This is a genomic window from Pseudomonas sp. IT-P258 (assembly GCF_949767825.1).
GTDB classification, from domain to species: Bacteria; Pseudomonadota; Gammaproteobacteria; order Pseudomonadales; family Pseudomonadaceae; genus Aquipseudomonas; species Aquipseudomonas monachiensis.
In genome coordinates this window covers 393,096-448,702 of sequence record NZ_CATKPU010000021.1, presented here as the reverse complement: position 1 = coordinate 448,702, position 55,607 = coordinate 393,096, and the positions used below count along the sequence as shown (strand labels likewise).

Below are 55,607 nucleotides of genomic sequence, written 5' to 3'. Positions count from 1 at the left end.
TCTATTCCGGGGCTTAGTGCGCAGGGCTCCAGACCGGAAGTCGCCTCGCTGAGCAGGATTCAGGTCAAGGTGTTGTAAATACTGAACGCTGTCGCCATGATAACGCTCACTATTCCAACAATCTGAATCCTGGAGGCGCAAGCTTTGGACGTCGGTGAACGACTGCAATCCATCCGTAGGCTCAAAGGCCTTTCCCAGCGTGAGCTCGCCAAACGGGCGGGGGTCACCAACAGCACGATTTCGATGATCGAGAAGAACAGCGTCAGTCCCTCGATCAGTTCGCTGCGCAAAGTGCTGGGCGGGATTCCCATGTCCATGGTCGAGTTCTTTTCCGAAGAAATCCTGCAGGAAAAACCGACCCAGATTGTCTACAAGGCCAACGAGCTGATCGATATTTCCGATGGCGCGGTGACCATGAAGCTGGTCGGTCGGGCGCACCCGAGCCGGGCCATCGCATTCCTCAATGAAATCTATCCGCCAGGCGCCGACACCGGTGACGAGATGCTCACCCATGAGGGCGAGGAAACCGGCATCCTGGTCGAAGGAAAACTGGAACTGGTGGTCGGTCTCGAAACTTTTGTCCTTGAAGCCGGCGATAGCTACTACTTTGAAAGTACCAAGCCACACCGTTTTCGTAATCCGTTCGATGTGCCGGCGCGACTAATCAGCGCAGCCACACCGGCGAATTTCTAAGAAAAGAGGCGTCCTGCCAGCATCGCAGAGGCGCCCGGGCTGTTTTTCCGTCGCGGCCTAAGACCCCTTCGACTTTGGGGTTGTTTCAGTGCGACGGGCTTACCGCTATACTTGCGCCCGCCTGCGAACCGTGGCCGTAGGCGTGACTAGCCACCATTGAGGGTGAACGCGTGAACCTAATTATGAAAATGCTGGCTGCACCAGCAACCGTATTGGCCCTATGGGCTGTCAGTGTCAGCGCTCAAGCTGCGACCAATGACGATATCGCCAAACGCCTTGAGCCAGTCGGCCAGGTTTGTGTTCAGGGTAAAGAGTGCAAGGGCATGGAAGTGGCCGCTTCCGCTGGCGGCGGTGGTGGTGCGAAAACTCCGGATGAAGTGATTGCAAAACATTGCAACGCTTGCCACGGTTCAGGCCTGCTGGGCGCACCGAAAATCGGTGATGCCGCTGCCTGGAAAGAGCGTGCCGATCACCAGGGCGGCCTTGACGGCATCCTGGCCAAAGCCATTACCGGTATCAACTCGATGCCGCCTAAAGGTACCTGCGCCGATTGCTCCGACGCCGAGCTCAAAGGCGCCATCCAGAAGATGTCCGGCTTGAAATAAGCCTGAGTCTTGCTGCTGGAAAAGCCGCTTTCGAGCGGCTTTTTTGTGCCTGTGATTTAACCCGGATGGCTGTTCATTGCAGCAAAGACCCGGCAAGCTCGGTCCAGGCCCAAGTCATGGAACGTGAGGGAGGATCCGATGGTTCAGTTGTGCTCTATCGAACAGGCAGTCGATGACGTCTTGGCACGGTTGCCGGCGCATATCCACATGGGCCTGCCTCTGGGGTTGGGCAAACCCAATCACTTCGTCAACGCGCTGTATCGGCGGATCGCACAGTCGCCCGAACGACGGCTGACGATCTACACCGCGTTGTGCCTGGGGCGCCCGCCCTTGGGCGATGGTTTGCAAAAGCGCTTTCTCGAACCCTTTGTCGAACGGGTCTTCGGCGACTATCCGGAGCTGGAATTTCTCGCCGACCTGCGCCGCGATAGTCTGCCGGACAACATCCACATCCAGCAGTTCTTCATGCAGCCCGGCAGCCTGCTCAACAGTGCCGCGGCGCAACAGGATTACGTCAGCAGCAATTACAGCCATGCGGCGCGGGACATCAATGCCGCCGGGTTGAATCTGGTGGCGCAGCTGGTGGCCAGCCACGCCGAGCATCCTGACCGTTTGAGCCTGAGCTGCAACCCGGACATCACCCTCGACCTGTTGCCGATGATCGCCAGGCGCCGCGCCGCCGGAGAAACCATCCTGATGGTCGGCCAGGTGCACAACGATCTGCCTTACATGCCCGGCGATGCGGAAGTCGGCATCGACACCTTTGACCTGCTGATCGATGAGAAGGACAACACCACGCTGTTTTCCACGCCAAACATGCCGGTGGGGTGTCAGGACCATTTCATCGGGGTGCACGCCAGCACCCTGGTGCGTGATGGCGGTACCTTGCAGATCGGCATCGGCTCCATGGGCGATGCGCTGACAGCGGCGCTGCTGGCGCGGCAAGCCGACAACGACGGATACAGGGCTTTACTGGCAGACGTAAACCTCAGCCACTGGGCGCAACTGATCGAGCGCGAAGGCGGCATCGCCCCCTTCGCCAAAGGCCTGTATGGCTGTAGCGAAATGTTCGTCAACGGCTTGCTGGTGCTGGCCGATGCCGGGATCGTGCAACGCAAGGTTTATCCGGATGTGGCGACCCAGCAGCAGGCGAATGCCGGCACCCTCGACGAGGCTGCACAAACTGATGGCATCTCGGTGCACGGTGGTTTCTTTCTCGGTCCGCGTAGCTACTACGAGCGCTTGCGCGAATTGCCGCAAAGCAAGCGGCTCGAATTCAACATGACCCGCATCAGCTACATCAACGAGCTCTACGGCCAGGAAGAACTCAAGCGCTTGCAGCGCCTGGATGCGCGGTTCATCAACACCGCGTTCACCGTGACCTTGCTCGGTGCCGCGGTGGCGGATCAGCTCGAAGACGGACGTGTGCTCAGTGGCGTAGGCGGGCAGTACAACTTCGTGGTGCAGGGGCATGCGCTGGCAGGTGCGCGCTCGGTGTTGCTACTGCGCAGCTGGCGTGAGTCCGGCGGCGACGTCAGCTCGAACATCGTCTGGGAGTATGGTCACTGCACGATTCCCCGGCACTTGCGGGACATCGTGGTCACCGAATACGGCATCGCCGATCTTCGTGGCAAGACCGATGCGGCAGTGATCGAGGCCTTGCTCAATATCAGCGACTCGCGTTTTCAGCCGGGATTGATCGAGCAGGCGCAGAAAGTCGGCAAACTGCCCAAGGACTTCCGTCTCGATCCGCGCTTCAGCTATAACAATCCGCAGCGTTTGTTGGCGATTCAGGCGCGGCATCCGCAGCTGTTTCCGGAGTATCCGCTGGGCTGTGATTTCACCGAGGTCGAGCAGGATCTGTTGCGGGCGCTGAACTGGCTCAAGAGCAAGTTCAAGCTGAGTGAGGTGCTGGAGTTGGGCAAGGCAGCGCTGGACGCGCCGGAGCCTGCGTTGTTCCAGGAGCATCTGCAACGCATGCAACTGGCCAGCCCGGAGGGGATGAAGGAGGATTTGTATCAGCGCCTGCTGCTCACAGGCCTCAAGGCGACTGGGCAGTAACTGGTCACCGAAAACAACTGTGGGAGCGAGCTTGCTCGCGATAGCGGTGTATCAGTCAACGAAGATGTCGACTGACACTATGCAATCGCGAGCAAGCTCGCTCCCACAGGGGGATGTGCGTTGTGGCGGCTTTATTCGATAAAGGTCACAACACCATCGGCCAGCGACTTCACTCGGGCCAGGGATTCTACGCGATAACCCTGCGAGTCCAGTTCCGCACGGCCGCCCTGGAACGACTTCTCGATCACGATGCCCAGGCCCGCCACGGTGGCGCCAGCCTGCTTGATGATCGAAATCAGTGCCTGGGACGCCTTACCGTTGGCCAGGAAGTCATCGATGATCAGCACGCGGTCGCTACTGGTCAGGTGGCGCGGGGAAATGGCCACGGTGCTTTCGGTCTGCTTGGTGAACGAGTACACGGTCGCCGACAGCAGGTTTTCGGTCAGGGTCAGGGACTGGTGCTTGCGGGCGAAAATCACCGGCACACCCAGGTTCAGACCGGTCATGATCGCCGGGGCGATGCCCGAGGCTTCGATGGTGACAATCTTGGTGATGCCCGAATCCTTGAACAGCGTGGCGAATTCGTCGCCGATCAGCTTCATCAGGGCCGGGTCGATCTGGTGGTTCAGAAAGGCGTCGACTTTCAGGACCTGGTCGGAAAGCACGATGCCTTCTTCGCGAATTTTCTTGTGCAATGCTTCCATGAAGCTGTCCTCAGTTGGCTCCAGACACTGTGAAAACTACTGCGCTCGGTAATCCTGCGTTAAAAACAGGCTCGGAATGCTCATTTACAGCCAGTAAACTCCGCTTCCTCGCCTGTTTTTGCCTTGTCTTACCTTCGCTCGCTACGTTTTTACAGCGCCTGGCTATGCCGATGTTCAATTAAAAAGTGGTCAATTCTAGCGCTTTAACATCGCGCGTATATCCGCCAATGCATTGTTGCCACGCACGGCTTTGACTTCGGTCGGTGTGTCGTCGTTGCCTTCCCAGGCCAGATCGTCCGGCGGCAGTTCATCGAGGAAGCGGCTTGGTGCGCAGTCGATGATCTCGCCGTACTGCTTGCGCTTGGCGGCGAAGGTGAAGGCCAGGGTCTGACGCGCGCGGGTAATGCCCACGTAGGCCAGGCGACGTTCTTCTTCGATGGTGTCGGCTTCGATGCTGGAACGGTGCGGGAGGATTTCCTCTTCCATGCCCATGATGAACACGTAGGGGAATTCCAGGCCCTTGGAGGCGTGCAAGGTCATCATCTGCACGCCTTCGGCGCCATCTTCCTCTTCCTGCTGACGCTCGAGCATGTCGCGCAGGACGAGTTTGCCGATGGCGTCCTCGACGGTCATTTCGCCTTCTTCGTCTTTTTCCAGGGTGTTCTTCAGCGCCTCGATCAGGAACCAGACGTTACCCATGCGGTAGTCGGCGGCCTTGTCGCTGGAGCTGTTGGTGCGCAGCCAGTTCTCGTAGTCGATGTCCATGACCATGCTGCGCAGGGCCGAGATCGGGTCTTCGCCGGCGCACTGCTCGCGCACCCGGTCCATGAAACGCTTGAAGCGCGACAGGCGATCGGTGAAGCGGCTGTCCAGATGCTCGCCCAAACCCATCTCGTCGGTGGCGGCGTACATCGAGATCTTGCGCTCGGTGGCGTAGTTGCCCAGCTTCTCCAGCGTGGTCGAGCCGATCTCGCGGCGCGGCACGTTGATCACCCGCAGGAACGCGTTGTCGTCGTCCGGGTTCACGATCAGACGGAAGTAAGCCATCAGATCTTTCACTTCCTGACGTCCGAAGAAGCTGTTGCCGCCGGAGAGGCGATACGGCACCTGGTGATGCTGCAACTTCAGCTCGATCAACTTGGCCTGGTAGTTGCCGCGATACAGGATCGCGAAATCGCTGTACGGGCGGTCGGTGCGCAAGTGCAGGCTGAGGATTTCCATGGCCACGCGCTCGGCCTCGGCGTCTTCGTTGCGGCAACGGATCACGCGGATCTCGTCGCCGTGACCCATTTCACTCCACAACTGCTTTTCGAACTCGTGGGGATTGTTCGAGATCAGTACGTTGGCGCAACGCAGGATGCGGCTGGTGGAGCGGTAGTTCTGCTCCAGCATCACCACTTTCAAGGACGGGTAGTCGTCCTTGAGCAGCATCAGGTTTTCCGGGCGAGCACCGCGCCAGGCGTAGATCGACTGGTCGTCGTCGCCTACCACGGTGAACTGGTTGCGTTTGCCGATGAGCATTTTCACCAGCAGGTATTGGCTGGCGTTGGTGTCCTGGTATTCGTCGACCAGCAGGTAGCGCACCTTGTTCTGCCACTTTTCCAGGATGTCGGCGTGCTCTTCGAACAGCTTCACCGGCAGCAGGATCAGGTCGTCGAAGTCCACCGCGTTGAACGCCTTGAGCGTGCGCTGGTAGTGGGTGTAGACGATGGCGGCGGTCTGTTCCTTGGGGTTGCGCGCGTTTTCCAGGGCCTGGGCCGGCAGGATCAGGTCGTTTTTCCAGGCGCCGATCATGTTCTTGATCTCGTCGACGCCGTCGTCGCCCGAGTATTCCTTCTGCATGATGTCGGTCATCAGGGCCTTGACGTCGGTCTCGTCGAAGATCGAGAAGCCCGGTTTGTAGCCCAGCCGCACGTGTTCCTTGCGGATGATGTTCAGGCCCAGGTTGTGGAACGTGCAGACCGTCAGCCCGCGCCCTTCACCGGCACGCAGCAGGGTGCCGACCCGTTCCTTCATTTCGCGGGCGGCCTTGTTGGTAAAGGTCATGGCGACGATGTACTGGGCGCGAATGCCACAGTTCTGGATCAGGTGCGCGATTTTGCGCGTGATCACGCTGGTCTTGCCGGAGCCTGCGCCGGCGAGCACCAATAGAGGGCCGCCGACGTAGTTCACGGCTTCTTGCTGCCGGGGATTGAGTCGGGACATAGGTAAATTCAGGAGTCAGTCACGAAATGGGCCGGCATTTTAACAGGCTCAGCGAATTGTGCTGCTCTGTCCGACTTGTGACGTAGCGCGCTATCTGTAATTGCCGGTTTTGTTACTTTCACGCAGGATGCGCAACGAATTTGCGGCTAATGTTCGTAATTGCGGATACAAAGGGTTCGTTTTGCTCACTGATGCCATTGTCATTGGTCATCGGAACGGCATAATGCCCGTCGCCTACATCTTTGCAGAGTCTAGGGAGCTAGCTTGTCTACGCCTGTCGAACCCTTGCGTTTGCTGCTACTGGCCGAAGAGCCAGCGTGGGCAGCGTTGTTGCGCGAGTGTCTGGCTCCTATGGGGAGCTCGGCCGTGCTCATCAGCGCGCCGAGTTGGGAGTCGGTCAGCAGCCTGTTCGATGACAACCACAGCGCGGTGTTATTGACCATCCCGCAACTTCAACCGGCGCCGGGTCGTTGCAGCCTGCCGACGGTGTTGTTGCTCGACCATGAGCCGCTGACCCCGCCCGACGGCGTGAGTGACTGGCTGGTGCGCGACCTGCTCGATCCCGGCATGTTGCGCCGTTGCCTGCGCCATGTGCGCGAACGCGGCGTCCTGGAAAACACGCTGCAACGCCTGGCCGAGCAAGATCCGCTGACCGGCATCGCCAACCGTCAGGGCTTCCAGACCCTGTTGACGGCACGCCTGGCGGAAAACGACGGTCGTGGCCTGGCCCTCGGTCATCTCGACCTCGACAACTTTCGTTATGCCAACGACGCCCTCGGCCATCAGGCCGGTGACCGCCTGATCCTGCAAGTGGTGGCGCGGCTCAAGAGCCAGCTTGAGGTCGGCGATCAACTGGCGCGCCTGGGCAGTGATGAATTCGCTCTGCTGATCGACACCCGTCGCGCTCCCCAGCGTGCGGAGTGGATGGCCGAGCGCATCAGCGAAGCGCTGGCCGAGCCTTATTGGGTCGATGGCGAAAGCCTGCTGATCGGCTCCAGCCTGGGCATCGCCTACGCCCGGGCCCAGACCGGCGCGGATCCGCTGATGTGGCATGCGCACATCGCAATGCAGCAGGCCAAAAGCACCCAGGGCTGCACCTTTCACATTTTCAACGAGCGTATCAACCGCAATGCCCGCAGCATCGCCGACCTGGAAACCGAGCTGCGCCGGGCACTGCGTCGCGATGAGCTGGAGCTGCATTACCAGCCACGGCTGAACCTCGAAGACGGGCAAATCGTCGGCCTCGAAGCTTTGGTGCGCTGGCGGCATGCCGAGCGCGGCTTGCTGCCACCGAGCGAATTCGTGCCGCTGGCCGAGCAAAGTGGTCTGATTGTGCCGCTGGGCTACTGGGTGATTTCCCGCGCCTTGCGCGACATGCAGGCGTTGCTTGAACTTGGAATGCCGCCGTTGCACATGGCAATCAACCTGTCGTTCCGGCAGTTCCAGGACAGCCAGTTGCTGTCGACCCTGAGTCGCCTGATTGCCGAGCGCGGTGTCGAGGCGCAGTGGCTGGAGTTCGAGCTGACCGAGACCGCCGTGATGCGCCGCAGCGATCTGGTCAAGCAGACCATGGACGCCCTAGGGCGCCTCGGCGTGCGCTTCTCCCTCGACGACTTCGGTACCGGGTTCTCGTCGTTTGTGCACCTCAACAGCCTGCCGATCACTTTGCTGAAGATCGACAAGAGCTTTGTCGGCGGTATGGAGCAGCGTGAGGAAAACCGCAAACTGGTCCACGCGATGATCAACCTGGCGCACAACCTCAACCTCGAGGTGGTCGCAGAAGGCGTGGAAACGCCGGAGCAACTGGATCTGCTGCGCGGGTTTGAATGCGATCAGGTGCAGGGGTATTTGATCAGCAAACCATTGCCGCTGGCCGAGCTGGTGGAGTACCTGACGTTTGGCTCCAGTCAGCAGCCGATGCTGGAAGTCGTGAGCTGACCGCAGACCGATGTGGGAGGGCTTCTGTGGCGAGGGGGCTTGCCCCCGTTGGGTCGCGAAGCGACCCCAAATCCTGCAACCGGGTTATGTCAGGTACATTGCATTTTCTGGCTTTGCGGTTGCTGCGCAACCGAGCGGGGGCAAGCCCCCTCGCCACAGGGCTCGCTCCCACAGGGGGATCTCAATCTGGCTGAGCGACTGTGAAGCCATTCTGTGACGTCGACTCGCGCCGAATCATCCGCTTCATCTTCCACTCAAACCCCAGCGTCAGGCTCACCGCCGCACACGCCAGCCCCAGCGCAAGGCCCCACCAGACGCCCGTTGGCCCCCAGTCCAGGTGGAACGCCATCCACCACGCCGCCGGTGCGCCAATCAGCCAATAGCAGCCCAGGCCGACGAGGAAGGTGGTCTTGGCATCCTTGAGCCCACGAATGCAGCCCATGGCAATGGTTTGCACGCCGTCGAACAGCTCGAACCATGCCGCCACCGCCAGCAGGCTCACGGCAAGGTTGATGACATCGCGAAACGCCGGGTCGTTGTGGTCGAGAAACAGGCCGACCAACTGGTTTGGCAGTAGCCAGAAGACCATGGCGAAACACAGCATCGCCGCCGCCCCGAACGCAATGCCGACCCGCCCGGCCAGCCGTGCATCCAGCAATTGTCCGGCACCGTAGTGCTGGCCGATGCGCATGGTGATCGCATAAGAAATCCCCGCCGGGACCATGAACGCCACCGAGACGATTTGCAGGGCAATCTGATGCGCCCCCAACTGCGTGCTGCCCATGGTGCCCATGCACAGCGCGGCGAAAGCAAACAGCCCGACTTCCACCGCGTAGGTGCCGCCAATCGGTAGGCCCAGGCGCCACAGTTCCTTCAGGTACGGGCGGTTCAGCCGCGACAGACCCTGGCGTAGCGGATAGGCGTTGTAGGCCGGATGCCGACGAATGTGCCAGGCCAGCGCCAGCGCCATGAGATTGGCGACAATCGCAGTCACGAGCCCGATACCCATCAGCCCCGGTTTCGGCAGACCGAACATGCCGGTGATCAACGCATAGTTGAGCAAAAAGTTGGCAACCGTCCCGCCCACGCTGATCACCATTACCGGTGTTGCGCGGCCGATGGCGCTGGTGAACCCGCGCAGGGCCATGAAGCTCAGATAGCCGGGCAGGGCGAACGGCAGGAAGATCAAAAATTGACCGGCCGCGTTGACGTTGGTTTCGGTCTGCCCGAACAGCAGCAAGACCGGTTTGAGGTTCCACAGCAGCAAACCGGCAACCAGCGCCATCAACCACGCCAGCCACAGCCCGGCCTGGGTCAGCCGGGTAGCCCCGACAATATCGCCAGCACCCTGACGGATCGCCACCAGAGTGCCGACTGCTGCAATCACGCCGATGCAGAAAATCGACACGAACGAATAGGTTGCCGCACCGAGCCCACCACCGGCCAATGCCTCGGGACTCAGGCGCGCCATCATCAGGGTGTCGGTGAGGACCATCAGCATGTGTGCCAACTGCGAGGCAATCAGCGGCCCCGCCAGCCGCAGGATGGCCCAGAGTTCAGTACGTGCTGGATGCTGCATGGTCATCACGCTCGATTATCAAAGGGAACAGGAAAGACCGATTCTCGGCGCTTTGCGGGGTTTGCACAAAGGGATAAAAAGGATGGATAGCATGATTCAAACTCATGCTGGAGAGTTTCTGCTAGGGTGGGCGAACCCCGCAGTAGGAGCTTTCCCAATGTCCCGTCGTCTTCCTCCCTTGTATGCTCTGCGCGCATTCGAAGCGGCGGCGCGACACAGCTCGTTTACCCGTGCGGCCGAAGAACTGTCGATTACCCAAAGTGCAGTCAGTCGGCATATTCGTACGCTCGAAGAGCATTTTGCCTGCCGCTTGTTTCACCGCAGTGGCCGCAACCTGCAACTGACCGAGTCGGCCCGTTTGTTGTTGCCGGGCATTCGCGAAGGCTTCACCGCCCTGGAGCGGGCCTGCAATACCTTGCGCGCCGAAGACGACATCCTGCGCATGAAAGCTCCCTCGACCCTGACCATGCGCTGGTTGCTGGCGCGCCTCAGTCGCTTCCGTCATCTGCAGCCGGGCAACGAAGTGCAATTGACCAGCGCGTGGATGGACGTCGATTCGGTGGATTTCAACCATGAACCTTTCGACTGCGCCGTCATACTCAGCAACGGGCATTTTCCACCGGACTGGGAAGCGACTTTCCTGTTCCCCGAAGAGTTGATTCCCGTGGGCGCGCCAAATCTTCTGAAGGATCAACCGTGGGACGTTGCGCGTCTGGCCAGTACTGAGCTGCTGCATCCGACTCCGGACCGCCGCGACTGGCGCAACTGGCTGGAGCGCATGGGGCTGGCCGATGAGGTGTCGCTCAAGGGCGGACAGGTATTCGATACCCTGGAGCTGGGCATGATCGCCGCCGCGCGGGGCTATGGCGTGTCCATGGGCGATCTGCTGATGGTGGCGGAAGATGTAGCCCAGGGACGCCTGAGTTTGCCTTGGCCGACCGCCGTCGCCAGTGGTGAGAATTATTACCTGGTCTGGCCGAAAACCCGCCCTGGCGGCGAGCGTTTGCGTCGCCTCAGCGATTTCCTGCAAGGCGAGGTCCGGGCCATGGAGTTACCGGATGTCGAACGCCTTGGCTGAATCGATGGCATCGACTCAATTCCGTTTGCCCCCCCATCTACGGATCAATTGTCTTTCTTGGCATTTTCTCGACTTATGTTCTTGCTGAAACGTTTCATCAAGTTTATAAAAATGGCACAACTCCAACAAAGGCGATTGCCATGACCCCACTCAAACTCGTCGTTGCCCTCAGCGCACTGTCCGCTGCCTCCCAAGCACTAGCCTGGGATTACGTCCTGCTCGACACCGACAAGGCCGCCCAGAACTGGCAAGTCACCAGCCAGCAACTCGGCATAAAAACCGATAAACCTTTCAGCGTGACCCTGCGCACCTTGCACGGCGGTCGGCAGGAAGGCGTCAGCATCGTCGACATCGATAACGGCACGATGAAACTTTCGGTAGTTCCAACTCGCGGCATGAACGTCCTGCAGGCCTCGGTCGGTAACGTGCGCATGGGTTGGGATTCACCAGTCAAGGAAGTGGTCAATCCGTCCTTCATCGAGCTCAACGGCCGTGGTGGCCTGGGCTGGCTGGAAGGCTTCAATGAGCTGGTCACCCGCTGCGGTTACGAGTGGGTCGGCCACCCCGGCATCGACAACGGCGAACTGCTGACCCTGCACGGTCGCGCTGCCAATATCCCGGCCAACAAAGTCACCTTGCACATTGATGAAAAACCGCCGTACGCCATCAGCCTGCGCGGCGAGCTGAAAGAGCAGGCTTTCAAGAAAGTCGACTTCTCGGTCGCGACCGAACTGGTCACCGAGCCCGGCAGCGTAGCGTTCGCCCTCAACGACACCCTGACCAACAACGGCGACTATCCGAAGGAATACCAGGCGCTGTATCACAGTAACTTCAGCACCCCATTCCTGGAGCAAGGCGCCCGCTTCGCTGCGCCGGTGAAACAGGTGTCGCCGTTCAACGATAAAGCCAAAAGCGATTTGCCGGACTGGCAAACCTATCGCGGACCGACCAAGGACTACGACGAAACGGTTTACAACGTAGTGCCTTACGCCGATGCCAAGGGCGATACATTGACCGTCCTGCATAACAAGGCCGGCAGCCTGGGCGTCTCGGTTGGTTTCAACACTCAAACACTGCCCGTGTTCTCCCTGTGGAAAAACACCGATACCCAAGGGCAGGGCTATGTCACGGGACTGGAGCCAGGCACGAGTTTTTCCTACAACCGCCGGTATCAGCGGCCACTGAACCTGGTGCCAATCATTGGGCCGAAGGAGCAGAAACAGTTCCGCATCAGCTACGGCTTGCTGGCGGATAAGACCGCTGTGGATAAGGCGTTGAAGCAGGTCAGCGAGATTCAAGGTGGGCGGGAGACTGAGGTGCGGCAGACGCCGTTGGTTGACCTTACCAAGGGTTGATTTTCGCCGTCTTTGCGAAAAGCCGCTTATTGGCCGGAAAAACGCTTACAAATTTGAGCTACTGGCTTGTTGGCCGATATTGCAGTGCTTCGGCCAAGTGCTCGCGTCTGATTTCATCGACTTGTTCAAGGTCCGCAAGAGTGCGCGCTACTTTGAGCAGTCGATGGGCCGCTCGCAGTGACAAGGTCAGTCGTTCACACGCCGTCTCCAGCCAGGTTTCGTCTGTTGTGGATAACTTGCAGTGTCTGCGCAGGCCCGGCAAGTCGAGAAAGGCATTGGCACAGCCTTGGCGCTTTTGTTGCCGTTCGCGTGCATCGGCAACCAACCCGGCGGCGGTGGCAGTGTCGTCGCCGGGTTTTAACGCAGGATTCAATGCCGTGGCTTCGCGAGCAACCGTCAGGTGCAGATCAATACGATCCAGCAGTGGCCCCGACAGTTTGTTGCGATAGCGCTGAACCATGTCCGGCGTACAGGAACAACGGCCACTCGGTTCGCCAAGATATCCACAGGGGCAGGGATTCATCGCGGCGACCAGTTGAAAGCGCGCCGGAAAGCGTACGCGGTCCTTGGCGCGAGAAATCACGATGTGGCCGGATTCCAGTGGCTCTCTCAACACCTCCAATACCTTGCGATCAAATTCCGGGAGTTCATCGAGGAACAGCACGCCATGGTGAGCGAGGGTGATTTCGCCCGGTTGCGGTTTTGAGCCACCGCCCACCAGTGCCGGTCCTGAGGCGGAGTGGTGTGGCTGTCGGAAGGGGCGCTGTGGCCAGTGGCTCAGTGGTACACAACTGGCGACGGATTGAATCGCTGCGACTTCCAGTGCTTCGCTCTCGGCCAGGGGTGGCAGCAGCCCTGGCAATCGGCTCGCCAATAGCGTCTTGCCTGTACCCGGTGGCCCGCTGAATAGCAGGTTGTGCGCACCCGCCGCTGCAATCAGCAGTGCGCGTTTGGCTGCCATTTGCCCCTGGACTTCATTCAAGTCGGGATAGGGTTTGCTGGCGTAGAGCAAACCATTGGAGGCGTAAGGCTCGATGGGTGTGTGCCCATTGAAATGCGCCACCGCCTGCAGCAGATGGTCCACTGCGATGACCTTCAACCCTGACGCCAGGCAGGCCTCTTCGGCATTCGCCTGCGGCACCATCAACCAGCGCCCGGCCTTGCGCGCCGCCAATGCCGCCGGCAGCACTCCACGGACCGGCCGCACTGCACCGGAAAGCGCCAACTCCCCCAGGCACTCCACGTCATCCAGCGTCAGCGTCGGCACCTGCACACTGGCCGAGAGAATCCCCAGGGCAATCGCCAGATCGAATCGCCCGCCATCCTTGGGCAAATCAGCGGGCGCCAGATTCAGCGTGATCCGACGCGCAGGAAACTGCAGCCCCGAATTGATGATCGCACTGCGCACCCGGTCTTTGCTTTCCTTCACCGCCGCCTCGGGCAGGCCGACCATGGTCAGCGACGGCAAACCATTGGCCAGATGGACTTCAACAGTGACGGCTGGCGCCTCCACGCCGACCTGGGCGCGGCTGTGGACGATGGAGAGAGACATGGTCGTTCCTTGAGTTAAACGGGGCCGCTTCCTGCGGGTTGTTGAAGGGTAGTCGTGGAGTCTGGCCGGAGAGTAGGGAAACGTTCGCAGAATGTTGCCGAAGCCACGATCTTTAACAGCAGCCAAACACTGCGTTCGGCTGCGGTCATTTATTCCGTGTGTAAAATATTATGTTGCGACAGATTCTTTGGGAGAGGTTTTGTTGGCAAACAAGCTGCTGTCACCCTTAATGATTTTACTGACGAAGTTTTCAGTATCCTTATTCTTATTGCCTTCTGCGATATGCGTAAAATAGTTGAAGTCTAAATCTATCCAGCCCTTAAGTTTGGTTTCGTAGTCGCTTGGATACTGTGCTTGCACCACTGGAGGCAGACCCTTGTAATGCTCAAGGACATTTTGGAAGAGTGTGGTGAGTTTTCCGGTACTGTTATATTCATATTCTGCTTCGGCCGCCACTTTCTGCTGCCATGCAAACTCTTGTTTGGCTGATTCTTCCAATGCTGCCCGTCTTTCATTGACGGTAAAGGTGCCGCTGTCATCGTAAGTTATTAAGTCCAGTTGATCCATGGGCATCCCCGAAAACGGATTTTTGCCGACTCCGTTTGTATACTGTGTCGCACTTTTGGCGCGCGCTAATAATGTGGGGTTGTCCGAGTCGGGAACTTCAGAGTCGTATTTTGATTTATTGACAGTATAATTAGCGCCCTCCAATTCGTTGAATGTGTTTTTAGCCATCGAGCTGAGTTCCATTCTAGTTAGGCGTGCATCCCGGGCCTGTGCACGTACTGAGGCTTCGCTCAATTGGCTCGCTAGCGTGGAAACGGTACTGCTATCTCGTGCGTTGCCAAATGGACCTTGGGGCGTGCTTTGGTTGATACCTGGGTTTTTGTTGGGAGTCGCTGTCAATTTTTTTGTTCCTGCCAGCGCATGGTTGCTGTTAGCTGCAGAATTGTTTAGTAAATTGACCATTTTTTGAAACTCCCTGTTCGATGACTAGAATATGATATATCACTTGATAATGTTGATGTTTCAGCAAAGTCTTACAAGCTCCTTAAGGCCCGCTAAATGCTTACTTCATGGTGATTTTTACTGACCAGGCATAGGAGGACGGATTTGTTTTAGTTACTTTTATGGTGCAGGTGGCCCCGCCACCAGGCGTGGCTGTATTATTCCACTTTGGAATTTTACTCGCGCCATAGCCAGGAGCAGTCACAAATGTAGCTAAGTAAACACATTTTTTGTTGCCAATCTGATATCGAAAATTAGCATGGTTGTAATCAGGTGATATCTGGCTTTGTATGGTGTACGTATTCGAGCCATTTGCAATCACGGAGGCTTGTGGAGTAGGTGATGCGTTTACTTTTGTTATAGCTTCGTTGTTAGTTATGGGGGTGTACGTAGCAGTCTGTGTTCCAAGGTTCATGAATGTGACCGTTACAGGTGGTCCCGCGACAACTGGGCCTGTATAAAGTGCAGTCAATGCGAAAGTGGCAATCAGAGCCTTATAGGTTTCCAAGGGTATTGCTCCTTGTGGTGTTATGAATATTCCTTTGGGTGTATCGCACTCGTCATAATCCATTATTCAAGCTGGACTGAGTTTTTTTCCGAGCGAGTGCAGCGCTCGCGCTTTGAGAAGTGAGATTAGAAAGGGTGGATTTGAGGCGCAATCAGACCGCGGACGAGAACGTTGTAGGGTGTTGCCGGGATTACTGCGGGCGGAAAGATCGCAGGCTCGGCAATTCCTACAGGTAAATCTGAAGGTCGTTCTGACTTTATCGCGAGCAGGCTCAGATGCGGGCTTGAGATCGAGCCTGGGGCAGGTCCTACAGATGAAGCGCAAGGTCGTTCCGACCTTCAATCGCCAGCAGGCTCGCTCCCACAGGGGGCTGCATTTCACATCAGAATTTATTCGGTCGGCGGATTCAGCTTCGCTTCCAGCTCCGCCACCTTCGCCTCAAGGCTCTCCAGTCGCGCCCGGGTGCGTGCCAATACAACCATCTGACTATCGAATTCTTCCCGACTCACCAGATCCAGTTTGCTGAAGCCGCTTTGCAGCAACATTTTGAACTGGCTTTCGATTTCGGCTTTCGGCAGAGGCGTATCGCCGCTGAAGAGGCGGGAGGCGGTGCCGGTGAGGGCGTCGAGGAAGTCTTTTGGCGCGAGCATGGGCAATGTCCTGGAAACAATGACGGGCAGTGTATCACGCAGTGTCTATAGTCATTTGCGCGGGCAAGGGATGCACACTTTTCGCGCATTGGGACGGACGGTGCCGCACCGTTGTTGTGCGTAACCCGGCGAGTGTTGTTGCGATATGGCGGACATCTGCCGGCAAAAGATTGAAAACTATGAGTTTTGTGGAGATGGCAAGGTTTCTGCTTAGATGCTGGTGACCCATGCACTGATGCAGTCACTGTGACGAACGCAGTGCGCCAAGCGAAGCGGGGGAGTGTTTCGTGAGGAGCGTCGGACGGGCAGGTCAGGGCCGACGATGCGTTACAAAGCCAGGCACTGCGCTTAGACTTGAGTCGGGTTTGTTTTCCTGGGGCAAGTCCACCAATTCGGGAGAGAGTTTTCATGAAGCTAGTCACTGCCATCATCAAGCCGTTCAAGCTGGACGACGTACGCGAGTCGCTGTCCGAGATCGGCGTGCAGGGCATTACCGTCACTGAAGTCAAAGGCTTTGGTCGGCAGAAGGGTCACACCGAGCTGTATCGCGGCGCGGAATACGTGGTCGATTTCCTGCCCAAGGTGAAGATCGACGTCGCCATCGACGACAAGGATCTGGACCGGGTAATCGAGGCCATCACCAAGGCTGCCAACACCGGCAAGATCGGTGACGGCAAGATCTTCGTGGTCAATCTGGAACAGGCGATTCGCATCCGTACCGGCGAAACCGATACCGACGCAATCTAAGCCGCCACAAACCCAACGCCCCAGGAGAAAACAATATGACTCTGCGTAAATTCGCAGGGCTAGGAGCCCTGTTGTCCATCGTAATGCCCAGCCTTGCTCTGGCGGCAGACGAAGTGGCGGCCCCAGTCCTCAACTCCGGCGACACCGCCTGGATGATGACCTCGACGGCCTTGGTGCTGTTCATGACCATTCCCGGCCTCGCGCTGTTCTACGGCGGCATGGTTCGGTCGAAAAACATTCTTTCCGTGATGATGCAGTGCTTCGCCATTACCGGTCTGATCAGCGTCCTGTGGGTCATTTATGGCTACAGCATCGCGTTCGACACCACGGGCATGGAGCAGGGCGTCGTCAACTTCAACTCGTTCTTCGGCGGCATGGGCAAGGCATTCCTCGCCGGCATCACGCCAGCCAGTCTGACCGGCCCTGCGGCGCTGTTCCCTGAGGCGGTATTCGTCACCTTCCAGATGACCTTCGCGATCATCACCCCGGCGCTGATCGTCGGTGCGTTCGCCGAGCGGATGAAGTTCTCCGCGATGCTGGTGTTCATGGGCATCTGGTTCACCCTGGTGTATGCGCCGATCGCGCACATGGTCTGGTCCGGCAACGGCGGCCTGATGTGGGACTGGGGCGTGCTCGATTTCGCCGGTGGCACAGTGGTGCACATCAACGCCGGTGTGGCTGGTCTGGTTGCCTGCCTGGTGCTGGGCAAGCGCAAGGGCTTCCCGACCACGCCGATGGCTCCGCACAACCTCGGTTACACCCTGATGGGCGCGGCCATGCTGTGGGTTGGCTGGTTCGGTTTCAACGCCGGTTCCGCCGCTGCGGCCAATGGCACCGCCGGCATGGCGATGCTGGTAACTCAGATTGCTACCGCCGCTGCCGCACTGGGCTGGATGTTTGCCGAGTGGCTCACCCACGGCAAGCCTAGCGCACTGGGCATCGCTTCGGGCGTGGTTGCCGGTCTGGTGGCAATCACCCCGGCTGCCGGCACTGTCGGCCCGATGGGCGCGCTGGTAATCGGTCTGGCGGCTGGCGTGGTGTGCTTCTTCTGCGCCACCACCCTCAAGCGCAAGCTCGGCTATGACGACTCCCTGGACGCCTTCGGTGTGCACGGTATCGGCGGTATCCTCGGCGCAATCCTGACCGGTGTGTTCGCTGCTCCGTCCCTGGGCGGCTTCGGCACCGTGACCGACATCGCCGCGCAAGTGTGGATTCAGTGCAAAGGCGTGGGCTTCACGGTGATCTACACCGCGATCGCTACATACATCATCCTCAAGGTGCTGGATGCGGTCATGGGCTTGCGTATCAACGAAGAAGAAGAGGCGGTCGGCATCGATCTGGCGCTTCACAACGAACGCGGCTACAACTTGTAAGCAAGCGCTAAAAAAACTGCCCGGCTTGCCGGGCATTTTTTTGTCTGGAATTTGTCGTTGAAGGCTGGGCTGAAAGGTTTTTTCCTACAGGTTTTACGATGTTTACATCGGGTGTTTTTGTGCAGCCAAAGGCTTACAGGATTGAAGGAATATTAGGGCCTTTGTTTTTTCCCAGAGCGCGCTAGAATGCGCCCCGAACGTGCGGAGAACTGTATGTGGCAACAGACTCTGATTACCTTGCGGGCGAGGCCCCGGGGCTTTCATCTGGTAACGGATGAGTTACTCGCCGGCCTGCCTGAACTCAAGGCGTGTCGGGTCGGTCTGTTGCATTTGTTGCTGCAGCATACCTCGGCGTCGTTGACCATCAACGAGAACGCCGATCCGGCGGTACGTCGCGACTTCGAACGATTTTTCAATCGTCTGATCCCACAAGGAACAGACGGCTATGAGCATAACGACGAAGGCCTGGACGACCTCCCGGCGCACTTCAAGGCCAGCGTGCTTGGCTGTCAGCTCAGTTTGCCGATTTCGGCAGGCCAGCTGGCGTTGGGGACCTGGCAAGGCGTTTATCTGGGCGAGCACCGTGATCATGGCGGTGCCCGTAAAGTCCTCGCCACCGTACACGGTGAAGAGGCATAGCCGCTGGTCAGCAGCGGCTGTTGAATTTTTTCCTGCTGCCTTCGACAGAGGGCAAAGCTGGGCTATAACTAATCTGCTTTTCGCAAGTCATGAGGTAGAACATGAGCGACGATGATCTGGAAAACGACGACCTCGAAGTAGGCGACGACGAAACCGAAGAAGGTCTGGAAGCAGCGGCGGAAGACGTCGCTGAAGACGACGGCGGTGATGCGCCGGTTCCGGCTGCCAAAGGCAAGGCCAAGGCAGCGGTATCGGTCGATGAATTGCCAAGCGTCGAAGCCAAGAACAAGGAACGCGATGCTCTCGCGCGGGCCATGGAGGAGTTTTTGGCCAAGGGTGGCAAGGTGCAGGAAGTGGAGGCCAATGTGGTCGCCGATCCGCCCAAGAAACCGGACAACAAGTACGGCAGCCGGCCTATCTGAGCCTGCTACCCGCTTGCTGAAAAAGCCCGCCGTCGCTGCGGGCTTTTTCATGCCTGAAACAAAAAAATGAAACCTGTGGTGATCCCTGTGGGAGCGGCGGTGCGGCGATCCCACATTGGTTCTGTGTCAGGCTGAGGCCTTGTTCCACCGCGCCAACAGCGCCGGCAAATCGGTCAGGCTGCGAATCTCCGCATCCGGCAACCGTTCGGCTTCCCAGACCTTGCCCGCCGGGTTGAACCAGATTGCCCGCATTCCCGCCTGCTGCGCACCGGCAATGTCATCGCCCGGATGATCGCCAATGTGCACCGCCGTTTCAGCAGTCGCGCCACCGCGCTGCAAGGCCTCCTGAAACAATCGCGCATCGGGTTTGGCGATGCCGATGTCTTCGGCGCACAACGCAAACTTGAAGTAATCCGCCAGGCCCAGCCGACGCACATCGGCGTTGCCATTGGTGATCACGCCGAGAGCGTAATGGTTGGCGAGAATTTCCAGGGTCGGTTCGACCTCTGGAAACACTTCGATCTGATGCCGGGCATGCAGGAACACTTCAAAGCTCTTGTCCGCCAGATCCGAGGCTTCTGCATGGGTGTAGCCAGACTCTTCGAGTGCATGGAACAGCACCCGCCGACGCAATGCGCTGATGCGGTGCTTGAGGCCAGGCTCGTTGCTCAACACGCGCTCACGAATGGTCCACAGATGCTCCACCGGCACCGCCCCAAGGTTGGGTGCGTACTCGGTCAGCCATTCACGCAAAACGGCTTCGGCGCTGACGATGACGGGGGCGGTGTCCCACAAGGTGTCGTCGAGGTCGAAGGTGATCAACTGAATGCTCATGAATCGTCGCCCTTAATGCGTTTGGCCCTTGGGTGGGCGTTGTCGTAGACCGTGGCCAGGTGCTGGAAGTCCAGGTGGGTGTAGATCTGCGTAGTCTTGATGTCCGAGTGGCCGAGCAGTTCCTGTACTGCGCGCAGGTCCTGGGAGGATTCCAGCAAATGGCTGGCGAAGGAGTGCCGCAACATGTGCGGGTGCAGGTTCTGCCCCAGTTCGCGCTCGCCGGCAGCCTTGACCCGCACCTGGATCGCCCGGGGGCCGAGGCGGCGGCCTTGCTGGCTGACAAACACCGCATCGTCTGCCGGGTTGGCCATCGCCCGCAGCGGCAACCATTGTTCCAGTGCTTCGCGAGCCTTTTTACCCACCGGCAACAGTCGGGTCTTGCTGCCCTTGCCGAGCACCTGGACCATGCCGTCGGCCAGGTCGAGCTGATCGAGATTGAGTCCGGTCAGCTCCGACAGGCGCAGCCCCGAGGAGTAGAACAGTTCCAGAATCGCCTGGTCCCGGCGTGCGAGAAAGTCGTCCTCCACACCACCTTCCAGCAGTTGCAGGGCGCGGTCGGTATCGAGGGTTTTCGGCAGGCGGCGTTCGCCTTTGGGCGGCGCGAGGCCATTGGCTGGATCGTGGTCGCACAGGCCTTCACGGTTCAGGTAGTGATAGAGCCCGCGAACGGCTGACAGCAATCGCGCCAGGCTACGGGACGAGTGGCCTTGGGCATGCAGGCGGGCAACCAGGCTGCGCAGGCGCTGGATGTCCAGCGCCGTCCAGCTGCCGATGTTCTGTTTGATGCACCAGCCCAGCACTTTATCGAGGTCGCGGCGGTAGGCCGACAGCGTGTGTGGCGACACCTGCCGCTCACTGCGCAGGTGTTCGCAGTAAGCGTCCAGTTGTCGTTCCATGTTCAGCGTACCGAGCGCAGGGAGTTGTTGACCCGTGGCAGCACGCGACCCATGACTTCAGCGATGTAGCTCAGGAACAAAGTGCCCACCGAGCTTTTGTAGTGTTGCGGATCACGGCTGGCGATGGCCAGGATGCCGTGGATGCCTTGATGGCTGATGGCAACGACCGCGGTGGAGCCGATCTGCTTGCGCTGTTCTTCGCCGAACAGGAAGTCCAGCTCATGCTCGCGCAGGCTGCCACTGACACTTTTGTCTTCCGAGAGCAAACCGCCGATGGCCACCTGGGCTTCCGCGTGAGTGACCCAGCGGCCCACCGGCATGGCGTTGTCGCCGAGCAGGATGAGGCTGACGAAGGGCACCTGGAATTCCTGGCGCAGGCTGTCTTCGACGCACATCACCACATCTTCCAGGCTGGCGGCGTCCATCAGCGCCAGGATCAGGCGACGGGTCTTTTCGAACAATCGGTCGTTGTCCCGGGCCACGTCCATCAAATGCGACAGGCGATGACGCAGTTCAATGTTGCGGTCGCGCAGGATGGTCATCTGACGCTCCACCAGCGACACGGTATCACCGCGACGATGGGGAATACGCAGGGACGGGAGCAGCTCTTCGTGCTCGACGAAGAAGTCCGGATGAGCCTCCAGGTACGCGGCAATAGCCGCCGCCTCCAGGCTTTCGGCCGGTGATTCGTCAGCTTGTCGCGCGGGTACCTGAGGCTTGTCGGTCATAGGTTTCGCTCACTCAAAGACGCACTTGTCCTTCATATACGCGCACTGCCGGGCCGGTCATCATCACCGGTTGGCCAGGGCCTGCCCACTCTATGGACAAGCGCCCGCCAGGCAGGTCGATCAATAGCGGCGAATCCATCCACCCCTGGCTGATCGCGGCCACTGCGGCGGCGCAGGCGCCGGTTCCGCAAGCCTGGGTTTCCCCGGCTCCACGCTCCCAGACTCGCAACTGCGCGCGGCTCCGGTCGATGACCTGGAGAAAACCGACATTGACCCGTGCCGGGAAGCGCGGGTGATGTTCGATTTTCGGCCCCAGTTCATGCACCGGCGCGTTGTTGATATCGCTGACCCGCAGCACGGCATGGGGGTTGCCCATGGACACGGCAGCCAGATCGACCGGGGTGCCGTCGACGTCGACCTGATAACTCGTGGCCTGCTCCGGTGCCTGGAACGGAATATCCGCCGGCACCAGGCGCGGGGCGCCCATGTTGACGCTGATCTGGCCATCGTTACGCACGTCGAGCTCGATGACGCCGCTTTTGGTCTCGACGCGAATCAGCCGCTTTGCGGTCAGGCGCTTGTCGAGCACGAAGCGGGCGAAACAGCGCGCACCGTTGCCGCATTGTTCCACTTCGGAACCGTCGGAGTTGAAGATCCGATAGCGGAAATCCACGTCCGGGTTGCTCGGCGCCTCGACGATCAGCAATTGGTCGAAACCGATGCCGGTGTGCCGGTCGCCCCATTGCTTGGCATGCTTGGGCAGGATGTGCGCGTGCTGGCTGACCAGGTCGAGGACCATGAAATCATTGCCCAGGCCGTGCATCTTGGTAAAACGCAGCAGCATGGTTTTACTCCGGCAGCAGGCTTTCGCCAGCAAACAACTCGGCTACCGTTTCACGGCGACGCACTTCAAATGCCTGATCACCGTCCACCAACACTTCTGCGGTACGGCCGCGGGTGTTGTAGTTGGAGCTCATGACAAACCCGTAGGCACCGGCCGAATGCACGGCCAGCAGGTCACCTTCTTCCAGCGCCAGCTGACGGTCCTTGGCCAGGAAGTCGCCGGTCTCGCAGATCGGGCCGACGATGTCGTAGGCGCGGGCAGCGGAGGTGCGCGGGCGCACGGCAGTGACGTCCATCCAGGCCTGGTACAGCGCCGGGCGGATCAGGTCGTTCATGGCCGCGTCGACGATGGCGAAGTCTTTGTGCTCGGTGTGCTTGAGGTATTCGACCTGGGTCAGCAATACACCGGCGTTGGCGACGATGAAGCGGCCCGGCTCGAACACCAGCGCCAGGTCACGGCCGTCGAGGCGCTCGCGCACGGCCTTGATGTAGTCGGCAGCCAGTGGCGGCTCCTCGTCCTTGTATCGCACGCCCAGGCCACCACCGAGATCGATGTGGCGCAGGTAGATGCCGCAATCGCCAAGGCGGTCGACCAGGCCCAGCAGGCGGTCGAGAGCGTCGATGAACGGTGGCAGGGTGGTCAGTTGCGAGCCGATGTGGCAATCGACGCCGACCACTTCCAGGTTCGGCAGCTGCGCGGCACGCACGTACACATCTTCGGCGTCGGCGATGGCGATGCCGAACTTGTTCTCTTTGAGTCCGGTGGAGATGTACGGGTGGGTACCGGCATCGACGTCCGGGTTCACGCGCAGCGAAACCGGCGCGCGAACGCCCAGTTCGGCGGCGACCACTTGCAGGCGTTCCAGCTCGTCGGTGGATTCGACGTTGAAGCAGTGCACGCCGACTTCCAGGGCGCGACGCATGTCGTCACGGGTCTTGCCGACACCGGAGAACACGATCTTGTCGGCGCTGCCGCCAGCGGCCAGTACACGTTCCAGTTCGCCACGGGAGACGATGTCGAAACCGGCGCCCAGGCGCGCCAGGACATTCAGTACGCCCAGGTTGGAGTTGGCCTTTACAGCAAAGCACACCAGGTGCGGCATGCCGGCCAGTGCATCGGCGTAAGCCAGGTATTGGGCTTCGATGTGCGCGCGCGAGTAAACGTAGGTCGGTGTACCAAAGCGTTCGGCGATGGCAGACAGGGCAACACCTTCCGCGAACAGTTCACCGTCACGGTAGTTAAAAGCGTCCATGAGGTTCCCTTATTATTGGTAGACGTCGTGCTTGTGTGCTTTGGAGGCAGGCTGCTGCTGCGACGACTTGGCTTGCTCGACAGGGTCCTGGTCTTCATCGGGCAGGTACAGCGGGCCTTTTTGACCGCAGGCCGACACAAGGCAGGCAACCGCGAGGAGCGCAGCAAGGGAAGAGATCAGGCGCTTCATGGCGAAATCCTTGAAAATGCATTAATTGCGCCGGAGTATACCGGCCACCCGGCAGCTTGCCTATGCAACGGACCGCCCGTCCGGCGGGGCTTGGCCGCAAGCACATCGAACCCACGGGTAGGGCAACTGGTCGTTATCCTTTGCAATCGACGGGGCTCGGTCGTATCTTGCGGCGCTTGAGCCTGATCAGACACTTTTTGAGGTTGCCGTAATGAGTTTGTCCGAAGCGCGTTTCCATGACCTTGTCGATGCCACCCAGCAAACCCTGGAGGACATCTTTGACGAGAGCGACCTGGATATCGACCTCGAAAGCTCGGCCGGTGTGCTGACCGTCAAGTTCGAGAACGGCAGCCAGTTGATCTTCAGTCGCCAGGAGCCGCTGCGTCAGCTGTGGCTGGCGGCGGTTTCCGGTGGTTTTCACTTCGACTACGACGAAGAAAGCGAGCGCTGGATGTGCGACAAGAGCGAAGAGCAGTTGGGTGAAATGCTTGAGCGTATCGTCCAGCAGCAGGCCGGTGTCGAGCTCGATTTCGAAGGCCTGTGAGATCGTGACCCAGCCTGCGCCTGTTCGTGCTCCCAAGCCGCTCTACAGTAACGTCAGTCCGGCGGTGCCATCGCCCTGCAGCGGTGTGTGCCGGCTGGACGAGCAGAAAGTCTGCCTGGGCTGCTTCCGTCACGTCGAAGACATCCGCGAATGGCGTTCGGCCGATGACGAACGTCGGCGGGTGATTTGCGTGCAGGCCTCGAATCGCAAGGCTGGCGCTCTGTAGGAGCTGCCGAAGGCTGCGATCTTTTGGCAGCGCTGAAGATTGCCGAAGAACAAGATCAAGAGATCGCAGCCTGCGGCAGCTCCTACGCCGCCGTGTGGCGGCTTGTATATTTTTTGAGCTGTGATAGTGTCCAGAAACGCCTCAACCCATCGAGGCTGATGAAAACCCCGCCTTTTTCTGGCGGGGTTTTGCTTTTTTCGTGCAGAAGAAAGGAGTCTGCCCAGATCATGACCGCACCTTCCATCACCCTTACCCGTCTGGACGTACAGCGTCTGGAGCGTCTGATCGACAGCCTGGACGACACGCTGCCGGGCGTTATTGCGCTGCAAACCGAACTGGATCGCGCCGATACCCTGGTCGGCCACGATGAAGTGCCGGCGGATGTCGTGACCATGAATTCCCGAGTGCATTGCCGCGAAGAAGGCAGTGGCAAGGACTACCACCTGACCCTGGTGTACCCCAAGGATGCAAATGCCGACGAAGGCAAGGTCTCGATCCTGGCGCCCGTGGGCAGCGCGTTGCTGGGCCTGAAGGTTGGCCAGCACATCGATTGGCCGGCTCCGGGCGGCAAGACCCTGAAGCTGACGTTGCTGGAAGTCGAATCGCAGCCGGCCAATGGCGGCGCGTTCCCGGAGTGAGACCCCTCAGGCCTGATCGAGCGCCTCGTTCAACGCGTGCTCCAGGTCTGCCTTGTAGCGCAGGTACAGATGGGTGGAACTCTGCCCTTCGCCCAGCAGGCCTGACAGGTCGAGATCGGTGATGTAGCAGCGGTAGCGTTCGGTTTCCCGGCGCTGCCCGACGATTTCCCGGGCGACCACGCGGAACAACTGGTCGCCATGTTCCAGCTCGGAAAACTCCCGTTGATTGCAATACAACGTCACCTGCACCTGACTCGGTGCGGCTTTGCCGACGATCGCCTGCACGTCGTAGAACGGCTTGTTCACCGGCGTCTGCGGTGCCGGCCGGGCTTCGATGCGGCGCGCCCGGCCAGGGCCTGACGGCAGCAGCTGGCAATACAGGGTGTCGAGGTTCAAGGGGTGGGCCGCGTCCATCGGCAACAGGGCATCGCGACGGTACTGGATCGATTGCAGGAAACGCTGCAGCGGCACCAGCAGGCTTTGCTCATCGTGCCAGGGCAGGCGTTGCTGCCACAGGGCGTTGAACTCATCGAGCACGTACAGATCAGCCTGATCTTCATTGACCCGGTAGAACACTTGAATGCAGTCCGGCTGGCCCGTTGGCAGGAACAGCGCGAGGTCGTGGTCTTCCAGTGCCTTCGGATCGAGGTGCAACGGACTGTAGCTAGCCATTTCCTTGCCCAGGTAATCGATCAGTGCCGGCAGAGTGGCCAGTGCTATGTGCTGGACCTGGCCTGGCACCAACTCCAGCACGTGGTAGTGCTGCTGGACCTGGATCAGGTAGCGATGATTGAGCCGGCTCAGCAGCAGGTTCTGCGCGGTATCGAGGATTTCCTCGACCCGTTGGGCAATGAACTGCGCGCGGTTATGGCAGAAGCAGCGCACCCTCAGCTTCGGCTGTTGTGATCCGGTTGGCAGGTTGTTGAGGTAGTCGCGGATGCAGTCGAGCAGGGCGTGGGGGCCGTCGTAGCGACCAACCAGCACTTCATTCCAGCTGTTGAGCGTGACTTGGTCCAGGGTCAGCACCAGATTTTCCCGGACACCGGCGTAGCTCAGGGAGTCGGTGCGTTCGGTGGTCATGAGGATGTTCAGGTCGCGATGGTGCTTGAGCGGATCGATGCCGACATTCACCAGGATCAGCACTTCACTCGGTACGCTTGCGCGCAACAGAGGTTCCTCGGCGACGGTGGGCAAGGGCAGGGCGATGGTCTGTTGCAGGCTGCCAAGCAGATTGAACAGTTCGAATTCACTCAAGTCGCTGGTGCCGGGGTGCAAGGCCAGGCGGGTGCTGCTGTCGATCACGCCATTGCGGTGGCACCAGGTCAGCAGTTCGAGCAGGTGACGGCTGCGTTTGATCGGCGCGAAATGTTCCCACTCCAGTGCCGTCAGGCTGCCGTTGTACAAGCCCCACTGGCTTTGCCCCGGTTCTTTCTTGTTCGGTGCGTGCACTAGCGTCAGGGTGTCTTCAGCCAGATCCGGGGCGATGCCAGGGTTGATGAATTCGACTTTGCCGGCCTTGCGCTCGAAAGCGGCATACAGGCGACGGCCGAGGACGCTCAGGTCGCGTTTGTTGATACGGCTGACCGTTTGTTCGTGACGGGCAAACTGGGTGAGGAAGCGGTAGCTGTAGTTCAGCTCGTTGACCAGTGCCCGCCGCTCGGAGCCGACCTGGCGGACTTTCCACTGGCTGCGGCTGTCGAGCAGGGTCAGTTGGCGCTGGTCCCAGTGCCATTCATGGGCCAGGCGCTCGAGCAAAGAGCGCTGCCAGCTCTGGGTGCGGCTGTTGCCGGTGAGTTTGCGATTGACCTTCAGGTACAACGCGCGACGCACCAGTTCCAGGCGTTCCGGTTCGTTGCGGGCAATCAGGTATTCCTCGATGCGCCGGTACACCACGACGTATGGATCCAGCTCGTCGAGGTCGAGCCGGTTGGCGAACACCGCCTGCTTGAAGCGCAGGCTCAGGCAATGGACCCTGGGGTGTTCACTGGCATAAACCTCAGTCAGCAGCAGCTTGAGAACCGACTTGTAGGGCGACTCGATGCCCTTGAACAGCTGCCAGAGCCCGGCACCGATAAATTCGCCGGGAGGGATGTAGGCCAGGTTGCCGAGGTCGAGGGTTTCATCGGCACGGATGAAGCGTTTGGAGATCAAGGCATGGGTGTAGCGGTCGTAGCTCGACTCTTCGTAGACCGGCACCAGCCACCAGATCGGTGTGCGCCCGGCGAGCCAGATCGCGGTGCGGTAAAACTCGTCCAGCAACAGGTAGTGCTGGGTAGTGCCGCAATCCTCCGAGCTCAGTTGGGTATCACGCTCACCGCGGACGAAACGGCTCGGATCGATCAAGAAAAAATGCGCTTCGGCGCCCTGGCTGGCGGCCCAGGCTTCCAGCAACTGGCATTTCTTGCGCAGCTCGACGAGTTCGTTTTCGCTCAGGTCCGGCCCATGGCAGACCCACACATCCATGTCGCTCTGGTCAGCCTGCGCCAGGGTACCGAGGCTGCCCATCAGGAACAGACCATGAATAGGTCTTGGCGGGTTGCTGCCGTGGCGCGGCTTATAGGAAAACGAGCGGGTCAGGCGCTGGGCTTCAGCGAGGACATTGGCATCCGGTTCGAAATTCGACAGCCCGGCCGGCGTACCGCCCGAAACATAACCGGGCAAGAGCGGATGGTTAACGTGGAAAAACAGCGGCAGCAAGGTCAGGACCCCTTGCTGGCGGGTCGACAACCCTTCCATGGCGCGAGCCATGCGTCCTTCGTTGAGTTTCAGAAAGCGTGCGCGCAGCTGGCTGAGAACCTTGCGATCGATTCCCTCGTCCAGATCAGGGCGGATTTCGTGGGTGCGCGTCATGTCAGCTCAAACCGGCTCGCAGGGCTCGGACGTGGGGCTCTTCGGATGAGGGGCAGTTTAGCGCCTTGGGGCGAGGACTTTTAAGCTGATTTTGTTTTTCTGGCGTCAGATTTCTAACGATTGGGGGCAGGCATCAGGGGAATGTGCCCGCGGAAATCCCTGGGTCGGGGTCTCCGTGGGCGATGCGGCAGAATTCAGGCTGTTACTTCGGCGTTAAGAATGGTCAGCACGGATTGCACATTTTGCGCGGCGTCACGACCCAGGCTGGTCAGGTAACCGCCGTCAGGTTGGTCGGTCAGTTCTTTTTCAAAGAGGCGTTTGGCGGCGGCAATGTGTTTCGGGGCAGCGGTCTGATGAATTTTCAGACCTTCCTGGGAACTGTCCAGGTTGAAGAGTGCGAGGACTTCCAGTTCGGCAACCAACTCAGGGGTAAGCGACATAAGGACTCCAGACTTTCTAGGAATTGGACGACAGCGTGCCTAAGGTGATCCCACTTGCGCGGCATGTCCAGTGCTCGCGACAGGGTTTTTTGCCTCGGGTAGCCTTCCCCCGGCGGATGGTGGGGCAGCGGGGTGTTTCCAGTGTAGTCAGGTGTAGGGAGACGGCAGGCGGGATTGGCAACAAAATGTGTGTAGCTTGCTTTCCTGTGGCGAGGGAGCTTGTCGGATCGCCGCACCGTCCCGCTCGGCTGCGAAGCAGTCGCAAAGCTTTTGGGGCCGCTTCGCGACCCAGCGGAAGCAAGCTCCCTCGCCACAAGAATCGATTTCGATGCTTACTGCTTTTCCGGCGGCAACTCAGGCAAGGCGCGCAGGGCAGCTTCGTACCATTCGGTGTTGAACGCGCGGTCTTCTTCGAGGATCGCGTCGATTTCTACCGCCAAAACGTGAGCCATCAGGTTGAGAATTTCTTCGCGTTCGTAACCCACCAGTGTCAGCTTGTTGAACGTCGCCTTGGCAGCCGGCGGGTTGTCGCTTTCGATCTGGTTTTCGATGGCCTGGATCAGGGTGCTTTCGGCGAACTCTTCTTCGTCGTTGTCGATATCGGTTGGCTCGCTCATGGCTGGCTCCTAAGGGAAAGGCGGCCAGTTTACCCGCATTCAGCGGCGTGATGCTGCTGGCAAGAATCCCGGCAGCGTTCTATAAACAGGCACTGCCCACCCCGCACGGCCTGGAGGCTATGTGATGTTTAAACTTTATGGATTTTGTGTCAGCAACTACTACAACATGGTCAAACTGGCGTTGCTGGAAAAAGGCCTGCCATTCGAGGAGGTCATGTTCGTCCCGACCCAGACCCCGGAGTCATTGGCGATCAGCCCGCGGGGCAAGGTCCCGGTGCTGGGTGTCGAGCAGGGCTACATCAACGAAACCAGCGTGATTCTCGAGTACATCGAACAAGCTCAAAAGGGCAAGCCACTGCTGCCGAATGAGCCGTTCGAGCGCGCGCAGGTGCTGGCGTTAGCCAAGGAAATCGAGCTGTACATCGAACTGCCGGCGCGTGCCTGCTTCCCGGAAGCATTTTTTGGCATGACGGTGTCGGAGGCGATCAAGGAAAAGAGCAAGGCTGAGTTGCTACTGGGGTTTGCCTCCCTTGCCAGGCACGGCAAATTCGCCCCTTATGTGGCTGGAGAAAGCTTGAGCATTGCCGATCTGTACTTCCAGTACAGCGTGTCATTGGCCAGTGCGGTCGGGCAGAAGGTGTTCGGGATTGATCTGCTGGCAGAAATGCCGGCGGCCAGGGCGTTGCTGGAACGTCTGGGACAGAACCCCAACGTTCAGCGAATTGCGGCGGACCGGGAGGCGGCGATGCCAGCGTTCATGGCGATGATCGCTGCCAAGAAGTAGTTCTGTGGGGTTTTGAAGTCAGGCATCGTCGGAACGCCGCCCGGAGCCGGCTCGCTCCCACAGGATTGGATGTGCGAACACTATCCAGTATGGGGGCGAGCCTGCTCGCGAAGTTTTTGGCGATTTAGCGGCTGGCGAGCAGCGCCTGACCACGAGCCACGGCAGCCTTCACCTGCGCCGGCGCGGTGCCGCCGATGTGGTTACGGGCATTGACCGAGCCTTCCAGGGTCAGCACGGCGAACACGTCCTGATCGATCTGGTCGCTGAACTTGCGCAGTTCTTCCAGGCTCATTTCCGCCAGGTCCTTGCCGCTGTCCACGCCGTACTTCACGGCATGGCCAACGATTTCGTGGCAATCACGGAATGGCAGGCCGCGACGCACCAGGTAGTCGGCCAGGTCGGTGGCGGTGGAGAAACCGCGCAGGGCTGCTTCGCGCATCATCGCGTGCTTTGGCTTGATCGCCGGCACCATGTCGGCAAAGGCCCGCAGCGAGTCGCGCAGGGTGTCGGCGGCGTCGAACAGCGGTTCCTTGTCTTCCTGGTTGTCCTTGTTGTAGGCCAGGGGCTGGCCTTTCATCAGGGTCAGCAGGCCCATCAGTGCGCCGAACACGCGACCGGTCTTGCCACGCACGAGCTCCGGCACGTCCGGGTTTTTCTTTTGCGGCATGATCGAGCTGCCGGTGCAGAAACGGTCGGGCAAATCGATAAACTGGAACTGCGCGCTGGTCCACAGCACCAGCTCTTCGGAGAAGCGCGACAGGTGCATCATCGCGATACTGGCCGCCGAGCAGAATTCGATGGCGAAATCACGATCGGAGACGTTGTCCAGCGAATTGCCGCCAACCGCGTCGAAACCCAGGAGTTGGGCGGTGTATTCACGATCGATCGGATAGGTGGTGCCGGCCAGCGCCGCGCTGCCCAATGGCATGCGGTTGGTGCGTTTGCGGCAGTCGACCAGGCGTTCATAGTCGCGGCTGAGCATTTCGAACCAGGCCAGCATGTGATGCCCGAACGTCACCGGCTGTGCGGTCTGCAGGTGGGTGAACCCCGGCATGATGCTGGCGGCTTCGCGCTCGGCCTGCTCCAGCAGGCCTTTTTGCAGGCGGGTGATTTCGGCCAGGATCAGGTCGATCTCGTCACGCAGCCACAGACGGATGTCGGTGGCGACCTGATCGTTACGGCTGCGGCCGGTGTGCAACTTTTTACCGGTCACGCCGATGCGGTCGGTCAGGCGTGCCTCGATGTTCATGTGAACGTCTTCGAGGTCGATGCGCCAGTCGAACTGACCGGCCTCGATTTCACCCTGGATGGTGTTCAGGCCATCGATGATGCTGTCGCGCTCGGCATCGGTCAGCACGCCGACCTTGGCCAGCATGGTGGCGTGGGCGATCGAGCCCATGATGTCGTGGCGATACAGGCGCTGGTCGAAGGTGACGGAGGCGGTGAAGCGGGCGACGAAGGCGTCGACGGGTTCACTGAAGCGGCCGCCCCAGGACTGATTGGTCTTGTCAGTGCTCATGAATTCGCTCGTATCGGCTTGAAGTAAGAAGGCGTGGAACGCTGGCGCGGATAATAACAGGGTTGCCAATCCTGTCGCTGACACTGGTCGATACGTTTTTTTGGGGGGCGAGAGCCCGGGCCCGGGCAATATCCGCGTATTTTTGCAGAACGATATTTTCCAATTGAGCAATATCGTCCCGGCAACCGTCTACAGTTGGACAGTAGGATCAGCGCACTTCTCGGTGCAGCCGCTGGCTATAAGAAGAGTGGGGTGTTCATATTGCGTATCAGCAAACCCTGTGGCGATGCATCGCCAACGCGGGCCTGGGCCGCCAATCGCCCGGCAGATGAAAATTTAGCCGCCGGACCAACGGCACTTTTTGGCGCTCGCGCTAGTCTTAGCGTGGATCGCGGTGACGGATGTCACTTCACCTGTCTACGCTATCCTTGTGCGAGACTCACGCAGGAATCCAGCGCAATATGAATGTCCTGATCGTTGATGACGAACCCTTGGCCCGAGAGCGCCTGAGCCGCATGGTTGGCGAACTCGAGGGATACAGTGTCCTGGAGCCTAGTGCCACGAATGGCGAAGAGGCGTTGGCACTGATCGACAGCCACAAGCCGGATATCGTGCTGCTCGATATCCGCATGCCCGGCCTGGATGGCCTGCAAGTGGCTGCTCGGTTATGCGAACGCGAAACTCCGCCCGCCGTGGTGTTCTGCGCCGGGCCCGATGAATTTGCCGTGGAAGCCTTACAGGCCAGCGCCGTAGGCTATCTGGTGAAACCTGTGAGAACTGAACAATTACATGACGCATTAAAGAGAGCCGAGCGCCCCAATCGTGCCCAGCTCGCCGCCCTGACCCGCCCTGCCGCCGAAAGCGGCAACGGCCCGCGCAGCCATATCAGCGCCCGAACCCGTAAGGGGATCGAGCTGATTCCGCTGGATCAGGTGGTGTATTTCATTGCCGACCACAAATACGTGACCTTGCGCCACGAAAGCGGCGAAGTGCTGCTCGATGAGCCGCTCAAGGCCCTCGAAGATGAATTCGGTGACCGTTTCGTGCGTATCCATCGCAATGCACTGGTCGCCCGTGAGCGTATCGAGCGATTGCAACGCACACCCTTGGGACATTTTCAGCTATTCCTGAAAGGCCTCAACGGTGATGCGCTGATCGTCAGCCGTCGTCATGTGGCTGGGGTACGCAAAATGATGCAACAGCTTTAAACAGCTGTTCGCAGGCCAATTTTACACCCGATTGCCGGACATCCGGGGCCAGGGAGGCCGAGTAGTATCTGATACAAGTCAAAGTGGATTTGGCTGAGCTGTTATTATCCGCCGTATCTATTCAGTACGGATTGATCCATGTCCTCTCGCCAGATCCGCATCGCCACCCGCAAAAGCGCTCTCGCCCTTTGGCAGGCCGAATACGTCAAAGCCCGTCTTGAAGCGGCTCATCCGGGCCTGCTGGTGACCCTCGTCCCCATGGTCAGCCGTGGTGACAAGCTGCTTGACTCACCGCTGTCGAAAATCGGCGGCAAAGGCCTGTTCGTCAAGGAGCTCGAAACCGCGCTGCTGGAAAATGAAGCCGACATCGCCGTGCACTCGATGAAGGACGTGCCGATGGACTTCCCCGAAGGCCTCGGCCTGTTCTGCATCTGCGAGCGGGAAGACCCGCGCGATGCCTTCGTTTCCAACACCTACACCCGTCTGGATGAGTTGCCCCAAGGCAGCATCGTCGGCACCTCCAGCTTGCGTCGCCAGGCTCAATTGCTGACCCGCCGCCCGGACCTGGAAATCCGTTTCCTGCGCGGCAACGTCAACACTCGCCTGGCCAAGCTCGATGCCGGCGAATACGACGCCATCATCCTCGCCGCCGCCGGCCTGATCCGCCTGGGATTCGAAGATCGCATCAGCTCGGCCATCAGCGTCGACGACAGCCTTCCGGCCGGTGGCCAGGGCGCGGTGGGTATCGAATGCCGCAGCGGCGACAGTGAAATCCATGCGTTGTTGACACCCCTGCATCACCAGGATACCGCCACTCGCGTGACCGCTGAACGAGCCCTCAACAAGCACCTCAATGGTGGCTGCCAGGTGCCGATCGCCTGCTACGCCGTGCTGGAGGGCGAGCAAGTCTGGTTGCGCGGGCTGGTGGGCGATCCGGCCGGTGGCCTGCTGCTCAGCGCACAGGCCCGGGCTCCTCGCGACGATGCCGAGGCGCTGGGTGTGCGAGTCGCCGAAGACCTGCTCAGCCAGGGTGCCGGCGCCATCCTCAAGGCGGTCTATGGCGAGGCTGGTCACGAGTGATCGGCTGGCGCTTGCTGCTGACGCGTCCCGCCGAAGAAGCGGCGGCGCTGAGCAGCCTTTTGGCCGAGCAGGGGATATTCAGTAACAGCCTGCCGCTTTTGGACATCATGCCCATTGCGACCACTGACACAATGCGCCAGGTGATTCAGGCGCTGGATCAGTTCTGCGCCGCCATCGTGGTCAGCAAGCCGGCAGCCCGGATCGGCGTCGAACTGCTCGAGCGGTATTGGCCAACACCGCCCGGTGTGAAGTGGTTCAGCGTCGGCGCGGCGACTGCGCGGATCCTCGAGGATCACGGGCTGGACGTGAGCTTCCCGGCAGAAGGCGATGACAGTGAAGCCTTGCTCGAACTTTCCCGTCTGCGCGAGGCTATCGCACAACCCGATGCGCGAGTGCTGATCCTGCGCGGGGAGGGCGGGCGCGAGTTGCTGGCTGAGCGTTTGCGTGAGCTTGGTGCTAGTGTCGAGTATCTGGAGTTGTACCGCCGGGGGGTGCCGATTTATCCGCCGACACTGCTGCCGCAACGGATCCAGGCGGAACGCCTGAACGGGTTGGTGGTCAGCAGTGGACAAGGTTTTGAGCACCTGCACCAATTGGCCGGCGATGCCTGGCCGCAGTTGGCGCGGTTGCCGTTGTTTGTACCGAGCCCCAGGGTTGCCGAGATGGCGCGTGCCGCCGGGGCCAAAACAGTTGTGGATTGTCGCGGCGCCAGTGCCGCGGCCTTGCTGACGGCGTTGCGGGAGCATCCCGTACCCGTTTTCTGATGCAAAGGATGGATACGTGAGCGAAACAGCCTTGCCTAAAGATGACTCGCGACCGGTGCTTGATGCACCTGTTGATGCTCCTGTTGATGAAGTGTCGCCGCCGCCACCTGCTGCCGAGCAGCGTCGAGGCAATGGTCTGGCCATCATCGCGCTGCTGTTGGGCGCAGCCGGTGTAGCCGTGGGCGGTTGGGGTGTCTGGCAGGTGCGTCACCTGCAGGCCAATAATCAGCAGCAACTGAGCCAGGTGCAGGCGCTGAATGACCAGGCGCAAAGCCTCAAGCTCAACGAAGAGCGCCTGAGCGCACGCCTGGCGCAATTGCCTCCCGCCGATGAGCTGGAAGCACGCAGTCGCCTGGTGATTCAGCTGCAAGGTGATCAGCAGCGGTTGAACCAACGGCTGGAAACCGTTCTCGGCGCCAGCCGCAAGGACTGGCGTCTGGCCGAGGCCGAGCACCTGCTACGTCTGGCCAGCCTGCGACTGTCCGCGTTGCAGGACATCAGCAGTGCCCAGGCACTGGTCCAGGGTGCCGACGAGATACTGCGCGAGCAAAACGACCCGGGCTCCTTTGCCGCTCGCGAGCAGGTGGCCAAGACCCTGATCGCCTTGCGCAGCACCGAACAACCGGATCGCACCGGGCTGTTCCTGCGTCTTGGCGCGCTGCGTGATCAAGTGGCCAGCCTCACCGAGCTGGCACCGGAGTACAAGGACCGAGGTGATTCGTTACTGGGCCTGACTGCCGATGGCGACGGTGCCAGTCGCTGGGCGCAATGGTGGGATCAGATTTCGCGCTACATCCGCATCGATTTCAATGCTGACAAAAACGTTCGCCCACTGTTGGCCGGCCAGAGCCTGAGTCAGGTACGCCTGGCCCTGAGCCTGGCGCTGGAGCAGGCGCAGTGGGCCGCACTCAATGGCCAGGCGGCGGTTTACTCCCAGGTGCTGGACGAGGCGCGGGACATCCTCAAGGGCAACTTCAACCCGGACAACGCGCAAAGCAAAGTCATGCTTGAGCAGGTCGCCGAGTTGAGCAAGCAACCTGTCACCGTCGTCACTCCGGACATGACCGGCACCCTGAGCGCGGTGCAGGGGTATCTGGAGCGGCGCAACGTCAACGCTGAAGATTCGGTCAAGCCACTGGCCAGGCCTGCCGCGAACGCCGCGCCGGAGGCCACGCCATGAGACGCCTCTATGTGATCGTGTTCTTCGTGATCGCTGCTACCGCTGCGCTCGGGTTGGCGATTGCCGAACACTCCGGCTATGTGCTGATTGCCTACAAGACCTTCCGTTACGAGTCGAGCCTGTGGGCTACCTTGGCGCTGGTGGCTGTGCTCTGGCTGGTGATCTGGGGCATCAAGTCGCTGGTCGAACTGGTGATGGCTTCCAGTGGCGTGGTCAATCCGTGGTCGCGGCGCAACCGCAGCCGTCGGGTGCAGGTGGCGATCGAACACGGTCAGCTGGACCTGGCCGAGGGACGCTGGGCCAACGCGCAACGGCACTTGTATCGGGCTGCCGAAGCCGAGCGCCAGCCGCTGCTTTACTACCTCGGCGCTGCCCGTGCCGCGAACGAACTGGGTAATTACGAAGAAAGCGACAACTTGCTGGAGCGCGCCCTGGAGCGTCAGCCTCAGGCCGAGTTGGCGATTGCCTTGAGCCACGCCCAGTTGCAGACCGACCGCGGTGATACCGAAGGCGCCCTCGCCACCCTGCAAGCCATGCGTGAACGCCATCCTCATAACGCACAGACCCTGCGTCAGTTGCAGCGCCTGCTTGCGCAGCGTGGTGACTGGTCGGCAGTGATTCGCCTGTTGCCGGAACTGCGCAAGGACAAAATCCTGCCGGCTGCCGAACTCGCCGAGCTGGAGCGTCGGGCCTGGGGGGCGAACCTGTCCCTGGCGGCGCAACGGGAAGCAGACGGAACTGTGGGGAAGCAATCGCTGGAACGTGCCTGGCAGCAACTGACTTCGGCACAGCGTCAGGAGCCGCAACTGGTGCTCGCGTATGCCGAACAGCTGCGGCAACTGGGGGCTCAGGTCGAGGCCGAAGAAGTGCTGCGCACTGCGCTCAAGCGCAGCTACGACAGTCATCTGGCACGACTCTACGGACTGGTTCGCGGCAATGATCCGGTCCGCCAGTTGCAGGCCGCCGAAGGCTGGCTCAAGGACCATCCGGCTGATCCGGGCCTGCTGCTGACTCTGGGGCGTCTATGCCTGCAAAACAGTTTGTGGGGCAAGGCCCGGGACTATCTGGAAAGCAGCCTGCGTGTACAACGCAATCCGGAAGCCTGTGCCGAGCTGGCACGCTTGCTGGCGCAAATGGGCGATGCCGAGCGTAGCAACCAGCTGTTTCAGGAAGGCCTGGGGTTGTTGGATGAGCGCTTGCTCGCGGCCCCTCTGCCAGCGCCGGTCCGCGCTTGAGCCATTCGTTGGCGCCGGGCTCCGGCGCCTGAGCGATGACCTGTGGCGAGGGAGCAATCGCCCTCGCCGCAGTACGATGATCAGTTGAAATTCAGTCGCCAAATTTCGTCGCAGGAAAAGTCCTACAGCGGGCTACATTTTATCCTCTCGCCTGCGTCGGGATTTCCCTACTCCTGTGCTGAAGTCTCTGTGGGCACTTGCCTTGAAAGGCTGTCGCGCTTTCCTCTACCGTAATGGTCTGTCACTACTTTTACGGAAAAGCCATGTCTTTGGCCTGCTCACGCTCCTTGTTTTTCATGGCTTTCATTGCGGGTGCCCTGGCGATGGGCGTTTCCTACTACCTGGAATATGCAGTCGGCCTGCGACCTTGTGGCTTGTGTCTTGTGCAGCGGTTTTGCCTGGCGCTCCTTACCGGCGTCTGCCTGATGGCTTCGGTCCATGGCCCCGGTCGCATCGGAAACGTTCTGTATTGGTTGCTCAGTCTTTGTTGCAGCCTGGCCGGCACTGTCACGGCATGGCGACAAGTCCTGCTGCAAACCCTGCCGGCGGAACAGGTCGCAGTGTGCTCGACGCATCTGGCGGACCTGTTGTCCAACTCGCCGTGGCTATCGGTCGTACAGCAAATGTTCAAGGGCGCTGCCGATTGTGTGGAAATTTCCTGGACGCTGTTCGATCTGAGTCTCACTGAGTGGAGCCTGCTGTTCTTCGTCGCGATGATGATTCTGGCCATTTACCAGTCGCTGCGACTGGTCTGGAGCGGCTATCAGCGACCACTCAGCGGCGAGTCGTCGCACCGGGCCTTTGCGGGCGATTAAACACTTGTATGAACTTTATCGCCTGCGTACCTTGAAGCCAGTGTCGCGCGGGCATAATCTGGCCCGCACGTGTCATTGGAATTATGTTGCTCGATGACGCTCTGCCTGACCGCCCACCGATGTTACAAGAGGCGAGCGGGCATAGAGCAGCTGACCCACAAGGGAAGAGAGATCACCATGCTCGAAAGTTGTCAGAATGCTCAGGAACGCTGGGGCGGAGTGCACCTGCTGATTGATCGCTGGTTGCAGGAACGACACGAACTGATCGGGGCCTATGACGCTCTCGGCGCAAAGCCTGAGGCGCTGGGTGAGAACCGCAAGCCCTTGCAGGAATTCTGCGGCGTGCTTGTCGATTATGTATCGGCCGGGCATTTCGAGATCTACGAGCAGCTGACGGGGGAGGCCAAGGCCTTCAACGATCAGCGTGGCCTGGAGCTCGCCGAGACGATCTATCCGCGTATCGACGTCATCACCGAAAAGCTGCTCGCCTTCAATGACCTGTGTGATGCAGGAAAGTGTGTTGCCGAAGAGTTCAAGACACTCGGCGGACTGTTGCATGAGCGCTTTGAACTGGAAGACTGCCTGATCGAAGTGCTGCATACCGCCCACAAGGAAACTGATTCGGTTCAGGCCTGAAACACTTCCCTGCAAGATCCCGAAACGGCGTGCCAAGGCACGCCGTTTTCTGTTTGCGTTGTCAGCTGGTGGCTCCGCGCAATTCAACTTCGAACACCAGTGGAGTGAACGGAGCAATCACGTCGCCGGCACCGTCGGCGCCATAGGCTTGAGCCGATGGAATCACCAGTCGCCATTTCGCCCCAACCGGCATGTTCTGCAGCGCGCTGCGCCATCCGGCGATCACGCTGTCGAGACTGAACCATTGTGGCTGACTGCTCTGATCGAACACCGTACCGTCGGGCAAGCGACCGATGTACAGCACCTGCACCTTGCCGTTCGGTCCGGGCTTGGCGCCAGTGCCTGGCGTCAACTCGGTCAGCAACACGCCATCGGCCAGTTCGCGCACGCCGGGTCTGGCTTTTTCCGTGGCGAGAAATCGCTGTTCTTTTTCCAGTGCCATTTCGCTTTGCGGCTCGTCTGACTGCATGGCGATCCGGGCTTCATGCTCGTTCAGTATCTGCTGGATCTGCTCGTCCTTCAGCGCTAGCGGCTTGCCCTGATAGGCCTGCTGCAATCCTTCGACCAGTGCCTGGAGCTGCAGGTCGGGAGCCTCCTGGCGCAAGCGTTCGCCAAGGCTTGCGCCCAGGCTGTAAGCGAGATCGTGGGCTTCATTTTCCTGCGTTTTTTCGGCGGCCTGGGCCACCGAAAAAAACACACACAGCGATAAAAAAAGGTAGCGCGACATGAGCTCTCTCCGACCTGAATTGCGGGCGATTATGCCAGCGAGAATATGCGCAACGGTGAACTGCTTTTGCGCCGAGGCAGAAGTTTTTCAAACCTTTGCAACACAGCGCTTTCGATAGTGTCAACATGCCCTAGCGGCGGTTGCTGCAGAGGTCTAGTATGAGCCGCACTCACTTCAGCCAGGAGGTAAACCATGTCGGCCACCAAGAAGCCAGTAAACACTCCGTTGCACTTGCTCCAACAACTCTCGAGCAGCCTGCTCGAGCATCTGGAAACCGCTTGTTCCGAAGCCTTGGCTGATGCTGAAAAGTTGCTCGCCAAACTGGAAAAGCAGCGCGGAAAAGCGCAAGAAAAACTGCACAAGTCCCGTACTAAATTGCAGGACGCTGCGGCAGCCGGAAAAGCCAAGGCGCAAGCCAAGGCCAAGGGCGCAGTGGCCGATCTTGAGGAACTGCTCGATGCCCTCAAGGATCGTCAATCGGAAACCCGCGGCTACATTCTGCAACTCAAGCGCGATGCTCAGGAAAGCCTGAAACTGGCCCAGGGCGTCGGTCGTGTACAAGAGGCTGTCGGCAAGGTGTTGTCCCTGCGTGCGGCCAAGCCTGCTGCGGCACCTGCGAAGAAAGCCGCTGCCAAACCGGCTGCTGCAAAAGCACCGGCCAAGCCTGCTGCTGCAAAACCTGCAGCTGCAAAGCCAGTCGCTAAAACTGCCGCGGCCAAACCTGCTGCCAAACCGGCTGCGAGAAAACCGGCTGCTGCCAGCGCTGCAAAACCTGCGGCTAAAACCACGGCTGCCAAACCAGCCGCCGCACGATCTGCCGCTGCAAGAACCGCTGCTGGCAAACCAGCCGTAGCTAAAACCGCCGCTGCAAAACCAGCAGCTAAACCAGCAGCTAAACCGGCTGCAAAACCAGTAGCCAAAGCAGCTGCAAAACCGGCCGCTAAACCAGCTGCCCGGACCGCTGCGGCGAAACCTGCTGCCAAGCCGGCGGCCAAACCCGTCGCTGCAAAACCAGCAGCCAAGCCCGCTGCCAAACCTGCTGTAAAAGCGGCTGCCAAACCAGCCGCCAAACCAGCTGCAGCGAAACCAGCAGTCGCCGCCAAGCCGGCCGCTGCCAAGCCAGTTGCCGCCAAACCTGCTGCGGCAAAACCCGCTGCAAAACCAGCGGCCAAACCTGCAGTGAAAAAGCCGGTTGCCGCCAAGCCAGCCACCGCACCGGTTGCCAAGCCAGCCAACCCGACTCCGGCAGCAACGTCTGCTTTAGCAGCAGCCACCTCGACAGCCACGCCAGCGCCAACGCCGGCCGCCGCATCGATCGCAGCAACCACCCCAACCAGCGCTTCCTAAGTGCCGGTTACCGCGACGCGCAGCTGATGCAGCGCGTCGCGGTGCAGGTGGGCGGCACCCGCCGCCGCACCTTCCAGCCAGGCCGATAGATCGGTCTCGGCATCTTGCGGCCAACTCTGCGCTGCTCTCTCGAGCCGCAACAACAGATGCCGCTCGGCTTCCAGCTCCAGTGCCTTCACTTGTTCACGCAGGTTGTGCAAATCGGCGTCTGCCGTGGCAGCGGCCTTCCAGTGTGTGCGCAAGGCGCGTAACGGCCGCACGACATCGGCGTCCCAAGGAACGGCCACACTTCGCAGTTGTTGCAAGCGCTGCTCATCGCAGGCCACGCCTCGCTGTCCCAACCAGGCAGCACACAGCAACAGACACACGTTGATACCCGCCGACTGCAATTGCAGGCATGCCTGCTCAATACCCGGTCGAGCGTAAGTGTTCAGGGAAAAGCTCCACAGGTCAGAGGACATAGTGCTACTCGCGCCAGTTGCGAGCGAAGCTGGTAGACTCCGCCGCCATTATGATTCGACTTCAGAACCTGACTTTACAGCGTGGCCCGCAACGTCTGCTAGAAGACGCCGAGCTGACCCTGCACGCCGGCCAGAAAGCCGGCCTCATCGGTGCCAACGGCGCCGGCAAATCGAGCCTGTTCGCCTTGCTTCGGGGCGAACTGCACCCGGACTCGGGTGATTGCTTCCTGCCGGCCGACTGGCGTATCGCCCACATGCGCCAGGAGGTCGACACCCTCGAGCGCCTGGCGGTCGACTACGTGCTCGATGGCGACCTGCGCCTGCGCCAGGTGCAACGCGACCTGGCGGCAGCCGAAGCGGCCCATGACGGTGCCGCACAGGCCCGCCTGCACTCGGAGCTCGACAGCGCCGACGGTTACACCGCCGACGCCCGGGCGCGCAAGTTGCTGGCCGGCCTGGGGTTCACCAACGAGCAGATGGATCGCCAGGTCGGGGATTTCTCCGGTGGCTGGCGGATGCGCCTGAACCTGGCGCAGGCCTTGATGTGCCCGTCGGACCTGCTGCTGCTCGACGAACCGACCAACCACCTCGACCTCGACGCCATCATCTGGCTCGAAGAGTGGCTCAAGAGTTATCCCGGCACCTTGATGCTGATTTCCCACGATCGGGATTTCCTCGATGCCGTGGTCGACCACATAGCCCACGTCGATCAGCGCAAGATCACCCTGTACCGCGGTGGCTACAGCGCCTTCGAGCGCGCCCGTGCCGAACGCCTGGCCCAGCAACAGCAGGCGTACGAGAAGCAGCAGGTGCAACGTGCGCACATGGAAAGCTACATCGCCCGCTTCAAGGCCCAGGCCACCAAGGCCCGTCAGGCCCAGAGCCGGATCAAGGCACTGGAGCGGATGGAAGAGCTGACCGCTGCCCATGTCGATTCGCCGTTCGACTTTGTCTTTCGTGAATCGCAGAAGATTTCCAGCCCGCTGATCGACCTGTCCGATGCCCGCTTGGGTTACGGCGACAAAGCCGTGCTGGAGAAGGTCAAGCTGCAACTGACCCCGGGTGCGCGAATCGGTCTGCTCGGCCCGAACGGTGCCGGTAAGTCGACCCTGATCAAGAACCTTGCCGGTGAGCTTTCGCCTCTGGCCGGCCGCTTGACCCGTGGCGAGAACACCGTGGTCGGTTACTTCGCCCAGCATCAACTCGATTCTCTGGACTCCAAGGCCAGCCCGTTGCTGCACCTGCAGCGCCTGGCACCAACCGAGCGCGAACAGACCCTGCGCGACTTCCTCGGTGGTTTCGACTTCCGTGGCGCGCGAATCGACGAGCCGGTACTGAATTTTTCCGGTGGCGAGAAAGCCCGCCTGGCGTTGGCCTTGATTGCCTGGGACCGACCGAACCTGTTGCTGCTCGACGAACCGACCAACCATCTGGACCTGGAAATGCGCCTGGCGCTGACCATGGCCCTGCAAGAGTTCAGTGGTGCGGTATTGGTGGTTTCTCACGATCGCCACTTGCTCAAAAGCACCACCGACAATTTCTATCTGGTGGCGGACGGCAAGGTCGAGGCGTTCGACGGCGACCTGGAGGACTACACCCGCTGGCTGGTGGAGTATCGCCAGCGCAACGCCCCGGTCAGCAACACGCCGGTCAACCCGGACAAGACCGACAAGAAAGCCCAGCGTCAGGCCGCTGCTGCGTTGCGTCAGCAACTGGCGCCGCACAAGCGCGAGGCTGACAAGCTCGAAGCCGAACTCGGCAAGCTCCACGAAAAGCTGGCGAAGATCGATGCCAGCCTCGGCGACAGTGACATCTACGAGCCGGCGCGCAAGAACGAATTGCGTGACCTGTTGGCCGAACAGGCCAGGCTGAAGGTGCGTGAGGCAGAGCTGGAAGAAGCGTGGATGGAAGCCCTGGAATTGCTGGAAAGCATGCAGGCGGAGCTGGAGGCACTGTCCTGATGGACGCCTTCAAGATGCCGCTACCGGCGGTGTGGGCCGAGCCGATCTGGCTTGGGGTGCAAATCCTGCTGATCCTTCTGGCCGGCTACATCGCCCAGCGTTTCGTCGCCAAATGCCTGACCCGTCTCGGTGAGCGCTATCCGTTTCCGCCGCAGTTGCTGATGCCGCTGCGCGGTGGTCTGCGCTGGCTGATCATGGGTAGTGCGCTGATTTTCGTCCTGGAGCGACTCGGTGTCTCGGCTACGGTGCTCTGGACCGCGTTGTCTGGTTTCGTCGCGGTCGCGGCGGTGGCGTTTTTCGCCATGTGGAGCGTGTTGTCGAACCTGCTGTGCGCGATCCTGATCTTCACCGTCGGCCCGTTTCGCATCGGTGACGTGGTCGAGTTGGTGGACACCACCGACAAGCCCGGCGTCAAAGGCCGGGTGGTGGCGATCAATCTTCTTTACACCACGCTGGTCGAGGCCGAAGAGCTCGGCACCGGCAGCGCGATGGTGCAGGTGCCCAACAGTTTGTTCTTCCAGCGTTCGGTACGGCGCTGGCGCGGGACGGATGTGTTTCCTTCCAGCGGGTTTGAGAAGTAAGGCTTCTGCTGCCTGATACACCGCGATCGCGAGCAAGTCGGCAGTCGCCATGTCCTACAAAAAATCGGTAGTCATTGGCCCAAAGCCGCATTAGCTTAGACGTCTGTCACGAATCTGAGTCGAGGTGTGCAATGGAGCTTCAAACATGGCTGGCGTTTTTTGCCGCCTGCTGGGTCATCAGCCTGTCTCCCGGTGCCGGCGCCATTGCGTCGATGTCCAGCGGCCTGCAATACGGTTTCTGGCGCGGCTACTGGAACGCCCTGGGCCTGCAACTGGGCCTGGCTTTGCAGATCGCCATCGTCGGTGCCGGTGTCGGCGCCATTCTCACGGCTTCGGCCACGGCCTTCTACGCCATCAAGTGGTTTGGCGTGGCGTATCTGGTTTACCTCGCGATCAAGCAATGGCGTGCGCTGCCCAGCGATATGAGCGATGACGCGGCCCTGCGCCAGATCGGCAAGCCGATGGCCCTGGTGTTCCGTGGGTTTCTGGTGAACATCAGCAACCCGAAGGCGCTGGTGTTCATGCTGGCGGTGCTGCCGCAGTTCATCGACCCCCATGCTCCGCTGCTGATTCAGTATCTGGTGATCGGCGTGACCATGGTATGCGTCGACCTGATTGTCATGGCCGGCTACACCGGCCTGGCGTCCAAAGTGCTTCGTATGTTGCGAACGCCGAAACAGCAAAAACGCATGAACCGCACCTTTGCCGGGCTGTTCATCGGTGCGGCGGCGTTCATGGCGACGTTGCGCAGGGCTGCCGTTTAAAACGGCGACTTACAAGGAAGGCGACCCTGGAGGTCGCCTTTTTCGTTTGGGGAGCAATTTCAGAAACCAATGCAATTACGAAGAAGTATCAACAAAGCTTGAGCGAAACCCGTCTGGCGTTAACAATATGTAACTTCGTATTTCCAATTGAGATTCATTCATGATTGCCCCCCCACGTTTCCTGGCCTGGCTGTTGCTGCCGCTGTTGGCTGCGTGCAGCTTTCAACTGCTGGCCGCACCCGCCGAGGGTGCACCGCAGGCGTTGCACTTGCTCGATTACATCGGCACCGATTACCCGGACACGGTGCAGGCGGGCAGCATCACGGACCAGGCAGGATTTCGCGCGCAGCAAGAATCGGTCAAGACGCTGGGAAGTCTGATTACAGCCATGCCGGCCAAGCCGGAAAAAGCTGCGCTGGAGCAAAGCCTGGCCGCGCTGGGAAATTCCATCGGCGCCCGGCAGGAGGGTACCGAGGTCACTCGCCAGGCCAGGCAACTGGGCGCGAAGCTGGCCGTGGCCTATGAAGTCAGCCAGGCCCCGGTGATTACGCCGGACCCAGCGCGTGGCGCGCCGCTGTATGCTCAGCACTGCTCGGTCTGCCATGGCGATGCAGGGGCCGGCGATGGCCCGGCAGGTGTCGGCATGACGCCGCCGCCTTCTGATCTGCGTGACACTACACGATTGGATCGCCTGAGCCTCTACGCGATCTACAGCACCTTGGGCTTGGGCGTCGAAGGGACTGACATGCCGGCCTTTGCCGATCAATTGGATGATCGTCAGCGTTGGGACCTGGCCACCTATATCGCCAGCTTCAGCGTCGACCCGGCGACGGTCAAGGCTGAAAAGACCTACAACATCGCCGACCTGGCTCGTCAGACCCCGGCCGAAGTACAGGCCGTCGAAGGCCCGCAAGCCGCCGCGACCTTCCGTGCCCAGCGGGCGCAACCGCCGCAGGTCAAGCGTGGCCCGGGGCAACTGCTCGACTACACTGCAGCCACTCTGGACAAAAGCATCGCGGCGTATCGTGCCGGTGAGCATGATCAGGCTTATGACTTATCGGTAGCAGCGTATCTGGAAGGCTTTGAGCTGGTTGAGAGTTCGCTGGATAACATTGACGCCAACGTGCGTAAAGACACTGAAAAATCCCTGATGGCCTACCGTCAGTCGTTGCAGGATGGCCTGCCGGTGAGCGAGGTCGAGCAGCGCCTGGAAGTGGCCAAGGACAAGTTGAAGGCATCGGCCGGCCTGTTGGGCAACGAGGGTTTGAGCTGGTCGCTGAGTTACATTTCCGGTCTGCTGATTCTGCTGCGCGAAGGTCTGGAAGCGATCCTGGTGCTGGCGGCGATCCTTGCTTTCCTGCGTAACACGGATCAACAGGCGGCAGTGCGCAGCGTTAACGTCGGTTGGGGCCTGGCGTTTGTGGCGGGGCTGGGCACCTGGGCGCTGGCAGCCTATGTGATTGATGTCAGCGGTTCACAACGCGAATTGCTGGAAGGTGCGACGGCGTTGTTTGCCAGCGTCATGGTGCTGTGGCTGGGCGTGTGGATGCATGACCGTCGTCACGCGGCGGCCTGGCAGGATTACATCAAGACCAGCCTGGTGGGCGGCGGCGGGCGTTTCGGGTTTGCGACCCTGGCGTTCTTCTCGGTGTATCGCGAGCTGTTCGAAGTGATTCTGTTCTACGAAACCCTGTGGTTGCAGGCGGGGCCCGCGGGGCACAACGCGGTGCTGGCCGGTGGGGCCACGGCGCTGGTGTTGCTGATAGGCCTGGCCTGGGTAATTTTGCGCGGTTCGGCGAAGCTGCCGCTGGCGCTGTTCTTCAGCATCAATGCCGGCCTTTTGTGCGCCTTGTCGGTGGTGTTTGCCGGGCATGGCGTGAAAGCGCTGCAGGAAGCCGGGATCTTCGGTACGCGGCCGGTACCGTTCTTTGACTTTGAATGGCTGGGGATCCATGCCGACGCCTATTCGTTGAGTGCCCAGGCTGTGGCGATCATTGCGATTGTCGTGTTGTACGGTCGTAGCCGGGTGGTTGAGAGGCAGCGGGTGCAGGTTTCTTAAACGGCATTCGCTTCGCTCACTTTCGCGGGCAAGCCACGCTCCCACAGGTTTAGCGTTAACCTGTGGGAGCGTGGCTTGCCTCGGGCGGCGTTCCGACGATGCTTTTAAACAGAGGAAAAACCAATGCGTGTGTGGATCGATGCCGACGCCTGTCCGCGGGCAGCCAAGGATCTGGTGGTGAAGTTCGCCCTCAAGCGCCAGTTCGAAGTGGTGCTGGTGGCCGGGCAGCCGCAGACCAAGCCGGGGCTGGCCCTGGTCAAGCTGATCGTGGTGCCGAGCGGCCCGGATGCGGCCGATGACTACCTGGTGGAACACGCGGTACCCGGTGAGTTGGTGATCTGCAGCGATGTGCCGCTGGCCGATCGTCTGGTGAAGAAGGGCGTGGCAGCGCTTGACCCGAGGGGCAAGGAGTTTGATGCGCAGAACATGGGCGAGCGGCTGGCGGTTCGCAACCTGTTCACTGATTTGCGCGAACAGGGGCAAATGGGCGGTGGCCCGGCACCCTTTGGCGAGCGTGAGAAGCAGGCGTTCGCCAATGCGCTGGACCGGATTTTGACTCGGCTCACACGCAAAGCCTGACCTTTGCCAAGAACCCTGTGGGAGCGAGCTTGCTCGCGAATGGGCCAGTACATTCAACATTAATGTTGGCTGTCACACCGCTTTCGCGAGCAAGCCCGCTCCCACATTTTTGAACCGTGTCAGGCGTCGTTTTCGTGGGTCAGTTCGAGCACGCGGTCCACGAGTTTGTTGATGCCGGATGCCACCTCACTGATCGATTGCGCCAGCATGTAGGCCGGGGTGCTCACCAGTTTGCGTGCCTTGTCCTCGACGATGTCACTGACCGCGCAATCGGTATGGGTCGCGCCCATCTTGTTCATCGCAGCTGCCGTGTCGGTGTCGTTGCCTATGGTGCAGGTGACGCCAGGGCCGTAGATCTTTGCCGCCAGGGCAGGGGAGATGCACATCAACCCCACCGGTTTTCCGGCCTCGGCAAAGGCTTCGGTCAGTGCCAGGACATCCGGTTGAACGCTGCAGCCGGCGCCTTCGATGGCGAAGTTGGACAGGTTCTTGGCCGAGCCGAAGCCGCCGGGCACGATCAGCGCATCGAACTCATCGACGTTCGCGTCACGGATATCCTTGATGTTGCCCCGGGCAATCCGCGCCGATTCCACCAGCACGTTGCGCGATTCGGGCATTTCTTCGCCGGTCAGGTGGTTGATCACATGCAACTGCGCGATGTTCGGTGCGAAACACTGCACCTGGGCACCGCGCTGGTCCAGGCGCAGCAGGGTGATGACGCTCTCGTGGAGCTCGGCGCCGTCGTACACGCCACAACCGGAAAGGATCACTGCAACTTTTTTGCTCATGGGCTTTTCTCCAGATTCATGGCGTTAAATGTCCACTAATTTGTCCTGCGTTGCCATAGGGTTAATTCACGGCTGCACATAGCATCTGTCCTCAAGATTCCGATCAGGGCGCGTCATGGACTTCATTCTGTATGCGGTGCCATTTTTCTTTGTGCTGATCGCTGCCGAGCTGCTGGCCGACCGTTGGCGCGGGGTGAGCAATTATCGGGTGGCGGACGCGATCAACAGCATCAGCACCGGCGTGCTGTCGACCACCACGGGTCTGTTGACCAAGGGGGTGGGGCTGGTGACCTATGGGTTTGCCCTCAAGCACCTGGCACTGTTCGAACTGTCGGCCGACAGCGCCTGGACATGGGTGTTTGCCTTTGTCTTCTACGATTTCTGCTACTACTGGCTGCACCGCATGGGCCACGAGCGCAACATCCTCTGGGCCGCCCATTCGGTGCATCACCAGAGCGAGGACTACAACCTGTCCACGGCGTTGCGCCAGACCAGTACCGGCTTCCTGCTGGGCTGGATCTTCTATCTGCCGATGGCGGTGTCCGGCGTGCCGCTGCTGGTGTTCGTCAGCGTCGCGGCGCTGAACCTGCTGTACCAGTTCTGGGTGCACACCCGGCACATTCCCAAGATTGGCTGGTTCGAATGGTTCTTTGTCACACCGTCCAATCATCGGGCCCACCATGCACAGAACGCTCTCTACATGGATCGCAACTACGGCGGTGTGTTCATTATTTGGGACCGTCTGTTCGGTTCGTTCCAGGAAGAAGACGAAAACGAGCCGGTGATCTTCGGCGTGACCACGCCGCTGGCGAGCTGGAACCCCGTGTGGGCGAACGTGCAGTTCTACGCGCAGTTGTGGGCCGATGCGCGGCGTGCCGAAAGCACCTGGGACAAGCTGCGGATCTGGTTCATGCGCACCGGCTGGCGCCCGGCGGACGTGGCGGCCAGATACCCGATGAACAAGCCGGACCTGAGCCAGTTTCGCAAATTCGAGGTAGCACTGGACGGGCGTCAGCAGCTCTACGTCCTCTTGCAGTTCTGCATCTACATCGCGCTGGGCAGTTACCTGATGAATCTTGAGTCGAAGCTGCCAGTCGCCGCCCTGGTGTCGGGCTGGGGAACGGTGGCGTTCGGTCTGTTTGTGCTGGGCGTGGCCCTGGAGAATCGCCCGTGGGCGTTGAAGCTGGAACTGGTGCGGCTGGCGTCGAATCTGCCATTGGCATGGCTGGCCCCGATGGTGGGGCTGTGGCCGGCCAGCGCGCTGGGCTGGGTCGGCCTGCTCAGTTACAGCCTGTTGAGCGGCGTCGGTCTCTACTGTTGCAGGAGCCGCATCACTCGGTTGGCGTCGTAGGGCCTTCGGTGTTGGTTCGCACAGCTTTCAGGGCTTGTTCGTCGGCGTAGACCTGCTTGGCCAGGCGGGCATTCTTGAAGCGCCGACGCAGCCACAGCACGAAGCCCAGGACCAGCAGCGCACCGAGTACCCATAGCTCGTACTTCTTCACACTGCCGAGCATGCCTTCGAGCACGGCGCCGAAATGGTATGCGGCGGCCGCCAGGGCTGTGGCCCAGATCGCTGCGCCAATGCCGTTGAGCAGCAGGTAACGGCCCGGCGGATAACCTGACAGCCCGATGGCCACCGGCATGACCGTGCGCAAACCGTAGACGAAGCGGAAGCTCAGCACCCAGATGTCCGGGTGCTTGCGAATGTGTTCCAGCGCCCGGTCACCCATCATCTGCCAGCGCGGTTTGCGCGCCAGCAGTTTGCGGCCGTGCTTGCGCCCCAGGAAATACCACAGCTGGTCGCCGGCATAGCTGCCGAAGAAGGCCACGACCACCACCAGGTTGATGTCCATGTATCCACGGAACGCGAGGAAGCCCGCGAGTACCAGGATGGTTTCGCCTTCGAAGAACGTGCCTAGAAAAAGGGCAAAGTAGCCGAAGTCATGCAGAAATTGTTGGAGCATTGTCTGGGTGCTGGCGAAATGAACGCGCAGCCTAACCCTTCGGGCACATTCAGGAAAGTGTCCAAATGTGTCTCGACGTGAACATTTCCTACAACGACAATGGAATGCGGCTATAGGGGGCGTTCTCAATTAGTTTCCCCGCCGCGCCGGGTCTGCTGTTGTGCAGGGCAAGGCGCGAGAAGCGTAGTTTGGTCATTCCAAATCAGCTTCGAGCAACGCAGCCCTGCACAACAGCAGGCCCGGCCCTTCGGGTTGTGCCTTAAAGCGGGCCAGGCTGCGTTGCAGGCCTTGGAAAGGGAACAACCATTCCCAGCGGCCTGCGCCTTGCCTGGCCCGCTTTAAGGCGACAACGCGGCGGGGAAACTAATTGAGAACGCCCCCTAGTCACAGGGATGCACACAACTGTAATACGTTCGTCATAATGGCCGCTTATAACTGTCACGCTCGCCCGTAAGCGCGGGCTCAGGAGTCTGCCGTGAGCTTTACCCCCGCCAACCGTTTGTTCCCCGCAACCCGCCTGCGCCGCAATCGTCGTGACGACTTTTCGCGTCGCCTGGTGCGTGAAAACGTCCTGACCGTCGATGACCTGATCCTGCCGGTGTTCGTACTGGACGGTGAAAACCGTCGCGAAGCGGTGGCTTCGATGCCGGGCGTCGAACGCCTGACCATCGACCTGTTGCTGGAAGAAGCGGCCAAGTGGGTCGAGCTGGGGATTGCGGCGCTGGCGCTGTTCCCGGTGACACCCGCGGAACTCAAGTCCCTGGACGCCGCCGAAGCGTGGAACCCCGAAGGCATCGCCCAGCGCGCGACCCGTGCGCTGCGTGCGCGATTCCCTGAGCTGGGCGTGATCACCGACGTTGCCCTGGACCCGTTCACCACCCACGGCCAGGACGGCATTCTTGATGAAGAAGGCTACGTGCAGAACGACATCACCGTCGACGCACTGGTCAGGCAAGCCCTGTCCCACGCCGAAGCCGGCGCTCAGGTCGTGGCGCCATCGGACATGATGGACGGTCGCATCCAGGCGATCCGCGAAGCCCTCGAAGTGGCCGGTCACGTCAACGTGCGGATCATGGCCTACTCGGCCAAGTACGCCAGTGCCTATTACGGGCCGTTCCGCGATGCGGTCGGTTCGGCGCTGAACCTGGGCAAGGCCAACAAGGCCTCCTATCAGATGGACCCGGCCAACAGCAACGAAGCCTTGCACGAAGTGGCGGCGGACTTGTCAGAAGGTGCAGACATGGTCATGGTCAAGCCGGGCATGCCGTACCTGGACATCCTGTGCCGGGTAAAAGAAGAATTCAAAGTGCCGACGTTTGTTTATCAAGTCAGCGGCGAATACGCCATGCACATGGCGGCGATCCAGAATGGCTGGTTGAGCGAAGGGGTTATCCTCGAGTCCTTGACCGCTTTCAAACGTGCAGGGGCTGATGGCATCCTGACGTACTTTGCCGTTCGTGCCGCTCAATTGTTACGAGAGCAAAAATAGCCCTCCCAGGAACATTCGATGAATACCGAAGTACTCACTGAAGTTGCCGTAAAAGACGCTCAACCTGTGGTGGAGCAAGTCGACGAGACCCCGCCGGAGCTGGAGCCAGCTCCGCCCGCGGCGGTCGTCGAAACCGCCGTGACAGCGCCAGCGCCAGCGCTGGCCATTCCCGGCCTGGATGACAGCAGCCTGTACATCCACCGCGAGCTCTCGCAACTGCAGTTCAACATCCGCGTGCTGGAGCAGGCGCTGGACGAGTCCTATCCATTGCTGGAGCGGCTGAAGTTTCTGTTGATCTTCTCCAGCAACCTGGACGAGTTCTTCGAAATTCGGGTCGCCGGCCTCAAGAAGCAGATCACCTTCGCCCGTGAACAGGCCGGCGCCGATGGTCTGCAACCGCATCAGGCGCTGGCGCGCATCAGCGAACTGGTCCACGGTCACGTCGATCGCCAGTACGCGATCCTCAACGACATTCTGTTGCCGGAACTGGAAAAACATCAGGTCCGCTTCATCCGTCGCCGTAACTGGACGACCAAGCTCAAGACCTGGGTCCGCCGCTATTTCCGTGACGAGATCGCACCGATCATCACCCCGATCGGCCTCGACCCGACGCACCCGTTCCCGTTGCTGGTGAACAAGAGCCTGAACTTCATCGTCGAACTCGAAGGCATCGATGCCTTTGGCCGCGATTCCGGCCTGGCGATCATCCCGGCGCCACGCCTGCTGCCGCGCATCATCAAGGTGCCGGAAGAAGTTGGCGGCGCTGGCGACAACTATGTATTCCTGTCGTCGATGATCCACGCTCACGCCGATGACCTGTTCCAGGGCATGAAGGTCAAGGGTTGCTACCAGTTCCGCCTGACCCGTAACGCCGACCTGGCGCTGGACTCCGAAGACGTCGAAGACCTGGCCCGCGCCTTGCGCGGCGAACTGTTCTCCCGTCGCTATGGCGATGCGGTGCGTCTGGAAGTGGCCGACACCTGCCCGAAGCACCTGTCCGATTACCTGCTCAAGCAATTCAACCTGAGCGAGTCGGAGTTGTATCAGGTCAACGGTCCGGTGAACCTGACGCGACTGTTCAGCATCACTGGCCTGGACAGCCAGCGCGAGCTGCAATACCTGCCGTTCACCCCGCAGATTCCGAAACTGTTGCAGAACAGCGAGAACATTTTCAGTGTGATCAGCAAGCAGGACATCCTGCTGCTGCACCCGTTCGAGTCGTTCACCCCGGTAGTCGACCTGCTGCGCCAGGCCGCCAAGGACCCACACGTTCTGGCGGTGCGCCAGACCCTGTACCGTTCCGGCGCCAACTCGGAAATCGTCGATGCGCTGGTGGATGCTGCGCGTAACGGCAAGGAAGTCACGGCGGTGATCGAATTGCGTGCGCGGTTCGACGAGGAATCCAACCTGCAACTGGCCAGCCGTCTGCAAGCGGCCGGTGCGGTGGTGATCTACGGCGTGGTCGGCTTCAAGACCCACGCCAAGATGATGCTGATTTTGCGGCGCGAGGCCGGTGAAATCGTGCGTTACGCGCACCTCGGCACCGGTAACTACCACGCCGGCAACGCCCGCCTGTATACCGACTACAGCCTGCTGACCTCCGACGACGCCTTGTGCGAAGACGTCGGCAAACTGTTCAGCCAGTTGATCGGCATGGGTAAGACGCTGCGCATGAAGAAACTGCTGCACGCGCCGTTCACCCTGAAGAAGGGCATGCTCGACATGATTGCCCGGGAAACCCAGTTCGCCCTCGACGGCAAACCGGCGCACATCATTGCCAAGTTCAACTCGCTGACCGATCCGAAGATCATCCGCGCGCTGTACAAGGCCAGCCAGTCAGGCGTGCGCATCGATCTGGTGGTGCGTGGCATGTGCTGCCTGCGGCCGGGCATCGCCGGGGTTTCCCACAACATCCATGTGCGCTCGATCATCGGCCGCTTCCTGGAGCACACCCGGGTCTTCTATTTCCTCAACGGTGGCGACGAGCAGATGTTCCTGTCCAGTGCCGACTGGATGGAACGCAACCTCGACAAGCGCGTCGAGACTTGCTTCCCGGTGGAGGGCAAGAAGCTGATCATGCGGGTCAAGAAAGAGCTGGAGTTGTATCTGACCGATAACACCCACAGTTGGAGCCTGCAGTCGGACGGTCGTTACATCCGTAACACACCGACCGGCAACCAGAACCCGCGCAGCGCCCAGGCGACGTTGCTGGAGCGTTTGGGCAGTCCGATCCTGGCGGTTCGTTAACGCCATCAACCTGTGGGAGCGAGCTTGCTCCCACAGGGTTAGTTGGCGTTTGCAGAATCGCAGACAAAAAAAGGCCTTCCGAAGAAGGCCTTTTTCAATTTCAGCGAGCGGTCAACACGATGTCGACGCGGGTCAGCCATTGCGCTTCGATTTCGAAGTCGGCCTGGGTCAGCTGGTTTTCATCCAGCCAGTTCTCCGGGAACACCACTTCGAGGCTATTGCCGTGGGCGTTCAGCTCCACCTGGGGCATTTGCTGGGTGCCACGGATGTGGTGGAACAGGATCGCAAAGCGCAGCAGCACGCACAGGCGAATCAGCTTGATGCCGTCATCGCCGAAATCGGCGAACTTGTCCTTGGGAATGTTGCGTCGGTGGCCGCGTACCAGCAGTGCGAGCATCAACTGGTCTTCGCGGGAGAACCCGGCGAGGTCCGAGTGCTCGATCAGGTAGGCGCCGTGCTTGTGGTACTGGTAGTGAGCGATGTCCAGGCCCACCTCATGGACCTTGGCCGCCCAGCCGAGCAGTTCGCGCCAGACGCCGTCTTCCAGGTCCCAGTCCTCGGCCACCTGGTCGAACGCATGTAGTGCCTTGCGCTCGACCCGTACCGCTTGTTCCTGATCGACGTGGTAGCGCTCCATCAGCGAAGTGAGCGTACGTTCGCGCACGTCTTCGTGATGATGACGGCCCAGCAGGTCATAGAGCACGCCTTCGCGCAGGGCGCCTTCGCAGTGGTCCATGCGTTGCAGTTCGAGGGAGTCGAAGATGGCTTCGAGGATCGCCAGGCCCGCTGGAAAAATTGCCCGGCGATCCGGTTTGATACCTTCGAAATCGATTTTTTCGACGTCGCCCAGCTTGATCAGTTTGCGCTTGAGCCAGGCCAGGCCTTCGGCGTTGACCTCGCCGGTACCATGGCCGCCGGCCTTCAACGCCAGACCGATGGCGCGGATGGTGCCCGAGGAGCCGATGGCTTCATCCCAGGTCAGGCGGTGCAGGGCGTGCTCGATGCTCATGATCTCCAGCCGCGCCGCAGTGTACGCCTGGGCGTAACGGGCCGGGGTGATCTTGCCGTCCTTGAAATAGCGCTGGGTGTAGCTGACGCAACCCATCTGCAGGCTTTCGCGCAGCAGCGGTTCGAAGCGCTGGCCAATGATGAATTCGGTACTGCCGCCACCGATATCGGCCACCAGGCGCTTGCCGGGGGTATCGGCGAGGGTGTGGGACACGCCGAGGTAGATCAGGCGCGCTTCTTCACGGCCGGAAATGACTTCCACCGGGTGGCCGAGAATTTCTTCGGCGCGACGGATGAATTCGGCGCGGTTGCGGGCTTCACGCAGGGCGTTGGTACCCACGATTCGCACGGCGCCGGTGGGCATGCCGCTGATCAGTTGGGCGAAGCGCTTGAGGCAGTCGAGCCCGCGCTGCATCGATTCTTCGTTGAGATGGCGCTCTTCGTCGATGCCGGCGGCCAGCTGAACCTTCTCCCCGAGACGCTCGAGAATACGGATCTCGCCGTTCTGGGCCTTGGCCACGACCATGTGAAAACTGTTGGAGCCCAGGTCGATTGCGGCGATCAGGGACAGATTCTTGGCTTTGGATTGCGGCATGGTCTGGGGTCTCGGTCGATAACCTCGACATCGTGCCACGATCAAAGGCTGGCGCCAACGCGTAGGAGCTGCCGAAGGCTGCGATCTTTTACCTCAGGGGCATTCGTGGCGTTGCAGATGGCCTCTTCGCGGGCAAGCCCGCTCCCACAGGTTTTGCGTCGAACACATGATCGCGTTCTAACAGAGAACCCTGTGGGAGCGGGCAAGCCCGCGAAGGCGGCCTCAAAGGCACTCAATATCCTTCAGCCTGCTGCTTCCACCGTCCCGATGAAATTCGCCAGTTCCGCCGTCTGGGGGTTGGCGAACAGTAGTTTCGGATCCCCAACCTCATGCACCTTGCCCTGGTGCATGAACACCAACTTGTCCCCAACCTCCCGGGCGAAGCGCATTTCGTGGGTGACCATGATAAGCGTCATGCCTTCGCTGGCCAGTTGCCGGACCACGCTCAGCACTTCATTGACCAGTTCCGGGTCCAGCGCCGAGGTGATTTCGTCGCACAGCAAAACCTTCGGCGACATCGCCAGTGCCCGGGCAATCGCCACCCGCTGTTGCTGCCCACCGGACAGCCGATCAGGAAAGGCATCGAACTTTTCCCCCAGCCCGACCCTTTCCAGCATCTGCCGCGCCAATTCGGCGGCCTT

At 60.4% G+C, this 55,607-nt stretch carries 54 protein-coding genes (2 of these 54 cut by a window edge); 31 read left to right on the top strand and 23 right to left on the bottom strand.

What is annotated here, in order from left to right; all coding sequences use genetic code 11:
- From alr to ACM6G4_RS09320, 4 genes are all read left to right on the top strand, one after another.
- Window positions 1-17 carry the 3' end of an alanine racemase gene (gene alr, locus ACM6G4_RS09335; protein ID WP_056726341.1) on the top strand. Its footprint begins 1,057 nt before the window's first position, so the window shows 17 of its 1,074 coding nt (coding positions 1,058-1,074); the start codon falls outside the window, past its left edge; it ends in the stop codon at window positions 15-17.
- Between the two features lie 127 nt (window positions 18-144).
- A complete protein-coding gene (locus ACM6G4_RS09330) occupies window positions 145-693 on the top strand; it encodes a cupin domain-containing protein (protein WP_008023455.1) in 549 nt (182 codons plus the stop codon).
- 182 nt (window positions 694-875) lie between these two features.
- The gene (locus tag ACM6G4_RS09325; RefSeq protein ID WP_033047925.1) at window positions 876-1,298 is read left to right on the top strand and encodes a c-type cytochrome; all 423 of its coding nucleotides are present in this window, start codon (window positions 876-878) and stop codon (window positions 1,296-1,298) included.
- Between the two features lie 138 nt (window positions 1,299-1,436).
- Window positions 1,437-3,359: an acetyl-CoA hydrolase/transferase C-terminal domain-containing protein gene (locus tag ACM6G4_RS09320; RefSeq protein WP_414913538.1), complete on the top strand. Its 1,923-nt coding sequence runs from the start codon at window positions 1,437-1,439 to the stop codon at window positions 3,357-3,359.
- A gap of 131 nt (window positions 3,360-3,490) precedes the next feature.
- On the opposite strand, the gene ACM6G4_RS09315 is transcribed toward ACM6G4_RS09320, so the two are convergent.
- Complete coding sequence (locus ACM6G4_RS09315) at window positions 3,491-4,063, bottom strand: xanthine phosphoribosyltransferase (RefSeq protein ID WP_046038985.1); 573 nt, start codon at window positions 4,061-4,063, stop codon at window positions 3,491-3,493.
- 195 nt (window positions 4,064-4,258) lie between these two features.
- Window positions 4,259-6,268 carry a DNA helicase Rep gene (gene rep, locus ACM6G4_RS09310; RefSeq protein WP_056726343.1) on the bottom strand — a complete coding sequence of 670 codons (2,010 nt, stop codon included), beginning with the start codon at window positions 6,266-6,268 and terminating at the stop codon, window positions 4,259-4,261.
- Between the two features lie 264 nt (window positions 6,269-6,532).
- Here rep and ACM6G4_RS09305 point away from each other — a divergent pair, with 264 nt between their 5' ends.
- Window positions 6,533-8,206, top strand: a complete 1,674-nt coding sequence (locus ACM6G4_RS09305; RefSeq protein ID WP_056726344.1) for a putative bifunctional diguanylate cyclase/phosphodiesterase — start codon at window positions 6,533-6,535, stop codon at window positions 8,204-8,206.
- Between the two features lie 181 nt (window positions 8,207-8,387).
- Here the strand turns inward: ACM6G4_RS09305 and ACM6G4_RS09300 are convergent, their stop codons facing one another.
- On the bottom strand, window positions 8,388-9,785 hold the full coding sequence (locus ACM6G4_RS09300) for a NorM family multidrug efflux MATE transporter (RefSeq protein ID WP_056726672.1): 1,398 nt from the start codon (window positions 9,783-9,785) through the stop codon (window positions 8,388-8,390).
- Window positions 9,786-9,942: 157 nt separating this feature from the next.
- Here ACM6G4_RS09300 and ACM6G4_RS09295 point away from each other — a divergent pair, with 157 nt between their 5' ends.
- Both ACM6G4_RS09295 and ACM6G4_RS09290 read left to right on the top strand, forming a co-directional pair.
- Window positions 9,943-10,863 carry a LysR substrate-binding domain-containing protein gene (locus ACM6G4_RS09295; protein ID WP_414913537.1) on the top strand — a complete coding sequence of 307 codons (921 nt, stop codon included), beginning with the start codon at window positions 9,943-9,945 and terminating at the stop codon, window positions 10,861-10,863.
- 140 nt (window positions 10,864-11,003) lie between these two features.
- Window positions 11,004-12,218, top strand: a complete 1,215-nt coding sequence (locus ACM6G4_RS09290; RefSeq protein ID WP_414913536.1) for an aldose 1-epimerase family protein — start codon at window positions 11,004-11,006, stop codon at window positions 12,216-12,218.
- A 58-nt stretch (window positions 12,219-12,276) separates the two neighbouring features.
- Here the strand turns inward: ACM6G4_RS09290 and ACM6G4_RS09285 are convergent, their stop codons facing one another.
- The 4 genes from ACM6G4_RS09285 to ACM6G4_RS09270 form a co-directional block, all read right to left on the bottom strand.
- Entirely contained in the window at window positions 12,277-13,770 is a 1,494-nt protein-coding gene (locus tag ACM6G4_RS09285) for a YifB family Mg chelatase-like AAA ATPase (protein ID WP_056726347.1), read from the bottom strand.
- 168 nt (window positions 13,771-13,938) lie between these two features.
- Window positions 13,939-14,739 (bottom strand): hypothetical protein, encoded by an 801-nt coding sequence (locus tag ACM6G4_RS09280; RefSeq protein ID WP_414913535.1) that lies wholly within the window; start codon window positions 14,737-14,739, stop codon window positions 13,939-13,941.
- Between the two features lie 100 nt (window positions 14,740-14,839).
- Window positions 14,840-15,286, bottom strand: coding sequence for a hypothetical protein (locus ACM6G4_RS09275; RefSeq protein WP_414913534.1), 447 nt, complete (start codon window positions 15,284-15,286; stop codon window positions 14,840-14,842).
- A gap of 389 nt (window positions 15,287-15,675) precedes the next feature.
- Complete coding sequence (locus tag ACM6G4_RS09270; RefSeq protein WP_046038993.1) at window positions 15,676-15,936, bottom strand: accessory factor UbiK family protein; 261 nt, start codon at window positions 15,934-15,936, stop codon at window positions 15,676-15,678.
- A 408-nt stretch (window positions 15,937-16,344) separates the two neighbouring features.
- On the opposite strand from ACM6G4_RS09270, the gene glnK reads away from it, so the two are divergent.
- The 4 genes from glnK (at window position 16,345) to sutA (ending at window position 19,117) form a co-directional block, all read left to right on the top strand.
- Window positions 16,345-16,683, top strand: coding sequence for a P-II family nitrogen regulator (gene glnK, locus ACM6G4_RS09265; RefSeq protein WP_002555808.1), 339 nt, complete (start codon window positions 16,345-16,347; stop codon window positions 16,681-16,683).
- Window positions 16,684-16,718: 35 nt separating this feature from the next.
- Window positions 16,719-18,056, top strand: a complete 1,338-nt coding sequence (locus ACM6G4_RS09260; RefSeq protein ID WP_056726351.1) for an ammonium transporter — start codon at window positions 16,719-16,721, stop codon at window positions 18,054-18,056.
- Between the two features lie 213 nt (window positions 18,057-18,269).
- The gene (locus ACM6G4_RS09255) at window positions 18,270-18,695 is read left to right on the top strand and encodes a secondary thiamine-phosphate synthase enzyme YjbQ (RefSeq protein ID WP_056726352.1); all 426 of its coding nucleotides are present in this window, start codon (window positions 18,270-18,272) and stop codon (window positions 18,693-18,695) included.
- A 101-nt stretch (window positions 18,696-18,796) separates the two neighbouring features.
- Window positions 18,797-19,117 (top strand): transcriptional regulator SutA, encoded by a 321-nt coding sequence (gene sutA, locus ACM6G4_RS09250; RefSeq protein ID WP_414913533.1) that lies wholly within the window; start codon window positions 18,797-18,799, stop codon window positions 19,115-19,117.
- Window positions 19,118-19,243: 126 nt separating this feature from the next.
- Here sutA and ACM6G4_RS09245 read toward each other — a convergent pair whose 3' ends face one another.
- Genes ACM6G4_RS09245 through lptM form a run of 6 tightly spaced genes read right to left on the bottom strand, consistent with a single transcriptional unit; the run spans window position 19,244 to window position 23,860 of the window.
- Window positions 19,244-19,951, bottom strand: coding sequence for an HAD family hydrolase (locus ACM6G4_RS09245; protein ID WP_056726354.1), 708 nt, complete (start codon window positions 19,949-19,951; stop codon window positions 19,244-19,246).
- Window positions 19,948-20,847 carry a tyrosine recombinase XerC gene (gene xerC / locus ACM6G4_RS09240; RefSeq protein ID WP_414913532.1) on the bottom strand — a complete coding sequence of 300 codons (900 nt, stop codon included), beginning with the start codon at window positions 20,845-20,847 and terminating at the stop codon, window positions 19,948-19,950. Before xerC ends, ACM6G4_RS09245 begins: the two co-directional genes overlap by 4 nt.
- 2 nt (window positions 20,848-20,849) lie before the next feature.
- On the bottom strand, window positions 20,850-21,575 hold the full coding sequence (locus ACM6G4_RS09235; protein WP_414913531.1) for a DUF484 family protein: 726 nt from the start codon (window positions 21,573-21,575) through the stop codon (window positions 20,850-20,852).
- Between the two features lie 13 nt (window positions 21,576-21,588).
- Window positions 21,589-22,419: a diaminopimelate epimerase gene (dapF, locus tag ACM6G4_RS09230; RefSeq protein WP_056726357.1), complete on the bottom strand. Its 831-nt coding sequence runs from the start codon at window positions 22,417-22,419 to the stop codon at window positions 21,589-21,591.
- A gap of 4 nt (window positions 22,420-22,423) precedes the next feature.
- Window positions 22,424-23,671 carry a diaminopimelate decarboxylase gene (gene lysA, locus ACM6G4_RS09225; RefSeq protein ID WP_414913530.1) on the bottom strand — a complete coding sequence of 416 codons (1,248 nt, stop codon included), beginning with the start codon at window positions 23,669-23,671 and terminating at the stop codon, window positions 22,424-22,426.
- Between the two features lie 12 nt (window positions 23,672-23,683).
- Entirely contained in the window at window positions 23,684-23,860 is a 177-nt protein-coding gene (gene lptM, locus ACM6G4_RS09220; RefSeq protein ID WP_007980804.1) for an LPS translocon maturation chaperone LptM, read from the bottom strand.
- Window positions 23,861-24,071: 211 nt separating this feature from the next.
- Between lptM and cyaY the strand changes: the two genes are divergently transcribed.
- From cyaY to rnk, 3 genes are all read left to right on the top strand, one after another.
- Window positions 24,072-24,404 (top strand): iron donor protein CyaY, encoded by a 333-nt coding sequence (gene cyaY, locus ACM6G4_RS09215; RefSeq protein ID WP_008050853.1) that lies wholly within the window; start codon window positions 24,072-24,074, stop codon window positions 24,402-24,404.
- Window positions 24,405-24,408: 4 nt separating this feature from the next.
- A complete protein-coding gene (locus ACM6G4_RS09210) occupies window positions 24,409-24,630 on the top strand; it encodes a DUF1289 domain-containing protein (RefSeq protein WP_056726673.1) in 222 nt (73 codons plus the stop codon).
- A 227-nt stretch (window positions 24,631-24,857) separates the two neighbouring features.
- Window positions 24,858-25,268, top strand: coding sequence for a nucleoside diphosphate kinase regulator (rnk, locus tag ACM6G4_RS09205; protein WP_008050852.1), 411 nt, complete (start codon window positions 24,858-24,860; stop codon window positions 25,266-25,268).
- A 6-nt stretch (window positions 25,269-25,274) separates the two neighbouring features.
- Here rnk and ACM6G4_RS09200 read toward each other — a convergent pair whose 3' ends face one another.
- The 3 genes from ACM6G4_RS09200 to ACM6G4_RS09190 form a co-directional block, all read right to left on the bottom strand.
- On the bottom strand, window positions 25,275-28,118 hold the full coding sequence (locus ACM6G4_RS09200; protein WP_414913529.1) for a class I adenylate cyclase: 2,844 nt from the start codon (window positions 28,116-28,118) through the stop codon (window positions 25,275-25,277).
- 194 nt (window positions 28,119-28,312) lie between these two features.
- Complete coding sequence (locus tag ACM6G4_RS09195; protein WP_007980796.1) at window positions 28,313-28,558, bottom strand: TIGR02647 family protein; 246 nt, start codon at window positions 28,556-28,558, stop codon at window positions 28,313-28,315.
- Window positions 28,559-28,890: 332 nt separating this feature from the next.
- Window positions 28,891-29,175, bottom strand: coding sequence for a hypothetical protein (locus ACM6G4_RS09190; RefSeq protein WP_046039010.1), 285 nt, complete (start codon window positions 29,173-29,175; stop codon window positions 28,891-28,893).
- A gap of 124 nt (window positions 29,176-29,299) precedes the next feature.
- On the opposite strand from ACM6G4_RS09190, the gene ACM6G4_RS09185 reads away from it, so the two are divergent.
- Window positions 29,300-29,959 (top strand): glutathione S-transferase, encoded by a 660-nt coding sequence (locus tag ACM6G4_RS09185; RefSeq protein ID WP_056726361.1) that lies wholly within the window; start codon window positions 29,300-29,302, stop codon window positions 29,957-29,959.
- A gap of 124 nt (window positions 29,960-30,083) precedes the next feature.
- Here ACM6G4_RS09185 and argH read toward each other — a convergent pair whose 3' ends face one another.
- The gene (argH, locus tag ACM6G4_RS09180; RefSeq protein WP_008001478.1) at window positions 30,084-31,478 is read right to left on the bottom strand and encodes an argininosuccinate lyase; all 1,395 of its coding nucleotides are present in this window, start codon (window positions 31,476-31,478) and stop codon (window positions 30,084-30,086) included.
- A gap of 461 nt (window positions 31,479-31,939) precedes the next feature.
- Here argH and ACM6G4_RS09175 point away from each other — a divergent pair, with 461 nt between their 5' ends.
- The 7 genes from ACM6G4_RS09175 (at window position 31,940) to rsd (ending at window position 38,396) form a co-directional block, all read left to right on the top strand.
- Window positions 31,940-32,686: a LytR/AlgR family response regulator transcription factor gene (locus ACM6G4_RS09175; protein ID WP_008048635.1), complete on the top strand. Its 747-nt coding sequence runs from the start codon at window positions 31,940-31,942 to the stop codon at window positions 32,684-32,686.
- A gap of 138 nt (window positions 32,687-32,824) precedes the next feature.
- On the top strand, window positions 32,825-33,766 hold the full coding sequence (gene hemC / locus ACM6G4_RS09170) for a hydroxymethylbilane synthase (RefSeq protein WP_409078186.1): 942 nt from the start codon (window positions 32,825-32,827) through the stop codon (window positions 33,764-33,766).
- A complete protein-coding gene (locus tag ACM6G4_RS09165) occupies window positions 33,763-34,530 on the top strand; it encodes a uroporphyrinogen-III synthase (protein ID WP_414913528.1) in 768 nt (255 codons plus the stop codon). The genes hemC and ACM6G4_RS09165 overlap by 4 nt, the downstream gene beginning before the upstream one ends.
- Window positions 34,531-34,546: 16 nt before the next feature.
- Window positions 34,547-35,710, top strand: coding sequence for a uroporphyrinogen-III C-methyltransferase (locus tag ACM6G4_RS09160; RefSeq protein ID WP_056726364.1), 1,164 nt, complete (start codon window positions 34,547-34,549; stop codon window positions 35,708-35,710).
- The gene (locus ACM6G4_RS09155; RefSeq protein ID WP_056726365.1) at window positions 35,707-36,945 is read left to right on the top strand and encodes a heme biosynthesis protein HemY; all 1,239 of its coding nucleotides are present in this window, start codon (window positions 35,707-35,709) and stop codon (window positions 36,943-36,945) included. The genes ACM6G4_RS09160 and ACM6G4_RS09155 overlap by 4 nt, the downstream gene beginning before the upstream one ends.
- Window positions 36,946-37,208: 263 nt before the next feature.
- Window positions 37,209-37,760, top strand: a complete 552-nt coding sequence (locus ACM6G4_RS09150) for a disulfide bond formation protein B (protein WP_409078185.1) — start codon at window positions 37,209-37,211, stop codon at window positions 37,758-37,760.
- Between the two features lie 177 nt (window positions 37,761-37,937).
- Entirely contained in the window at window positions 37,938-38,396 is a 459-nt protein-coding gene (rsd, locus tag ACM6G4_RS09145) for a sigma D regulator (RefSeq protein WP_223455405.1), read from the top strand.
- A 61-nt stretch (window positions 38,397-38,457) separates the two neighbouring features.
- Here the strand turns inward: rsd and ACM6G4_RS09140 are convergent, their stop codons facing one another.
- A complete protein-coding gene (locus ACM6G4_RS09140) occupies window positions 38,458-39,123 on the bottom strand; it encodes an FKBP-type peptidyl-prolyl cis-trans isomerase (protein WP_409078184.1) in 666 nt (221 codons plus the stop codon).
- Window positions 39,124-39,315: 192 nt separating this feature from the next.
- Between ACM6G4_RS09140 and ACM6G4_RS09135 the strand changes: the two genes are divergently transcribed.
- Window positions 39,316-40,470: an AlgP family protein gene (locus tag ACM6G4_RS09135; protein ID WP_414913527.1), complete on the top strand. Its 1,155-nt coding sequence runs from the start codon at window positions 39,316-39,318 to the stop codon at window positions 40,468-40,470.
- Here ACM6G4_RS09135 and ACM6G4_RS09130 read toward each other — a convergent pair.
- Window positions 40,467-40,931, bottom strand: coding sequence for a TIGR02444 family protein (locus tag ACM6G4_RS09130; RefSeq protein WP_056726371.1), 465 nt, complete (start codon window positions 40,929-40,931; stop codon window positions 40,467-40,469). The genes ACM6G4_RS09135 and ACM6G4_RS09130 overlap by 4 nt on opposite strands.
- A 50-nt stretch (window positions 40,932-40,981) precedes the next feature.
- Between ACM6G4_RS09130 and ACM6G4_RS09125 the strand changes: the two genes are divergently transcribed.
- The 5 genes from ACM6G4_RS09125 (at window position 40,982) to ACM6G4_RS09105 (ending at window position 46,875) form a co-directional block, all read left to right on the top strand.
- A complete protein-coding gene (locus tag ACM6G4_RS09125; RefSeq protein WP_414913526.1) occupies window positions 40,982-42,892 on the top strand; it encodes an ATP-binding cassette domain-containing protein in 1,911 nt (636 codons plus the stop codon).
- Window positions 42,892-43,473, top strand: coding sequence for a mechanosensitive ion channel family protein (locus ACM6G4_RS09120; RefSeq protein ID WP_056726373.1), 582 nt, complete (start codon window positions 42,892-42,894; stop codon window positions 43,471-43,473). The genes ACM6G4_RS09125 and ACM6G4_RS09120 overlap by 1 nt, the downstream gene beginning before the upstream one ends.
- Window positions 43,474-43,604: 131 nt before the next feature.
- The gene (rhtB, locus tag ACM6G4_RS09115; protein ID WP_056726374.1) at window positions 43,605-44,237 is read left to right on the top strand and encodes a homoserine/homoserine lactone efflux protein; all 633 of its coding nucleotides are present in this window, start codon (window positions 43,605-43,607) and stop codon (window positions 44,235-44,237) included.
- A 160-nt stretch (window positions 44,238-44,397) separates the two neighbouring features.
- On the top strand, window positions 44,398-46,296 hold the full coding sequence (locus tag ACM6G4_RS09110; RefSeq protein WP_414913525.1) for an FTR1 family protein: 1,899 nt from the start codon (window positions 44,398-44,400) through the stop codon (window positions 46,294-46,296).
- Window positions 46,297-46,419: 123 nt separating this feature from the next.
- Window positions 46,420-46,875, top strand: a complete 456-nt coding sequence (locus ACM6G4_RS09105; RefSeq protein WP_414913524.1) for a YaiI/YqxD family protein — start codon at window positions 46,420-46,422, stop codon at window positions 46,873-46,875.
- Window positions 46,876-46,994: 119 nt separating this feature from the next.
- On the opposite strand, the gene elbB is transcribed toward ACM6G4_RS09105, so the two are convergent.
- The gene (gene elbB, locus ACM6G4_RS09100) at window positions 46,995-47,663 is read right to left on the bottom strand and encodes an isoprenoid biosynthesis glyoxalase ElbB (protein ID WP_414913523.1); all 669 of its coding nucleotides are present in this window, start codon (window positions 47,661-47,663) and stop codon (window positions 46,995-46,997) included.
- Window positions 47,664-47,778: 115 nt separating this feature from the next.
- On the opposite strand from elbB, the gene ACM6G4_RS09095 reads away from it, so the two are divergent.
- On the top strand, window positions 47,779-49,014 hold the full coding sequence (locus ACM6G4_RS09095; protein WP_414913522.1) for a sterol desaturase family protein: 1,236 nt from the start codon (window positions 47,779-47,781) through the stop codon (window positions 49,012-49,014).
- On the opposite strand, the gene ACM6G4_RS09090 is transcribed toward ACM6G4_RS09095, so the two are convergent.
- Window positions 48,995-49,627 carry a DedA family protein gene (locus ACM6G4_RS09090; RefSeq protein WP_414913521.1) on the bottom strand — a complete coding sequence of 211 codons (633 nt, stop codon included), beginning with the start codon at window positions 49,625-49,627 and terminating at the stop codon, window positions 48,995-48,997. The genes ACM6G4_RS09095 and ACM6G4_RS09090 overlap by 20 nt on opposite strands.
- A 475-nt stretch (window positions 49,628-50,102) precedes the next feature.
- On the opposite strand from ACM6G4_RS09090, the gene hemB reads away from it, so the two are divergent.
- Both hemB and ppk1 read left to right on the top strand, forming a co-directional pair.
- Window positions 50,103-51,116: a porphobilinogen synthase gene (hemB, locus tag ACM6G4_RS09085; protein ID WP_056726380.1), complete on the top strand. Its 1,014-nt coding sequence runs from the start codon at window positions 50,103-50,105 to the stop codon at window positions 51,114-51,116.
- An 18-nt stretch (window positions 51,117-51,134) separates the two neighbouring features.
- The gene (gene ppk1 / locus ACM6G4_RS09080) at window positions 51,135-53,363 is read left to right on the top strand and encodes a polyphosphate kinase 1 (protein ID WP_056726381.1); all 2,229 of its coding nucleotides are present in this window, start codon (window positions 51,135-51,137) and stop codon (window positions 53,361-53,363) included.
- A gap of 100 nt (window positions 53,364-53,463) precedes the next feature.
- Here ppk1 and ppx read toward each other — a convergent pair whose 3' ends face one another.
- Both ppx and ACM6G4_RS09070 read right to left on the bottom strand, forming a co-directional pair.
- Window positions 53,464-54,966: an exopolyphosphatase gene (gene ppx, locus ACM6G4_RS09075; RefSeq protein ID WP_414913520.1), complete on the bottom strand. Its 1,503-nt coding sequence runs from the start codon at window positions 54,964-54,966 to the stop codon at window positions 53,464-53,466.
- A gap of 242 nt (window positions 54,967-55,208) precedes the next feature.
- On the bottom strand, window positions 55,209-55,607 hold the 3' portion of the coding sequence (locus ACM6G4_RS09070) for an amino acid ABC transporter ATP-binding protein (RefSeq protein WP_414913519.1). The gene runs 339 nt beyond the window's last position; only the last 399 of its 738 coding nucleotides appear in the window; its start codon lies beyond the right edge, outside the window; the stop codon is at window positions 55,209-55,211.

What these genes read in the sequence shown, in the direction of transcription:
- ACM6G4_RS09280 (WP_414913535.1), bottom strand. Translation starts at nt 14,739, where the DNA reads ATGGTCAATTTACTAAACAATTCTGCAGCTAACAGCAACCATGCGCTG.
- ACM6G4_RS09110 (WP_414913525.1), top strand. Translation starts at nt 44,398, where the DNA reads ATGATTGCCCCCCCACGTTTCCTGGCCTGGCTGTTGCTGCCGCTGTTG.
- ACM6G4_RS09270 (WP_046038993.1), bottom strand. Translation starts at nt 15,936, where the DNA reads ATGCTCGCGCCAAAAGACTTCCTCGACGCCCTCACCGGCACCGCCTCC.
- ACM6G4_RS09315 (WP_046038985.1), bottom strand. Translation starts at nt 4,063, where the DNA reads ATGGAAGCATTGCACAAGAAAATTCGCGAAGAAGGCATCGTGCTTTCC.
- ACM6G4_RS09200 (WP_414913529.1), bottom strand. Translation starts at nt 28,118, where the DNA reads ATGACGCGCACCCACGAAATCCGCCCTGATCTGGACGAGGGAATCGAT.
- ACM6G4_RS09320 (WP_414913538.1), top strand. Translation starts at nt 1,437, where the DNA reads ATGGTTCAGTTGTGCTCTATCGAACAGGCAGTCGATGACGTCTTGGCA.
- ACM6G4_RS09190 (WP_046039010.1), bottom strand. Translation starts at nt 29,175, where the DNA reads ATGAGCGAGCCAACCGATATCGACAACGACGAAGAAGAGTTCGCCGAA.
- ACM6G4_RS09095 (WP_414913522.1), top strand. Translation starts at nt 47,779, where the DNA reads ATGGACTTCATTCTGTATGCGGTGCCATTTTTCTTTGTGCTGATCGCT.
- ppk1 (WP_056726381.1), top strand. Translation starts at nt 51,135, where the DNA reads ATGAATACCGAAGTACTCACTGAAGTTGCCGTAAAAGACGCTCAACCT.
- ACM6G4_RS09155 (WP_056726365.1), top strand. Translation starts at nt 35,707, where the DNA reads ATGAGACGCCTCTATGTGATCGTGTTCTTCGTGATCGCTGCTACCGCT.
- ACM6G4_RS09235 (WP_414913531.1), bottom strand. Translation starts at nt 21,575, where the DNA reads ATGACCGACAAGCCTCAGGTACCCGCGCGACAAGCTGACGAATCACCG.
- ACM6G4_RS09260 (WP_056726351.1), top strand. Translation starts at nt 16,719, where the DNA reads ATGACTCTGCGTAAATTCGCAGGGCTAGGAGCCCTGTTGTCCATCGTA.
- ACM6G4_RS09300 (WP_056726672.1), bottom strand. Translation starts at nt 9,785, where the DNA reads ATGCAGCATCCAGCACGTACTGAACTCTGGGCCATCCTGCGGCTGGCG.
- lptM (WP_007980804.1), bottom strand. Translation starts at nt 23,860, where the DNA reads ATGAAGCGCCTGATCTCTTCCCTTGCTGCGCTCCTCGCGGTTGCCTGC.
- ACM6G4_RS09150 (WP_409078185.1), top strand. Translation starts at nt 37,209, where the DNA reads ATGTCTTTGGCCTGCTCACGCTCCTTGTTTTTCATGGCTTTCATTGCG.
- ACM6G4_RS09185 (WP_056726361.1), top strand. Translation starts at nt 29,300, where the DNA reads ATGTTTAAACTTTATGGATTTTGTGTCAGCAACTACTACAACATGGTC.
- ACM6G4_RS09195 (WP_007980796.1), bottom strand. Translation starts at nt 28,558, where the DNA reads ATGTCGCTTACCCCTGAGTTGGTTGCCGAACTGGAAGTCCTCGCACTC.
- rep (WP_056726343.1), bottom strand. Translation starts at nt 6,268, where the DNA reads ATGTCCCGACTCAATCCCCGGCAGCAAGAAGCCGTGAACTACGTCGGC.
- argH (WP_008001478.1), bottom strand. Translation starts at nt 31,478, where the DNA reads ATGAGCACTGACAAGACCAATCAGTCCTGGGGCGGCCGCTTCAGTGAA.
- hemC (WP_409078186.1), top strand. Translation starts at nt 32,825, where the DNA reads ATGTCCTCTCGCCAGATCCGCATCGCCACCCGCAAAAGCGCTCTCGCC.
- rsd (WP_223455405.1), top strand. Translation starts at nt 37,938, where the DNA reads ATGCTCGAAAGTTGTCAGAATGCTCAGGAACGCTGGGGCGGAGTGCAC.
- glnK (WP_002555808.1), top strand. Translation starts at nt 16,345, where the DNA reads ATGAAGCTAGTCACTGCCATCATCAAGCCGTTCAAGCTGGACGACGTA.
- ACM6G4_RS09245 (WP_056726354.1), bottom strand. Translation starts at nt 19,951, where the DNA reads ATGAGCATTCAGTTGATCACCTTCGACCTCGACGACACCTTGTGGGAC.
- ACM6G4_RS09175 (WP_008048635.1), top strand. Translation starts at nt 31,940, where the DNA reads ATGAATGTCCTGATCGTTGATGACGAACCCTTGGCCCGAGAGCGCCTG.
- rhtB (WP_056726374.1), top strand. Translation starts at nt 43,605, where the DNA reads ATGGAGCTTCAAACATGGCTGGCGTTTTTTGCCGCCTGCTGGGTCATC.
- ACM6G4_RS09140 (WP_409078184.1), bottom strand. Translation starts at nt 39,123, where the DNA reads ATGTCGCGCTACCTTTTTTTATCGCTGTGTGTGTTTTTTTCGGTGGCC.
- ACM6G4_RS09090 (WP_414913521.1), bottom strand. Translation starts at nt 49,627, where the DNA reads ATGCTCCAACAATTTCTGCATGACTTCGGCTACTTTGCCCTTTTTCTA.
- elbB (WP_414913523.1), bottom strand. Translation starts at nt 47,663, where the DNA reads ATGAGCAAAAAAGTTGCAGTGATCCTTTCCGGTTGTGGCGTGTACGAC.
- ACM6G4_RS09255 (WP_056726352.1), top strand. Translation starts at nt 18,270, where the DNA reads ATGTGGCAACAGACTCTGATTACCTTGCGGGCGAGGCCCCGGGGCTTT.
- cyaY (WP_008050853.1), top strand. Translation starts at nt 24,072, where the DNA reads ATGAGTTTGTCCGAAGCGCGTTTCCATGACCTTGTCGATGCCACCCAG.
- lysA (WP_414913530.1), bottom strand. Translation starts at nt 23,671, where the DNA reads ATGGACGCTTTTAACTACCGTGACGGTGAACTGTTCGCGGAAGGTGTT.
- ACM6G4_RS09125 (WP_414913526.1), top strand. Translation starts at nt 40,982, where the DNA reads ATGATTCGACTTCAGAACCTGACTTTACAGCGTGGCCCGCAACGTCTG.
- rnk (WP_008050852.1), top strand. Translation starts at nt 24,858, where the DNA reads ATGACCGCACCTTCCATCACCCTTACCCGTCTGGACGTACAGCGTCTG.
- ACM6G4_RS09325 (WP_033047925.1), top strand. Translation starts at nt 876, where the DNA reads ATGAAAATGCTGGCTGCACCAGCAACCGTATTGGCCCTATGGGCTGTC.
- sutA (WP_414913533.1), top strand. Translation starts at nt 18,797, where the DNA reads ATGAGCGACGATGATCTGGAAAACGACGACCTCGAAGTAGGCGACGAC.
- ACM6G4_RS09295 (WP_414913537.1), top strand. Translation starts at nt 9,943, where the DNA reads ATGTCCCGTCGTCTTCCTCCCTTGTATGCTCTGCGCGCATTCGAAGCG.
- ACM6G4_RS09120 (WP_056726373.1), top strand. Translation starts at nt 42,892, where the DNA reads ATGGACGCCTTCAAGATGCCGCTACCGGCGGTGTGGGCCGAGCCGATC.
- xerC (WP_414913532.1), bottom strand. Translation starts at nt 20,847, where the DNA reads ATGGAACGACAACTGGACGCTTACTGCGAACACCTGCGCAGTGAGCGG.
- dapF (WP_056726357.1), bottom strand. Translation starts at nt 22,419, where the DNA reads ATGCTGCTGCGTTTTACCAAGATGCACGGCCTGGGCAATGATTTCATG.
- ACM6G4_RS09130 (WP_056726371.1), bottom strand. Translation starts at nt 40,931, where the DNA reads ATGTCCTCTGACCTGTGGAGCTTTTCCCTGAACACTTACGCTCGACCG.
- ACM6G4_RS09135 (WP_414913527.1), top strand. Translation starts at nt 39,316, where the DNA reads ATGTCGGCCACCAAGAAGCCAGTAAACACTCCGTTGCACTTGCTCCAA.
- ppx (WP_414913520.1), bottom strand. Translation starts at nt 54,966, where the DNA reads ATGCCGCAATCCAAAGCCAAGAATCTGTCCCTGATCGCCGCAATCGAC.
- ACM6G4_RS09285 (WP_056726347.1), bottom strand. Translation starts at nt 13,770, where the DNA reads ATGTCTCTCTCCATCGTCCACAGCCGCGCCCAGGTCGGCGTGGAGGCG.
- ACM6G4_RS09290 (WP_414913536.1), top strand. Translation starts at nt 11,004, where the DNA reads ATGACCCCACTCAAACTCGTCGTTGCCCTCAGCGCACTGTCCGCTGCC.
- ACM6G4_RS09105 (WP_414913524.1), top strand. Translation starts at nt 46,420, where the DNA reads ATGCGTGTGTGGATCGATGCCGACGCCTGTCCGCGGGCAGCCAAGGAT.